The organism is Alistipes sp. An54, assembly GCF_002159375.1.
Classification (GTDB): Bacteria; Bacteroidota; Bacteroidia; order Bacteroidales; family Rikenellaceae; genus Alistipes; species Alistipes megaguti.
Genome location: NZ_NFIA01000007.1, coordinates 115,343 through 173,013 on the forward strand (window position 1 = coordinate 115,343; position 57,671 = coordinate 173,013).

The 57,671-nt window shown below is 61.5% G+C and carries 45 protein-coding genes and 1 tRNA gene (1 of these 46 cut by a window edge); 24 read left to right on the top strand and 22 right to left on the bottom strand.

The features are described 5' to 3' along the window. From B5G09_RS08360 to trmB, 4 genes are all read left to right on the top strand, one after another. A protein-coding gene (locus tag B5G09_RS08360; protein ID WP_087310939.1) for an MATE family efflux transporter crosses the window boundary here: on the top strand, positions 1 to 480 show its final stretch. Its footprint begins 882 nt before the window's first position; the window shows 480 of its 1,362 coding nt (coding positions 883-1,362); its start codon lies beyond the left edge, outside the window; it ends in the stop codon at positions 478 to 480. Positions 481 to 528: 48 nt separating this feature from the next. Next, positions 529 to 2,265, top strand: coding sequence for a regulatory iron-sulfur-containing complex subunit RicT (ricT, locus tag B5G09_RS08365; protein ID WP_087404834.1), 1,737 nt, complete (start codon positions 529 to 531; stop codon positions 2,263 to 2,265). A gap of 36 nt (positions 2,266 to 2,301) precedes the next feature. Further along, complete coding sequence (locus tag B5G09_RS08370; protein ID WP_241147613.1) at positions 2,302 to 2,751, top strand: hypothetical protein; 450 nt, start codon at positions 2,302 to 2,304, stop codon at positions 2,749 to 2,751. 124 nt (positions 2,752 to 2,875) lie between these two features. After that, positions 2,876 to 3,628 (top strand): tRNA (guanosine(46)-N7)-methyltransferase TrmB, encoded by a 753-nt coding sequence (gene trmB, locus B5G09_RS08375; RefSeq protein ID WP_087404836.1) that lies wholly within the window; start codon positions 2,876 to 2,878, stop codon positions 3,626 to 3,628. A 45-nt stretch (positions 3,629 to 3,673) separates the two neighbouring features. On the opposite strand, the gene B5G09_RS08380 is transcribed toward trmB, so the two are convergent. After that, on the bottom strand, positions 3,674 to 4,768 hold the full coding sequence (locus B5G09_RS08380) for an alkaline phosphatase (protein ID WP_087404837.1): 1,095 nt from the start codon (positions 4,766 to 4,768) through the stop codon (positions 3,674 to 3,676). Between the two features lie 83 nt (positions 4,769 to 4,851). Here B5G09_RS08380 and ung point away from each other — a divergent pair, with 83 nt between their 5' ends. Next, entirely contained in the window at positions 4,852 to 5,514 is a 663-nt protein-coding gene (gene ung, locus B5G09_RS08385; protein WP_087404838.1) for a uracil-DNA glycosylase, read from the top strand. 469 nt (positions 5,515 to 5,983) lie between these two features. Here the strand turns inward: ung and B5G09_RS08390 are convergent, their stop codons facing one another. The 7 genes from B5G09_RS08390 to B5G09_RS08420 form a co-directional block, all read right to left on the bottom strand. Further along, positions 5,984 to 6,844, bottom strand: a complete 861-nt coding sequence (locus tag B5G09_RS08390) for an RNA polymerase sigma factor RpoD/SigA (protein WP_087310933.1) — start codon at positions 6,842 to 6,844, stop codon at positions 5,984 to 5,986. A gap of 67 nt (positions 6,845 to 6,911) precedes the next feature. Then, positions 6,912 to 8,384: a trypsin-like peptidase domain-containing protein gene (locus B5G09_RS08395; RefSeq protein ID WP_087404839.1), complete on the bottom strand. Its 1,473-nt coding sequence runs from the start codon at positions 8,382 to 8,384 to the stop codon at positions 6,912 to 6,914. 172 nt (positions 8,385 to 8,556) lie between these two features. Next, positions 8,557 to 9,861 carry a methionine adenosyltransferase gene (metK, locus tag B5G09_RS08400; RefSeq protein WP_087404840.1) on the bottom strand — a complete coding sequence of 435 codons (1,305 nt, stop codon included), beginning with the start codon at positions 9,859 to 9,861 and terminating at the stop codon, positions 8,557 to 8,559. 511 nt (positions 9,862 to 10,372) lie between these two features. Continuing rightward, the gene (locus B5G09_RS08405) at positions 10,373 to 12,406 is read right to left on the bottom strand and encodes a transketolase (protein WP_087404841.1); all 2,034 of its coding nucleotides are present in this window, start codon (positions 12,404 to 12,406) and stop codon (positions 10,373 to 10,375) included. A gap of 50 nt (positions 12,407 to 12,456) precedes the next feature. After that, positions 12,457 to 13,746 (bottom strand): ATP-dependent Clp protease ATP-binding subunit ClpX, encoded by a 1,290-nt coding sequence (clpX, locus tag B5G09_RS08410; protein ID WP_087404842.1) that lies wholly within the window; start codon positions 13,744 to 13,746, stop codon positions 12,457 to 12,459. A gap of 5 nt (positions 13,747 to 13,751) precedes the next feature. Next, a complete protein-coding gene (gene clpP / locus B5G09_RS08415; protein ID WP_087310928.1) occupies positions 13,752 to 14,420 on the bottom strand; it encodes an ATP-dependent Clp endopeptidase proteolytic subunit ClpP in 669 nt (222 codons plus the stop codon). 324 nt (positions 14,421 to 14,744) lie between these two features. Continuing rightward, positions 14,745 to 16,070 (bottom strand): trigger factor, encoded by a 1,326-nt coding sequence (locus B5G09_RS08420; RefSeq protein WP_087404843.1) that lies wholly within the window; start codon positions 16,068 to 16,070, stop codon positions 14,745 to 14,747. Between the two features lie 163 nt (positions 16,071 to 16,233). Here B5G09_RS08420 and B5G09_RS08425 point away from each other — a divergent pair, with 163 nt between their 5' ends. The 5 genes from B5G09_RS08425 to rnr all read left to right on the top strand — a co-directional run bounded on the left by B5G09_RS08425 (position 16,234) and on the right by rnr (position 25,235). Next, positions 16,234 to 17,070 (top strand): glutaminyl-peptide cyclotransferase, encoded by an 837-nt coding sequence (locus B5G09_RS08425; RefSeq protein WP_087404844.1) that lies wholly within the window; start codon positions 16,234 to 16,236, stop codon positions 17,068 to 17,070. Then, the gene (gene metH / locus B5G09_RS08430; protein ID WP_087404845.1) at positions 17,067 to 20,699 is read left to right on the top strand and encodes a methionine synthase; all 3,633 of its coding nucleotides are present in this window, start codon (positions 17,067 to 17,069) and stop codon (positions 20,697 to 20,699) included. The genes B5G09_RS08425 and metH overlap by 4 nt, the downstream gene beginning before the upstream one ends. 7 nt (positions 20,700 to 20,706) lie before the next feature. Next, complete coding sequence (locus tag B5G09_RS08435; RefSeq protein WP_087404846.1) at positions 20,707 to 21,663, top strand: methylenetetrahydrofolate reductase; 957 nt, start codon at positions 20,707 to 20,709, stop codon at positions 21,661 to 21,663. A 165-nt stretch (positions 21,664 to 21,828) separates the two neighbouring features. Continuing rightward, entirely contained in the window at positions 21,829 to 22,941 is a 1,113-nt protein-coding gene (locus B5G09_RS08440; RefSeq protein ID WP_087311019.1) for a M20 family metallopeptidase, read from the top strand. An 11-nt stretch (positions 22,942 to 22,952) separates the two neighbouring features. Then, entirely contained in the window at positions 22,953 to 25,235 is a 2,283-nt protein-coding gene (gene rnr, locus B5G09_RS08445) for a ribonuclease R (protein WP_087404847.1), read from the top strand. A 321-nt stretch (positions 25,236 to 25,556) separates the two neighbouring features. Here rnr and B5G09_RS08450 read toward each other — a convergent pair whose 3' ends face one another. The 11 genes from B5G09_RS08450 to B5G09_RS08500 form a co-directional block, all read right to left on the bottom strand. Further along, a complete protein-coding gene (locus tag B5G09_RS08450; protein ID WP_087310922.1) occupies positions 25,557 to 26,000 on the bottom strand; it encodes an ATPase in 444 nt (147 codons plus the stop codon). Between the two features lie 57 nt (positions 26,001 to 26,057). Beyond that, positions 26,058 to 27,896, bottom strand: coding sequence for a V-type ATPase 116kDa subunit family protein (locus B5G09_RS08455; RefSeq protein ID WP_241147614.1), 1,839 nt, complete (start codon positions 27,894 to 27,896; stop codon positions 26,058 to 26,060). Continuing rightward, on the bottom strand, positions 27,893 to 28,501 hold the full coding sequence (locus B5G09_RS08460) for a V-type ATP synthase subunit D (RefSeq protein WP_087310920.1): 609 nt from the start codon (positions 28,499 to 28,501) through the stop codon (positions 27,893 to 27,895). Before B5G09_RS08460 ends, B5G09_RS08455 begins: the two co-directional genes overlap by 4 nt. Before the next feature lie 6 nt (positions 28,502 to 28,507). Next, a complete protein-coding gene (locus B5G09_RS08465) occupies positions 28,508 to 29,830 on the bottom strand; it encodes a V-type ATP synthase subunit B (protein WP_087310919.1) in 1,323 nt (440 codons plus the stop codon). Positions 29,831 to 29,833: 3 nt separating this feature from the next. Continuing rightward, a complete protein-coding gene (locus tag B5G09_RS08470) occupies positions 29,834 to 31,588 on the bottom strand; it encodes a V-type ATP synthase subunit A (RefSeq protein ID WP_087310918.1) in 1,755 nt (584 codons plus the stop codon). Positions 31,589 to 31,597: 9 nt separating this feature from the next. Further along, positions 31,598 to 32,434: a DUF2764 family protein gene (locus tag B5G09_RS08475; RefSeq protein ID WP_087310917.1), complete on the bottom strand. Its 837-nt coding sequence runs from the start codon at positions 32,432 to 32,434 to the stop codon at positions 31,598 to 31,600. 3 nt (positions 32,435 to 32,437) lie between these two features. Next, positions 32,438 to 33,052, bottom strand: a complete 615-nt coding sequence (locus B5G09_RS08480; RefSeq protein WP_087311018.1) for a hypothetical protein — start codon at positions 33,050 to 33,052, stop codon at positions 32,438 to 32,440. Positions 33,053 to 33,314: 262 nt separating this feature from the next. Beyond that, a complete protein-coding gene (locus B5G09_RS08485) occupies positions 33,315 to 35,639 on the bottom strand; it encodes a hypothetical protein (RefSeq protein ID WP_143256508.1) in 2,325 nt (774 codons plus the stop codon). Positions 35,640 to 35,699: 60 nt separating this feature from the next. Further along, positions 35,700 to 36,605: a hypothetical protein gene (locus B5G09_RS08490; RefSeq protein ID WP_087404849.1), complete on the bottom strand. Its 906-nt coding sequence runs from the start codon at positions 36,603 to 36,605 to the stop codon at positions 35,700 to 35,702. Between the two features lie 59 nt (positions 36,606 to 36,664). Next, complete coding sequence (locus B5G09_RS08495; protein ID WP_143256509.1) at positions 36,665 to 38,911, bottom strand: hypothetical protein; 2,247 nt, start codon at positions 38,909 to 38,911, stop codon at positions 36,665 to 36,667. A gap of 13 nt (positions 38,912 to 38,924) precedes the next feature. Then, the gene (locus B5G09_RS08500) at positions 38,925 to 40,769 is read right to left on the bottom strand and encodes a hypothetical protein (RefSeq protein WP_143256510.1); all 1,845 of its coding nucleotides are present in this window, start codon (positions 40,767 to 40,769) and stop codon (positions 38,925 to 38,927) included. 147 nt (positions 40,770 to 40,916) lie between these two features. On the opposite strand from B5G09_RS08500, the gene B5G09_RS08505 reads away from it, so the two are divergent. Then, on the top strand, positions 40,917 to 41,567 hold the full coding sequence (locus tag B5G09_RS08505) for a Crp/Fnr family transcriptional regulator (RefSeq protein ID WP_087404852.1): 651 nt from the start codon (positions 40,917 to 40,919) through the stop codon (positions 41,565 to 41,567). Positions 41,568 to 41,708: 141 nt separating this feature from the next. Here B5G09_RS08505 and B5G09_RS08510 read toward each other — a convergent pair whose 3' ends face one another. Next, positions 41,709 to 43,142 (bottom strand): DUF4301 family protein, encoded by a 1,434-nt coding sequence (locus B5G09_RS08510; RefSeq protein ID WP_087404853.1) that lies wholly within the window; start codon positions 43,140 to 43,142, stop codon positions 41,709 to 41,711. 57 nt (positions 43,143 to 43,199) lie between these two features. On the opposite strand from B5G09_RS08510, the gene murB reads away from it, so the two are divergent. From murB to B5G09_RS08565, 11 genes are all read left to right on the top strand, one after another. Beyond that, complete coding sequence (murB, locus tag B5G09_RS08515; protein ID WP_206384433.1) at positions 43,200 to 44,207, top strand: UDP-N-acetylmuramate dehydrogenase; 1,008 nt, start codon at positions 43,200 to 43,202, stop codon at positions 44,205 to 44,207. A gap of 6 nt (positions 44,208 to 44,213) precedes the next feature. Next, on the top strand, positions 44,214 to 45,557 hold the full coding sequence (gene tilS / locus B5G09_RS08520; protein WP_087310909.1) for a tRNA lysidine(34) synthetase TilS: 1,344 nt from the start codon (positions 44,214 to 44,216) through the stop codon (positions 45,555 to 45,557). 1 nt (position 45,558) lies between these two features. Next, complete coding sequence (gene holA, locus B5G09_RS08525; RefSeq protein WP_087404855.1) at positions 45,559 to 46,629, top strand: DNA polymerase III subunit delta; 1,071 nt, start codon at positions 45,559 to 45,561, stop codon at positions 46,627 to 46,629. Beyond that, entirely contained in the window at positions 46,626 to 47,327 is a 702-nt protein-coding gene (locus B5G09_RS08530) for an aminotransferase class IV (protein ID WP_087404856.1), read from the top strand. Before holA ends, B5G09_RS08530 begins: the two co-directional genes overlap by 4 nt. A 160-nt stretch (positions 47,328 to 47,487) precedes the next feature. Then, positions 47,488 to 48,102 (top strand): DUF6549 family protein, encoded by a 615-nt coding sequence (locus tag B5G09_RS08535; protein ID WP_087404857.1) that lies wholly within the window; start codon positions 47,488 to 47,490, stop codon positions 48,100 to 48,102. A gap of 159 nt (positions 48,103 to 48,261) precedes the next feature. Next, positions 48,262 to 48,732, top strand: coding sequence for a pantetheine-phosphate adenylyltransferase (gene coaD, locus B5G09_RS08540; protein ID WP_087312242.1), 471 nt, complete (start codon positions 48,262 to 48,264; stop codon positions 48,730 to 48,732). A gap of 13 nt (positions 48,733 to 48,745) precedes the next feature. Then, positions 48,746 to 49,780 carry a UDP-3-O-(3-hydroxymyristoyl)glucosamine N-acyltransferase gene (gene lpxD, locus B5G09_RS08545; RefSeq protein WP_087404858.1) on the top strand — a complete coding sequence of 345 codons (1,035 nt, stop codon included), beginning with the start codon at positions 48,746 to 48,748 and terminating at the stop codon, positions 49,778 to 49,780. 6 nt (positions 49,781 to 49,786) lie between these two features. Continuing rightward, the gene (locus tag B5G09_RS08550) at positions 49,787 to 50,842 is read left to right on the top strand and encodes a TlpA disulfide reductase family protein (protein ID WP_087404859.1); all 1,056 of its coding nucleotides are present in this window, start codon (positions 49,787 to 49,789) and stop codon (positions 50,840 to 50,842) included. A 140-nt stretch (positions 50,843 to 50,982) separates the two neighbouring features. Then, positions 50,983 to 51,600 (top strand): crossover junction endodeoxyribonuclease RuvC, encoded by a 618-nt coding sequence (gene ruvC / locus B5G09_RS08555; protein ID WP_241147615.1) that lies wholly within the window; start codon positions 50,983 to 50,985, stop codon positions 51,598 to 51,600. 343 nt (positions 51,601 to 51,943) lie between these two features. Then, positions 51,944 to 52,017 (top strand) — tRNA-Arg (locus B5G09_RS08560). Between the two features lie 116 nt (positions 52,018 to 52,133). Beyond that, positions 52,134 to 53,366 carry a site-specific integrase gene (locus B5G09_RS08565; protein ID WP_087404860.1) on the top strand — a complete coding sequence of 411 codons (1,233 nt, stop codon included), beginning with the start codon at positions 52,134 to 52,136 and terminating at the stop codon, positions 53,364 to 53,366. A gap of 117 nt (positions 53,367 to 53,483) precedes the next feature. Here B5G09_RS08565 and B5G09_RS08570 read toward each other — a convergent pair whose 3' ends face one another. Continuing rightward, positions 53,484 to 54,026, bottom strand: a complete 543-nt coding sequence (locus B5G09_RS08570; protein ID WP_087404861.1) for a hypothetical protein — start codon at positions 54,024 to 54,026, stop codon at positions 53,484 to 53,486. Positions 54,027 to 54,184: 158 nt separating this feature from the next. Continuing rightward, positions 54,185 to 54,985 carry a hypothetical protein gene (locus B5G09_RS08575; protein WP_087404862.1) on the bottom strand — a complete coding sequence of 267 codons (801 nt, stop codon included), beginning with the start codon at positions 54,983 to 54,985 and terminating at the stop codon, positions 54,185 to 54,187. A gap of 604 nt (positions 54,986 to 55,589) precedes the next feature. Here B5G09_RS08575 and B5G09_RS08580 point away from each other — a divergent pair. After that, positions 55,590 to 55,916 carry a hypothetical protein gene (locus B5G09_RS08580; protein ID WP_241147616.1) on the top strand — a complete coding sequence of 109 codons (327 nt, stop codon included), beginning with the start codon at positions 55,590 to 55,592 and terminating at the stop codon, positions 55,914 to 55,916. A 498-nt stretch (positions 55,917 to 56,414) separates the two neighbouring features. Next, the gene (locus tag B5G09_RS08585; RefSeq protein ID WP_241147617.1) at positions 56,415 to 57,260 is read left to right on the top strand and encodes a hypothetical protein; all 846 of its coding nucleotides are present in this window, start codon (positions 56,415 to 56,417) and stop codon (positions 57,258 to 57,260) included. Positions 57,261 to 57,671 lie beyond the last annotated feature (411 nt).

Sequence of the window (57,671 nt, forward strand, 5' to 3'; positions counted from 1 at the left end):
TCAATCGGCGCCGCCACCACGATCCGCGTCTCCCACTGCTACGGCGCCCGCAACTTCGGCGAACTCTCGCTGGCCGCCCGGGCCTCGTATCACCTCGTGCTGGCCTGGAACGCCCTGGCCGCCGTGCTCTTCATCTCGCTGCGGCATGTCATCCCGACGCTCTTCACCTCGAATCCCGAGGTCATCGCCATCACCTCCCAACTGCTCGTGCTGGCGGCGCTGTACCAGCTCTCGGACGGTCTGCAGAATGTCTCGGTGGGCATTCTGCGCGGTATCCAGGACGTGCGCATCATCATGCCCATCGCCTTCGTGTCGTACTGGCTGCTCAACCTCCCGGTGGGCTATCTGCTGGGATTCACCCTCGGAATGGGCCCCTCGGGGCTCTTCCTGGGCTTCTCGTTCGGGCTCTCGGCGGCCGCCCTGCTGATGATCCTGCGCATCCGCCACAGCGTGCGGCGACTCCGAACGGCAAAAGTTTAGACGGCGGATTCAATTTTTTTTCGTATCTTTACGCAAATTATACCCGAAATGGAGATCGAAAAACCACATGATACCGGCGCCTTCAAACCCGAAGTGGGTCGCGGATGCGCCTTCTGCAACTGCGGCGCCGAACCCGAAGTCCGGCTTTGCGACGGTTGCTTCAAACTGCACGAGACCCCCTGGCTCGACGAATATCCCGTTAACGAACCGACCGATATCGTCGAGGTGCGATTCAAGAACACCCGGCGGTCGTTCTATCAGAATGTCAACCACCTGGACCTCAAGCGCGGCGATATCGTCGCCGTCGAGGCCTCGCCCGGCCACGACATCGGAATCGTCTCGCTGACGGGCGACCTGGTGGCCCGGCAGATGCGACGCATCGGCTTCAACCCCTACAACGGCGAGTACAAGAAGATCTACCGCAAGGCCAAACCCTACGACATCGAACGCTGGCAGGAGGCCATCGCCCTCGAACACGAAACGATGATCGCCTCGCGTCAGATCGCCGCCGACATGGGGCTGAACATGAAGATCGGCGACGTCGAGTACCAGGGCGACAAGATCAAGGCCATCTTCTACTACATCGCCGACGAGCGGGTCGACTTCCGCGAACTGATCAAGGTCTTCGCCGAGCGATTCCACATCCGCATCGAGATGAAGCAGATCGGCGCCCGTCAGGAGGCCGGCCGCATCGGCGGTCTGGGAGCCTGCGGCCGTGAGTTGTGCTGCGCGTCGTGGATGTCGACCTTCTCGAGCGTGACGACCGGTGCGGCCCGCGTGCAGGACATCTCGCTCAATCCGCAGAAGCTGGCCGGGCAGTGCTCGAAACTCAAGTGCTGCATGATGAACGAATACGACGCCTACGTCGATGCGCGGAAGGAGTTCCCGCGGCTGCGCGAACCGCTCCAGACCGAAGAGGGCGAATGGTTCCTCGTCAAGAGCGACGTGCTGGCCGGAACGATGACCTTCTCCTCGTCGAAGGAGACGATGTCGAACCTCACGACGCTGCCCGTTTCGCGCGTGAAGGAGATTCTGGCGCTGAACCGGCAGGGCAAGAAGGCCGAACGGCTGCAGCATGCCGACGATATCCGCCCGACCGAGGAGGAGCCGACCTACCGTTCGGAGGAGGACAGCATCACGCGTTTCGACCAGGCCAAACGCCGCAAACGCGGAGGCAAAAACAAGAACCGCAACAATCCGAACGGTCAGAACGGCCGGACGGCCCGGGCCCAGCAACCGGCCGGGACGTCGGAACAGGGTGACGAAGCCGCCCGGGAGCAATCGGCGGAAAACGCCCAGCACCGCAACCCGCGGAACCGCAACAACAAGGGTCAGAACGCCGGAGAGAACACCCCGAACGGCCAGAAGGAGCAGGAGACCAATCCGGCAAACGGAGCCGCCTCCGCGAATGACGGCCATTCGGCACCGCGGTCCGAGAACGGCCGCCGCAACAATCGCGGCAACCGGGGCAATCGGGAAAATCGCGGCAACCGACAGGAGAACCAGGGAGGTCCGGGAAACCGGGGAGACCACCAAGATAACCGAGAGAGTCAGGATAACCGGGAGCCGCGTGAGAACGGCGCACGGCCGGCCAACGGAGGAGACGCCGCCAACGCCAACGCCAACAACAACGGCAACCGCGAAGGACGCCGTGAAGAGGGACGCAACCATCGCCGCAACCATCGCCGGGGCGGCCAGAACGGCCAGGATGGCGGCAACGGCGAAGCCAACGGCAGCAAGACCAATGGCGGAGGTACGGCCCCGGTCAACAGTTCCAACGAATAGAGAAAAACACCCGGCAGCTGCCGGGACGGGAGAAAGGTGAACGGACGATTGCAACAGATTACGGCGATGCTGACACTCGGGCTCCTGCTGGCGGGAGCCACAGGTTGCTCGTCACCCTGTCAGACGGCAGCCGCGGATGTCTCGCCGCGGCGCTGGGAGGCTCCGGCCGAAATCCGGCTGGAAAATGTCGATACGGTGATGCTGCGCGATGCGGCGCTCTTTCTACGCTGCAACGACCGCTTCACGGAGGATACCCTCACGGTGCGCATCGCTGCGCTCTCGCCCGATTCGCTCCGCTTCGAGGAGTCCTTTCTGCTGGCTCTCACCCGTACGAACGGACCCGCAGCCCTGATGCGCGAATACCTCGTCCCCTACCGTCACCGGATCCGGCTCGGACGTACGGGCGAGTATCGCTTCCGCATCACGCCGATCCGTCCCGTCCGCGGGGTGGAGGCCATCGGGATCCAGCTCTCGGAGAGCCGCTGACCCGGTCCGAGGGGGGGGGCAAGCCCGATGGGGCCAACAGGCTGACCGGAAGCCCTGCGTCCCCCAAAAACCAGAAACACCAAGACCCCAGGAAAACCATTCACACGATCAGCAACACGACCACATGGGAAAAGACAAACTCCGCCGCTTCAGCGAGAACCTCACCTTTGCCTGCTTCGTACAACCCGAATTCGAAGAGGTCTTCCGCCACGACCACCCGCTGAAGGGGCATTGGAACCGCGATTTCTTCCACAACGACCACCCGATTGTCCTCGAACTCGGGTGCGGAAAGGGTGAATATACCGTCGCACTGGCCGAACGCGACCCCGCACGCAACTACATCGGCATCGACATCAAGGGTGCCCGCATGTGGCGCGGGGCGAAGACCGCCACCGAGCGCGGCATGTCCAACGTCGGATTCCTCCGCACGCGGATCGAATTCATCAACGGACTCTTCGCCGAAAACGAGGTCTCCGAACTCTGGATCACCTTCCCCGATCCGCAGCTCAAGACGCGCCGCGCCAAGAAACGCCTCACCTCGCCGCTCTTTCTGGAGTATTACGCCCGGATGCTGCGTCCCGACGGTGCCATCAACCTCAAGACCGACTCGCAACACCTCTACGCCTATACGAACGAAGTGATCCGGCGCTTCGGCCTTCCGTGCGAAGTCTCCGAGCCGGACATCTACGGTTCGGGATATGCCGACGAGGTGCTCTCGGTGAAGACCGCCTACGAGGAGCGTTTCCTCGGTATGGGGCTGCCGATCACCTACACGCGATTCCGCCTCGACGGACGCCGCGACTTCCCCTGGTTCGACTGGGAGGAGGACGAAAAACTCGAAAAGGATGCCGAAGAGGCCCGAAAGGCCGGACGTTGAGTCCGGCCCTTTTTCAATCCCGACAGAAGGTCCCTCCGGCCCCGGCTACTGCAGGCCGAGCAGCTCCATGATCCGCCGCGAGAGTTCGGTGTTGTCCATCACGCCGTGAATACGGTCGGCCCCCGTGCCGTAGAGATAGACGGGCACCATCGTGGCCGAATGGTTGCGCGTCGAGAGGTGGTAGTCGATCCCGCTGTCGGCCCGGGTGAAGTCCGCCTCGAGGGCCGGAATCGAAAGACCCCCCGTCTCGTGATCGGCCGTCACGACGACCAATACGCCCGGCACGCGGTCGGCATAGGCCATCGCCTCGGCCACCGCCCGGTCGAAATCACGCATCTCGGCCTGCATCCACGCAATATCACCGGCATGCCCGGCCAGGTCGATCTGCGAGCCCTCGACCATCAGCAGAAAACCCGTTCCGCGCCGTGCCGCCTCGCGATCGAGCAGTTCGAGGGCCTTGCGCGTCGCCCGGGGCAGGAAATCACCGCGCCCAAGGGCCGGAGCCAGGTGCTCGTCGGCCGCCACGCACAAGAGGCGGCCCTGCGTCACGGTATCGGCTTCCGCGAGCGAACCGGCGACAAAATACCCGCGCCGGCGAAGGGCGTCCAGACCGCTGCCGCCCTCGGGACACTCCTCCGCAAGCCACTTGCGGCCGCCCCCGAACAGCACGTCGACGCCACTCGCCAACAGATCACGGGTAATGGATCGGGTATCGTTGCGATCCGGCACATGGGCATAGAAGGCCGCCGGAGTCGCGTGTTGCAGATAGCAGGTCACGGCAATGCCCGTGGGCATCCCTGCCTCACGGGCCCGAGTCATCATCGACCGCAGGGGATGACCCTGCAGATCGACACCCAACATGCCGTTGCCGGTCTTCGAGGCCGACGAGAGGGCTGTGGCGGCCGCCGCCGAATCGGTCACCCGGCTGTTGGCCGAACGGGTGCGGATCAGTGCCACCCCCTGCGCCCGATCGAACGACGTCAGCGTATCGCCCTGTTCCAGCTGCAGCATCGAGACCTGAGCCAGCCCCATGCCGTCGCCGATCATCAGAATCAGACTGCGCACCTCACCAGGTTCCGAGCCCCGGACCGTCGTCATCGCGACGAGCATCGCGAAAAGAATCCATCCCCTCATTTTCATCCTTCATGCTTGAATTCGGAGCGAAGATAAGCCCTTTTCGCGAACTTTTTACTACCTTTACACGAGTTTAACCACCTTGTAACATGGATGTAAAGATTGCCCCGGACTGGAAAGAACTCCTCGCTCCGGAGTTCGAAAAGCCCTACTTCGCCCAACTCACCGACTTCGTGCGTCAGGAATACGCCACGCACCGCATCTTCCCGCGGGGCAGCAACATCTTCCGCGCCTTCGACAAATGCCCGTTCGAGCGACTGAAGGTCGTCATCATCGGCCAGGACCCCTATCACGGCCCGGGACAGGCCAACGGGCTCTGCTTCTCGGTCTCGGACGGCATTCCCTTTCCGCCCTCGCTGCAGAACATCTTCAAGGAGGTCTCCGACGACACCGGACGTCCGATCCCCGCAAGCGGCAATCTCGACCGCTGGGCCGAACAGGGCGTCCTGCTGCTGAACTCCGTACTGACGGTCCGGGCCCACGAAGCCGCCTCGCACGCCGGACGCGGCTGGGAGACCTTCACCGACGCCGTCGTGAGGGCCATCGCCGAGCGCAAACAGGGGATCGTCTACATGCTCTGGGGCAGCTACGCCCAGCGCAAGGGGGCCATTGCCGACCCCTCGCGCAACCTCATTCTGAAGGCGCCGCATCCTTCGCCGCTCTCGGTCTACCGGGGATTCTTCGGCTGCCACCACTTCTCGCAGGCCAACAACTACCTCCGTAGCCAGGGCAAGGAGCCCATAGACTGGTAGGCGCCACAAACACGCCGCCCCGTGCTCCGGCCCTGCAAGGTTATCCGGAGATGGGGGAGGGCGAAGCAAGGGGGGGGGCACCCCGGAACACCGCCGCTCCGAAGCATCACCGACCCCAGAGTACTGCCGATACCCTCCGGAACACCGCCGTTCCCCGGAGCAACACCGGCCCGACACATAACGACACAAAAAAACCGGAGGTTTTATAGCCTCCGGTTTTTCATGTTTTCTGTTTCCGGTTCTAAGGCACCGACCCTTTCAGTCCTGCGCCCTCTCCGGCCTGGTTCCAACCCCTCACTGGTCCGGTTCCAACCTTTAACCGGTCTGGTTTCGGTCCCTTTCCGGTCTGGCTTCAGCCCTCTCCGGTCTGATTCCGACCCTTCACTGGTCCGGTTCCAGCCACGGCTCCGGTCTGGTTCCGCCCCCTTCCGTTCCGGTTCCAGCCCCTCCTCGGCCCTCTCCGGCCCCTCTATCCCAGATAGGATTTCAGCAGCTTCGAGCGCGACGAGTGACGCAGACGGCGAATCGCCTTCTCCTTGATCTGACGCACACGCTCACGCGTCAGGTCGAACTTCTCGCCGATCTCCTCGAGGGTCATCTCCGAGCAGCCGATGCCGAAGAAGTACTTGATGATATCGCGTTCGCGTTCGGTCAGGGTTTCGAGCGCCCGCTCGACCTCGGTCGACAGCGACTCGTTGATCAGTCCGCGGTCGGCGTTGGGCGAATCGGGGTTGACCAGCACGTCGAGCAGCGAGTTGTCCTCGCCGTCGGCAAACGGTGCATCCACCGAGACGTGGCGTCCGGCCACCCGCAGCGTATCGGTCACCTTCTCCTTCGGGAGTTCGAGCTCCGTGGCCAGCTCCTCGGGCGACGGCGTACGCTCGTGCTCCTGCTCGAAGCGGGCGAAGGCCTTGTTGATCTTGTTGAGCGAGCCGACCTGGTTCAGCGGCAGACGCACGATACGCGACTGCTCGGCCAAAGCCTGGAGAATCGACTGACGAATCCACCACACCGCATAGGAGATGAACTTGAAGCCACGGGTTTCATCGAACTTCTCGGCGGCCTTGATCAGACCGAGGTTACCCTCGTTGATCAGGTCCGGAAGGCTCAGCCCCTGGTTCTGGTATTGTTTGGCGACCGAGACCACGAAGCGAAGATTCGCCTTGGTCAGTTTTTCGAGGGCCTCCTGATCGCCTTTCTTGATTCGTTGGGCGAGTTCCACCTCCTCTTCCACCGTGATGAGCTCCTCCTTGCCGATCTCCTGGAGATATTTGTCCAGCGAGGCGCTCTCGCGGTTGGTGATGGACTTTGTAATCTTGAGTTGACGCATATCTTTATCCTAACTTCCTAAAATGTTTCCGTTCCATTCGACACGAAACCCGCCTCCGAATCGCCGGCTACTCGACAAGCATGTAGCTTGCCGAACGGCCGTTAGGATAGATACCGTCGATCGAACGGATCTTGTCGGTCATGCGCTGCATGTCGCTCAGCGAATAGACCGCCTGATCGTTGATGTGGGTAATCACGAATCCCTGCTTGACGCGGGCGCGGGCCAGAATCCCGTTCGCCTTGATCCCGACGACCTGTACACCGCCCCGAATATCGAGTTCGCGGCACAGTTTCGTCCCGGCATCGGCGAACTTTCCGCCAAGGGCCTCGACCACGTCGACGTCCTCTTTGGTCATCAATTCCGTTTTACCAGCCTTATTACGTAAAGTGACCACAAATTGTTTCACCTTGCCGTCCCTTTTTACCGATAATTTGACCGTATCGTTGGGTCGGCGTTTGGCGATCTGCTCCTGGAGCGTCGAGGGCTCGGTGATCTTCACCCCGTCGATATCGAGAATGATGTCGCCCTTGCGGATGCCGGCCTCCGAAGCCGAACCGCCCTCCGAGACACTGGCCACATAGGCGCCGCCAAGCTCCTTGATGCCCAGATCCTTGCCTTCCGAGTCAAGGAAGTCCTGATCCACCATGCGGAACTGAATGCCCAGCATGGCGCGCTGTACGACGCCGTACTCCTTCAGGTCGACGACCACCTTGCGGACGATCGACTCCGGAATGGCGAACGAATAACCCACGTAGCTGCCCGTCTGCGACTTGATCAGCGTGTTGATGCCGACCAGCTCACCGTGCGTGTTGACCAGCGCACCGCCCGAGTTGCCGGGGTTGACCGCCGCGTCGGTCTGGATGAACGACTCGATGCGGAAATCGTTGGGGATGGCCCCCAGCTGACGCGCCTTGGCGCTCACGATACCGGCCGTGATGGTCGACTGCAGGTCGAACGGCGAACCGATGGCCAGCACCCACTCGCCCAGACGCAGCGCATCGGACGACCCGAAGGGCAGCGTCGGCAGATCGTTGGCCTCGATCTTCACCAGCGCCAGGTCCGTGGCCGAATCCGTACCGATGAGCTTGCCGTCGAACATGCGGCCGTCGTTGAGTTTCACGCGGAGTTTCGTGGCACCGTCGACGACGTGGTTGTTCGTCACGATATAGCCGTCCTCCGAGATGATGACGCCCGAACCGCCGGCCCGCTGTTCGCGGTACTGCGGACGGCCGTCGCCGTAATCCTGCGGGATGCCGAAGAACTCCAGGAAGGGGTCATACCCCCGGCGCGGCATCTCCACCTGCTGGATGGCCTCGATGTTTACGACCGCCTTGACCGCATTCTCGGCGGCATAGGTCAGGTCGGGATATTGTTCATTCTGGTAAGAGGTAAAGTGGTTGCCCAGCGCCGGCGTACGCTCGACCTGGTGCTCGACGTATGCCACCGAACCGTTCTGCTTTCCGCTCACGGCCCAGGCTGTCAGACCGCCGGCTGCGGCCGACACGGCAACAAGTCCCAAAATCAAAAATGCCTTTTTCATAGTTGTTCAAGAGTTTAGTGTCTAACTTTCGGAGGCAATTTTTACCGCATAGGCTTTGTTCTGAATTTCTTTTGTGGGATAAACGGTCGGAATTGTCGGGTTAGTATGCCATTTCACACAAAAAAATCGGGACATTCCCGCGGAATGTCCCGATTGTCGCAAATTTCGTGCACTAGAGCCCGAACTCCTTGCGGATGGCCTCCACGGCGTCGAGCTTCTCCCAGCCGAAGAACTCGATTTCGCGCTCCACTTCGCGGCCCTTCTCCCAGACTTTCACCACCTTCTTGTAGGGGCGGTTGCCGAAGTGTCCGTACGAAGCCGTCGCCTCGAAGATCGGGTTCTTCAGACCGAAACGCTTCACGATGGCAGCCGGACGCAGGTCGAAGAGGCGGCCGATGCGACGAGCAATCTCGCCGTCGGTCATCCCCTCGAGGGCCTTCGGGCGCGGCGAGTGGTAGGTGTCGACGTAGATCGACAGCGGCTCGGCGATGCCAATGGCGTAGCTCAGCTCGACGAGCACCTCATCGGCCACACCTGCCGCCACGAGATTCTTGGCGATGTGGCGGGCGGCATAGGCGGCCGAACGGTCGACCTTCGAGGAGTCCTTGCCCGAGAAGGCGCCTCCGCCGTGGGCACCGCGGCCTCCGTAGGTATCGACGATGATCTTGCGGCCCGTCAGACCCGTATCCCCGTGAGGGCCGCCGATGACGAACTTGCCCGTCGGGTTGACGTGCAGGATATAGTCGTCGCCGATCAGGTCGGCCAGTTTGTCTTCGGCCCGCTCCAGACGCGCCTTCACACGCGGAATGAGGATCGTGCGCACATCCTCGCGGATGCGCTCCTGCATCTGCCGCTCGGCCTCCTTCTCGCTCAGGCCGTTGCCCGGGCGGATGAATTCGTCGTGCTGCGTCGAGACCACGATCGTGTGGACGCGCAGCGGCTTGTTCGTCCGCTCGTCGTACTCGATCGTCACCTGCGACTTCGAATCGGGGCGCAGATAGGTCATCACCTTGCCTTCGCGGCGGATAACGGCCAGCTCCTTCAGGATGACGTGCGAAAGGATCAGCGTCGCCGGCATCATCTCGCGCGTCTCGTTGCAGGCGTAGCCGAACATGATGCCCTGATCGCCGGCCCCCTGCTCGTACTCCTCGTCGCGCTCGACACCCTGGTTGATGTCGGACGACTGTTCGTGGATGGCCGACAGCACGCCGCACGAGTTGCAGTCGAACTGATATTCGCTCTTCGTATAGCCGATGCGTTCGATCACGCGCCGGGCCACGCCCTGCACGTCGACATAGGCCTCCGAGCGCACTTCACCCGCAACGACCACAAGGCCCGTGGTGCAGAGCGTTTCGCAGGCGACCTTCGAATTGGGATCGTGACGAAGAAATTCGTCGAGAATGGCGTCGGAAATCTGATCCGAGACCTTATCGGGGTGTCCTTCCGAAACGGACTCCGATGTAAACAAAAAACCCATTTTGAACCGTTTTTTTAAGGTTAAACGTCTAAAATGGGAAAAATTGGCTGTTGGAAAATAAAAAACGTGCTGTTTTAGCGATTTTTTATTGTGGTTTGCAATCAGTCAAATCTTTCCACATTCCCCGCTTGACAGACGGGATCGCAAAGATAAGGGCTTTTCGTGGATTGGCAATGGATTTTCGGGAATTTTTTTCAAAAAACCGCAGAATCGGGCATCTCACCTATATATAAAGAGGGGCCATCTTCAGGATGGCTCCTCTCCTCTTGTGTATCTTGTTTCGGGTGGGGAGGGGTTGCTGCTGCCTTCCGGCTTCCGCACCCCGGCTGCGATTCTCCGGTTTCAGCACTCCGGTTGTGTTCCTCCGGTTTCAGCACTCCGGTTGTGTTCCTCCGGTTTCAGCACTCCGGTTGTGTTCCTCCGGTTTCAGCGCCCCTGGCTGTAGCTCCCAATTGCGGCGCTCCTCCAGCTGGCACCTTTTCTTTTTTTTTTTCCCCCCCCCGGCCCCGGGCTAACGGCCCAGCATCTTCTTCACCTCGGCGGCTACGGTCTTGCCGTTGTAGCCGAACTTCTCGTCGAGCACCTTGTAGGGGGCCGAATATCCGAAGTGGTCCAGACCGTGGATCATGCCCTTCTCGCCGACGAGTCCCAGCAGGTTCACCGGCAGGCCCGAGGTCATGCCGTAGCGCGGCAGTCCGGCAGGCAGCACCGTCTCCTGGTACGACCGGGGCTGGTCGCGGAAGAGCCCCTCGCTCGGAGCGCTAACCACCCGAACGGCGATGCCCTCCTCAGCCAGCAGTTCGGCACCCTCGACCAGCGTCGAGACCTCCGAACCCGAGGCGATCAGCACGGCGGCCGGTTTGGCGGCATCCATCACCACGTAGGCACCCTTGGAGATCTGGGCGGCCTCTTCGCGGCGGCTGGCACCCAGCGTCGGCAGGTTCTTGATGTTCTGACGCGAGAGGACCAGCGCTACCGGGCGGTGCTCCTCGACGGCCAGTTTCCAGGCCATGACCGTCTCCTCGGCATCCGCCGGGCGCAACACGACCATCGAACGTTTCCCCTCGTGGTTCCGCAGATGTTCCATCAGACGGATCTGGGCCTCCTGCTCGACGGGCTGGTGGGTCGGACCGTCCTCACCCACACGGAACGAGTCGTGCGACCAGACGTAGATCACGTGCAGACGCATCAGCGCCGCCATGCGCACGGCCGGCTTCATGTAGTCCGAGAAGACGAAGAAGGTGCCGCATACGGGGATCACGCCGCCGTGCAGCGCCATGCCGTTCATCACGCAGGCCATCGTCAGCTCCGAGACGCCCGCCTGGAAGAACTTGCCCGTGAAGTCGCCCTTCGTGAAGGCCTTGGTCTTCTTCAGATAGCCGTCCGTCTTGTCCGAGTTCGAGAGGTCGGCCGACGAGACGATCATGTTGTCGATCTTCTCGGCATAGACGCCCAGCACCGACGACGAGGCGGCACGCGTCGCCACGTCGGGCTTCACCTCGATCAGCTTGTAGTCGATCTCGGGCAGACGTCCCGAGAGAAATTCGTCGAGTTTGCGGGCCAGCTCCCGGTGTTCGCTGCGCCACGACTTCTCGACGGCGGCCTGCTCGGCAGCCCAGGCCCGCAGCGCCTCGCGACGCTCGGCGAAGACCTCGCGGCTCTCCTCGAAGACGGCGAACGGGTTCTCCGGATCGCCTCCCAGATTCTTCACCGTGGCGGCGAAATCGGCTCCGGCCGCGCTGAGCGGCTGGCCATGGGTCGAGACGCGGTTTTCGTAGCTCTCGCCCTCGGGCCCCCTGGCACCCTTGCCCATCGTCGTATGGCCGATGATGAGCGTCGGACGTTCGGTCTCGCTCTGGGCTGCCACCAGCGCCTCGCGGATCTGGTTGATGTTGTGGCCGTCGATCGAGAGGACGTTCCAGCCCCAGGCCTCGTACTTCATGGCCACATTCTCCGTGTCGACCTCGTCGACCTTCGTCGACAACTGGATGTTGTTCGCATCGTAGAACATCACCAGGTTCGAGAGCCCGAGGTGGCCGGCAATACGGCCGACGCCCTGCGAGATCTCCTCCTCGACGGCGCCGTCCGAGATATAGGCATAGGTCCGGTGGGCCATCCACTCGCCGAAGCGCGCCGCCAGGAAGCGTTCAGCAATGGCGGCTCCGAGGGCCATGGCATGACCCTGTCCGAGCGGACCCGACGTATTCTCCACTCCGCGCAGGACGTCGACCTCGGGGTGCCCCGGCGTCACGCTGCCCCACTGCCGAAGCGACTGCAGATCCTCGGTCGAGTAGTGGCCCGCCAGCGAAAGCGTCGCATACAACATCGGCGACATGTGGCCCGGATCAAGGAAGAAACGGTCCCGGAACGGATAGGCCATGTTGTCGGGATCATAGCGCAGAAATTCGGCATAGAGCACCGTGATGAAGTCGGCACCGCCCATGGCTCCGCCCGGATGTCCCGATTTCGCCTTTTCCACCATCGCCGCCGACAGAATACGGACGTTGTCGGCTACGCGCGTCAGTTTTGAATTCGTTGTAGACATTGTTGTTGCAGTTATTTAAGCGTTGGTTGTCGTAGTTATCGCACGCAGGATCACCCCACCTGCTTCAGCACCGGGAGATTGGCCTTCTCGACCTTCTCGCGGGCGTAGTCGAGCGTCACGGTGAACTCCCTGGCGCCGGTCGACGGCAGTTCGAACATCGTGTCCATCATGACCGCCTCGCAGATCGACCGCAGACCGCGGGCTCCGAGCTTGAACTCCACGGCCTTGTCGACGATGTAGTCGAGCGCCTCGTCGGTGAAGGTCAGTTTCACGCCGTCCATCTCAAACAACCGCACGTACTGCTTGATGATGGCATTGCGCGGTTCGGTGAGGATCGAACGCAGGGCGTCGCGTCCCAGCGGCTGCATGTAGGTCAGCACCGGCAGACGCCCCACCAGTTCGGGGATCAGTCCGAACGACTTCAGATCCTGCGGCGTGATGTACTGCATGAGGTTCGAGCGGTCGATCGGGTCGGCATTGATGCGGCCGTAGCCCATTGCCCGCGTGTTGAGCCGCTGGGCGATCTTCTTCTCGATGCCGTCGAACGCACCGCCGCAGATGAAGAGGATGTTGCGCGTGTCGACCTGGATGAACTTCTGTTCGGGGTGCTTGCGCCCGCCCTGGGGCGGAACGTTGACCACCGTACCCTCGAGGATCTTCAGCAGGGCCTGCTGCACACCCTCGCCCGAGACGTCGCGCGTGATCGAGGGGTTGTCCCCCTTGCGGGCGATCTTGTCGATCTCGTCGATGAAGACGATGCCGCGCTGGGCCTGCTCGACGTCGTAGTCGGCCACCTGCAGCAGCCGCGAGAGGATGCTCTCGACATCCTCACCCACGTAACCGGCCTCGGTGAGCACCGTGGCGTCGACGATCGTGAAGGGGACCTTCAGCAGTTTGGCGATCGTGCGGGCCATCAGGGTCTTTCCCGTACCCGTCGGGCCCGCCAGCACGATGTTCGACTTGTCGAGTTCGACGTCGTTCTCCTTCGGGGCGTAGAGCAGCCGCTTGTAGTGGTTGTATACCGCCACCGAGAGGTAGCGCTTGGCGGCGTCCTGCCCGATGACGTACTGATCGAGGAACTCCTTGATCTGGGCGGGTTTGAGCAGCTCCTCCTTCTTCAGGGGAGCAGCCTTCGAACGACCCTTGCGCCCCTCTGCGGCGACCATGTCGTTGTCGAGCAGGATGCGGTAGCCGTTCTCGATGCACTTATTGCAGATGTTGGCGCCGTCCATGCCCTGGAACATGATCTCCACCTCGGAGCGTTTGGCGCCGCAGAACGAACAGCTGTCGCCGCCGTTCTTCGTATTGTCGGTTTTGTTGTTGTTGCGATTCTGTGCCATGGAGGTTACTTCTCACGTTTGGAGAGTACGGTATCGATCAGTCCGTACTCCTTGGCCTCGGGGGCCGAAAGCCAGTAGTCACGATCGGCGTCCTTCTCGATCTTGCGGATCGAGACGCCGGAATGGGCCGCGAGGATCTCGTAGAGCTCGCGTTTGGTCTTCATGATTTCGCGAGCCGTGATTTCGATGTCGGAGGCCTGGCCCTGAGCGCCTCCGAGGGGCTGGTGGATCATCACCCGGGCATGGGGCAGCGCGGCGCGCTTGCCGGCGGCACCGGCCGTCAGCAGCACGGCACCCATCGAGGCGGCCAGTCCCGTGCAGATGGTCCCCACGTCGCAGGACACGAGCTGCATCGTATCGTAGATACCCAGTCCGGCCGAGACCGAACCGCCGGGCGAATTGATGTAGATCTGGACATCCTTGTCGGGGTCGACCGACTCCAGGAACAGCAGCTGGGCCTGGATGATATTGGCGGCATCGTCGTAAATCGGTGCTCCGAGGAAGATAATGCGGTCCATCATCAGACGCGAAAAGACGTCCATGGTGGCGACATTCAACTGGCGTTCCTCGATGATCGTCGGCGAGACATAGGCCGCACTGACCGATTGGAAATCATGCAGTTTCAGCGAGCTGATCCCGCAATGCTTCCGGGCATATTTTTCAAATTCAGACATATTCTTCGATTCGTTATCCTTTCAACACTCATTTGCGGAGAGGGGGATCTGCCTACGGGATCCGCGTTTGGGCGGGCCCGCGTCCGGCGTCAATCACCGAATCCGGCAACCGACCGACCGCAGCGTTTCCCAGCATTCCCGCCGCCGTTCACAGCACCCGGCTAGCTCCTTCACACCAACCGGCACTCACAACGTCCGGTCCTTTCCAGCACCCGGCCGCCGTTCACAACGCCCGGCCCGACTCTCTCGGCCCCCCCCGCATAAAAAAGGACTTTGCAAACATCGCGCCTGCAAAGTCCAAAGATAATCAAAAATCCGCGAATCCTAAAGCTCCTTTGCCAATTTGGCGAAATCCTCTGCGGAAACGGCCTTTTCCGTCACCTTGATCTTCGACTTGATGTCGTCGACGACCTTCGTCTCGTAGAGCTTCTCGTAGATCTTCTGACCCTGATCCTTGTCGGCGAGGATCTTCTCGGCATATCCGGCCAGCATGTCATCCGGTGCCGACGGCATGCCGTACTGCGCGAACTGGGCGGCAGCCAGCGCCTTGGCCTCGGCCGTAGCCTCCTCCTTCGTCACGGTGAGGTTGTCGGCCTTGATGAAGTGCTTCTGCAGATAGTTCCAGGTGAACATCTTCAGGAACTGATCGAAGTCCTTCTCGATCTCCTCCATCGTGAACTTGCCCTCGTTGATCGTATAGAGCCAGCGCTTGAGGAACGGAACCGGCATCTTCAGATCGGCCTTCTTCAGGAGGTAGTCGCGCAGCTGCAACGTGAAGAGGTAGTCGCTCTCACGACGCAGTTCGCTCTCGATCTGAGCGTCGAGGTACTTGTCGAACTCGGCCTCCGAGGTGACGTTGCCCTGCGGGAAGGCCATCTTGAAGAACTCCTCGTTGAGTTCGGGCTCGGCGAAGCGGCGGATCTTGGTGATCTCCATCTCGAACTCGGGGTTGATGCCGTCGAGCTCATGCTCCTTGACCTGCAGGCAGGCGGCACGCTGGGCCGGAGTCTTGTAGAGTTCGTTGATGTTGACCTTCATCTTGTCGCCGACCTTCTTGCCGAGGAAGGGTTTGCGCTCCTCGTCGGTCATCGAGATCAGACCCACGTAGGCATCGGCCACGTTCATGTCGCCGTTGTCGAGCGTCACGGTCAGGGCCTCGTCCGAGGTCACCTCGTCGGCGTCGACCAGACGGCCGTAGCGGCGCAGGTAGTTCGAACGGTAGTCGTCGTGCATCTTCTTGTCGATCTTGATCGAGTGGTAGGTCAGCTTGTCCTTGTCCGAGAGCTCGAGGTTGATGGCCGGAGCCTCACCGATCTCGAAGACGAACTCGAATTCGGTGTTGTTCTCGAAATCGAAGGCACCCTGCTCCTCGGCGGGGATGACGTCGCCCAGGTAGTCGATGCCCTCCTTCTGGAGGTACTCGAAGACGGAGTTCGAGGCCTTGCGGTAGGACTGCTCGGCCACGACACCCTTGCCGTACATCTTGCGGATGATGCCCATCGGGACCATGCCGGGACGGAATCCCGGAATATTGGCCTTGCGACGATACTCGCGCAGCGCCTTTTCGACCTCCTGGCCGTAATCGTCCTGACCGACGGTCACGCGGATCAGCGAGTTATTCTCGCCGTGTTGTTCTCTTACGATCTTCATAATGAGTTTGTTATATCTGATTTCTTGCGTTTTTCCACTCGGAATCGGGAGGCAAAGATACGAAATTATTCCGATCCGCCCAACAGATAGCTCCATATTATTAGGTGAAATTATGATTTGTGGTTTGCTTTTCGTACCTTTGTAGGCTTTATCTCCGCGAACGATGAAACTTGTGACGACTCTTCTGCTGGCGAGCGCCCTGCTCACGGCCTGCGGGAACTCCCCGGCCCGAACACGCTCGACGGCCCGAAAACATACGACGGCCCGAAAACATACGACGGCCTCCGTGCCCGCCGAACCGAAACACTACACCTACCGCGTCAAGGCCTCCCACCCCCACTCCACGAAGGCCTATACGCAGGGTCTGCTGTGGCACGACGGTGCGCTGTGGGAGGGGACGGGCCAGTACGGCGAATCGGTCGTGCAGACGCTCGATCCGGTCTCGGGCCGCAGCCGGGTGCTGGCCACGCTGCCGCGCTCGGAGTTCGGCGAGGGGATCGCCATCCTGGGCGACGAACTCTTCCAGCTCACCTGGCAGTCGAACACCGCCCACGTCTACCGCATCACCGAGGGCGGTCTCGAGAAGCTCCGCGACCACCGCTACGCCGGCGAGGGATGGGGAATCACCACCGACGGACGACAGCTCTACATGACCGACGGATCGGCCAACCTCTACACGGTCGACCCGGCGACGTTCCGCCGCAGCGGCCATGTGACCGTCACCCTGAAGGGCGAACCGGTCCCCTTCCTCAACGAACTGGAGTGGATCGACGGCCGCATCTGGGCCAACGTCTACATGACCGACCAACTCGTCATCATCGACCCGGCAACGGGCCGCGTCGAAGGGGTGGTCGACCTCACGGGGCTGCTGCCCGACGGGGAGCGCACCCCCTCGACCGACGTGCTGAACGGCATAGCCTGGGACCCCGCCTCCAAACGCCTCTTCGTCACGGGCAAGAACTGGAGCAAACTCTTCGAAATAGAGATTATCGAACAATGATACCCGCAGAAACGAAAAACAAGACGCTGCAAGCGCTGCTCGAGCACCGCATCCTGCTGCTCGACGGCGGATTCGGCACCATGGTCCAGAGTTACGGACTCGACGAGGCGGCCTACCGCGGCGAGCGCTTCCGCACGTGGGAGGTGCAGCTCAAGGGTTGCAACGACCTGCTGGTGCTGACCCGCCCGGAGGTGGTACGCGAAATCCACGAAAAATACCTGGCGGCCGGTGCCGACATCATCGAAACCGATTCGTTCAACGCCAATGCCGTCTCGCTGGCCGACTACCGGCTCGAGGGGTTGGCCCGCGAGATCTCGCGCGCGGCCGCCGAGGTGGCGCGCGCGGCGGCCGACGCCTTCACGGCGCGCAACCCGCAGAAACCGCGCTTCGTCGCCGGATCGATGGGCCCCACGAACCGCACGGCCTCGATGTCGGCCGACGTGGCCAACCCCGCAGCCCGCGAGGTGACCTTCCGCCAGCTGGTCGACGCCTACACCGACCAGGCCCGCGGACTGGTGGAGGGCGGAGTCGACGTGCTGCTCGTCGAGACCGTGTTCGACACGCTCAACGCCAAGGCGGCCCTCTACGCCATCGACCGCCTGTGTGAGGAGCTCGGGCGGCAGATCCCGGTGATGGTCTCCGGGACGCTCTCCGATGCCAGCGGCCGCACCCTCTCGGGACAGACCGTCGAGGCCTTCGCCGCGTCGCTCTCCCACGCGCGGCTGCTGTCGATCGGCCTGAACTGCGGCTTCGGGGCCCGGCAGCTGATGCCCTACCTCGAACGGTTGGCCAAGGTGGCCCAGACCCGCATCTCGGCCCACCCGAACGCCGGACTGCCCAACGTCATGGGCGGTTACGACGAGACCCCGGCGATGTTTGCCGAGGATCTGGGCGAGTACATGCGCCGCGGACTGGTCAACATCGTCGGCGGCTGCTGCGGAACCACTCCGGCCCACATCTTCGAACTCTCGAAAATCGTCGACCAATATACCCCGCGTCCGCTGCCCGAGCCGCGCCACGAAACGGTGCTCGCCGGACTCGAACCGCTGCGGGTGGTCCCCGAGGCGAACTTCATCAACATCGGCGAGCGGACGAACGTCGCCGGCTCGGCCCGCTTTGCGCGGCTCATCCGCGAGGGCAACTACGAAGAGGCCCTCTCGGTGGCCCGGGCGCAGGTCGAGGCCGGAGCGCAGGTGGTCGACGTCTGCATGGACGACGGCATGATCGACGGCGTGGAGGCCATGCGCACGTTCCTCAACCTGATGGCCGCGGAGCCCGAAATCGCCCGCGTGCCGGTGATGATCGACTCGTCGAAGTGGGAGGTGCTCACCGCCGGCCTCGAGGTCGTGCAGGGCAAGTCGGTGGTCAACTCCATCTCGCTGAAGGAGGGCGAGGCGGAGTTCCTGCGGCGTGCGGCCGAAATCCACCGCTACGGAGCCGCCGCCGTGGTGATGCTCTTCGACGAGCGCGGGCAGGCCGACACCTGCGAACGCAAGATCGAGGTGGCGCAGCGCGCCTACCGCCTGCTGACCGACAACGGATTCCCGGCCGAGGATATCATCTTCGACCCCAACATACTGGCCGTGGCGACGGGTATTCCCGAACACGACGGCTACGCCAAGGCCTTCATCGACGCCACACGCTGGATCAAGGAGCACCTGCCCTGGGCGAAGGTCTCGGGCGGGGTGTCGAACCTCTCGTTCGCCTTCCGCGGCAACAACGCCGTGCGCGAGGCGATGCACTCGGCCTTCCTCTACCACGCGATCCGCGCCGGGATGGACATGGGGATCGTCAACCCGCAGATGCTGCGCGTCTACAGCCAGATCGAGCCCGAACTGCTCGAACGGGTCGAGGACGTGCTGCTGTGCCGCCGGCCCGATGCCTCGGAACGCCTCACGGAGTATGCCCATCAGGTGCAGCAGACGGCGCAGCAGGAGCCGCAGCAGGCCGATGTCTGGCGCAGCGGCACGCTCCGCGAACGCATCGACTACGCCATGCTCAAGGGCGTTGCCGACCACATCGAGGAGGATGCGCTGGAGGCCTACCGCGAACTGGGCAGCCCGATGGCGGTGATCGACCGGCTGCTGATGCCCGCCATGGAGCAGGTCGGCGAACTCTTCGGTGCGGGGAAGATGTTCCTGCCGCAGGTCGTGAAGACGGCCCGCGTGATGAAGCGCGCCGTGGCGGTGCTGACCCCCTACATCGAGCAGGGGACCGCCACCACGACCCACTCGGCCGGCAAGGTGCTGGTGGCCACGGTGAAGGGCGACGTCCACGACATCGGCAAGAACATCGTCTCGGTGGTGATGGCCTGCAACGGCTACGAGATCCGCGATCTGGGCGTCATGGTCGAGGCCGAACGCATCGTCGACGAGGCGGTGGCGTGGGGGGCGCAGGTCATCGGGCTGAGCGGACTGATCACCCCGTCGCTCGACGAGATGGCCCACATCTGCGAGGAGCTCGAACGGCGCGGATTGCGCATTCCGGTGATCATCGGCGGCGCCACGACGTCGGATCTCCATACGGCCGTGAAGATCGCCCCGGTCTACTCGGGGGCGGTCATCCACTCGGCCAACGCCAGCCAGAACACGCAGATCCTGGCCCGGCTGCTGGGCAACCGTTCCGAGGCCTATGTCGAAGAGGTGAAGCGGCAGCAGGCCGCGCTGCGCGAGGAGTATGCCCGCAAACTCCGCCAGCGCGATCTGATTCCGATCGTCGAGGTGCACAAGGCGCGCCGCGGGCTGCCGCCCCACGAACCCGTCAAGCCGCTCCACACGGGGCGTCTGGTCTTCCCCGACTTCGACATCTCGGATGCCGAGCCCTTCATCGACTGGAACTTCTTCTTCCCGGCCTGGGGGCTCAAGGGTCGCTATCCGGAGATCCTCGACCACCCCGAGAAGGGTCCCGAGGCTCGCAAGCTCTTCGACGATGCCCAGGCGTTGCTGAAGCGGATCCGCGAGGAGCATCTGCTGACGCTGCAGGGGGTTGTGGGGATCTTCCCGGCCCGTTCGGAGCGCGACGACATCCTCATCACGGACACCAAGGGGCGTGAAAAACGGCTCCCGATGCTACGCAACCAGACGCGCGGCGAGGAGAACCAGTCGCTGGCCGACCGGATCGCCCCGAAGGGTGACTGGATCGGCTGCTTTGCGCTGACGGCCGGCATCGGACTCAAGGAGCTCGAGGAGCGCTTCCGCAAGGAGGCCGACGACTACTCGGCCATCCTGTCGAAGCTGCTGGCCGACCGGCTGACCGAGGCCTTCGGCGAGGCGGTGCACACCTTCGTACGGCGCCAGATGTGGGGCTACGAGACCGAGGGCGGCATCGACTCGCAGCAGATCATCCGCGGCCACTACCGCGGCTGCCGCGTGGCCTTCGGCTACCCCTCGGCGCCCGACCACTCGCTCAAGCGCGAGGTCTTCGACCTGCTGGCCGTCGAAACGACGACCGGCATGCGCCTGACGGAGAACTGGATGATCAATCCGGGTGAGGCGATCTGCGGACTGATGTTCGCTGACGGCGGGTACTTCTCCGTCGGGACGATCGACACCAAGCAGCTGCTCGACTACGCGCGCCGCCGCGGCATGGAGGTCGAGCAAATCAAGAAACTCATTCCCAACAATCTCTGACACAGCCATGAACGTAGTCGATATCATCCGCGAAGCCATCGCCACGAAGCGCACGCGCTTCGCCTTCGAACTCCTGCCGCCGCTCAAGGGCGACGGCAGCCAGAAGATCTTCGCCGCCATCGAGCCGCTGATGCCCTACCGCCCGGCCTACATCAACATCACGTTCCACCGCGAGGCAATCAAGGAGACCGTACGCGAGGACGGCAGCATCGAGTGGCACGTCGTGCGGCGGCGCCCCGGCACGGTCGGCATCTCGGCGGCCATCCAGCAGCGCTACGGCGTGGAGGTGGTTCCGCACCTGATCTGCGGCGGGCTGTCGAAATACGACATCGAGGACACGCTCATCGACATGGACTTCCTCGGACTGCACAACGTGCTGGCGCTGCGCGGCGACAAGTCGCAGAACGAACGCCGCTTCATGCCCCATCCGCAGGGTCATGCCCATGCCATCGACCTGGTGCGGCAGATCGACGACATGAACCACGGCCGCTTCATCGACGGCGAGGTCGAAGAGTGCCACCACTCGAAATTCTCGATCGGCGTGGCCGGCTATCCCGAGGTCCACTTCGAGGCGCGCGACATCACCTCGGACATCGCCCACCTGAAGGCCAAGATCGACGCCGGCGCCGAGTATGTCATCACGCAGCTCTTTTTCGACAACCGCAAGTACTTCGACTTCGTGCGCCGCTGCCGCGAGGCGGGGATCACCGTACCGATCATCCCCGGACTGAAACCGCTGTCGACGCCCCGCCATCTGGAGGTGCTGCCCGAGACGTTCCACGTCTCGATCCCCGAGGAGCTGGCCCGCGAGGTGAAGGCCCACCCCGAAAGCGCCCGCGAGATCGGCACCGAATGGGCCATCGCCCAGAGCCGCAAACTGATGGCCGCCGGCGTCCCGGTGCTGCACTATTATACAATGAGCCGCACAACAAACATTCAGAAGATCGTTTCGGCGCTCTTCTGATCAAAGAGAGGGGGAGGGTGCGTCCGGGCCGGGAAACAGACCGGACCGCCCTCCCGCCCCGAAAGAAGGACAACGCGGAGTCACGCACCGGGCGGACGATTCGTCCGGGGAGCGGCCTCTGACAAGCTATTTTCTTTCAAAGGTTATATGGAAAGTAACAAGGAGATAACCCCCGTCGAATTCCGACGCCATCTGCACGCCCATCCCGAACTCTCGTTCCAGGAGCAGGAGACGGCCCGTTATATCGAAGAGCGGCTCGATGCGCTGGGGATCGCCCATCGCCGCGTGGCCGGGACCGGCGTCCTGGCCTCGATCCGCGGATCGAAAAGTGTGGCCGACGACCGCCGCGCCGTCGTGCTGCGGGCCGACATCGACGCCCTGCCGATCGACGAACAGAACGACTGTACGTGGCATTCGCAGCGCCGCGGCGTGATGCACGCCTGCGGCCACGACATGCATGCCGCCGTCCTCTACGGCGTGCTGCAGCGCATGGCCGCCCGGCCCGACTTCCGCGGTACGCTCTTCGGGCTCTTCCAGCCCGGCGAGGAGTGCAACCCGGGCGGCGCATCGCTCGTGCTGGCCGAAAAGCCCTTCGAGGGGTATGACATCCGCGCCGTGGTGGGCGAACACGTCGATGCGCAGCTCGAGGTCGGCAGCTTCGGATTCCGAGCCGGAAAGTACATGGCCTCGAGCGACGAACTGCGGCTGCGGATCCACGGAACGGGCGGCCATGGCGCCATGCGCCAGCTGCTGAAGGACCCCGTGGCCGCCGGAGCCGAACTGCTCACGCGGCTGGTAGCCCTCAACGGCGAGGAGTGCGTGCTGTCGATCGGCCGCTTCGAGGCCCTCGGCGCCACGAACATCGTCCCCGACGAGGTCTACATGGAGGGGACGCTGCGCACGTTCGACGAACGCCAGCGCAAGATCCTCCACCAGCGCATCGCCAACATCGCCGCCGAGATCGACGCGCGACGCGGCGTGAAGACCCGCGTGGAGATCAGCCACGGCTACCCGTGCGTGGTCAACGACGAGATCCTCGTCAAACTGGCCGTGGCCATCGCCCGCCACGAAGGACGCCACATCGAGATGCTTCCGCTGCGGACCACGGCCGAGGATTTCGGCTTCTACTGCCGGGAGTATCCATCGCTCTTCTACCGCCTCGGGGTCGGCGCCGCGGCCGGACGCTCCCACACGGCGACGTTCCTTCCCGACGAGGGGGCTATCGAACCGGGCATCGCCTTCATGCACGAACTGGCCCTGCGGATTCTCGAAAAATAAAGACACACGATATGAACAAGAGACAACAACGGACCCCGAAAGAGGGGGCCAAAAACAAGCGATCGGCCCGTGAAGAGATCATTCTTCACATGTTCCGCGATTTTCCCAACACGCAGTTCACGCTCAAATACCTGGCATCGGTCTCGGGCGGAGCCTCGAAGGAGGGGCGCCGCGAGACGTTCGAGATCCTCAGCCGGCTGTTCGACGAGGGGATCGTCGAGGAGTGCTCGCGCGAAAAGTACCGCCTCTCGCAGCAGCACCGCCCGCTCTACGAGGGTGTGGCCAGCATGACGCAGTCGGGAGCCGTCTACGTCGAGGTCGAGGGGCAGGAGGAGGATATCTTCGTCAACCCGCGCAACACGGCCAATGCGCTGGACGGTGACCGCGTCGAGGTGGCCGTCATCCACCGCGGCCGCAACGGCAAGTTCGAGGGCGAGGTGACGCGCATCCTCGAACGGTGTCACAAGCCCTACGTCGGCGTGGCCGAGGTCGGCGCCCACCAGATCTTCGTCAGGGCCGACTCGCGCCGCATGCCGATGGACATCTACCTCTCGAAACGCGCCTATCCCGACGTGCGCGACGGCGAGAAGGTCGTCGTGCGCATTGTCGACTGGCAGCCCGGCAGCAAGAGCCCCGTGGGCGAACTGGTCGAGCGGCTGGGCATCGCCGGCAACAACGATACGGAGATGCACGCCATCCTGGCCGAATACGAACTCCCCTACCGCTTCGAACCCGAAATCGAGGAGGCGGCCAAGGCCATCGACGGCAGCATCACGGCCCGTGAGATCGCCAGCCGGCGCGACTTCCGCCAGGTGGTGACCTTCACGGTCGACCCGGCCGACGCCAAGGACTTCGACGACGCCCTCTCGGTGCGCAAGGTGCGCGACGGCGTCTGGGAGATCGGCGTCCACATCGCCGACGTCACCCACTACGTCAAGCCCCACTCGGTGCTCGACGACGAGGCCGTCGAACGCGGCACGTCGGTCTATCTGGTCGACCGCACCGTTCCGATGCTCCCCGAGCGCCTCTCGAACGAGCTCTGCTCGCTGCGTCCCAACGAGACGAGCCTCTGCTTCTCGGCCGTCTTCACGATGAACGAGAACCTGGAGATCCTCGACGAGTGGTTCGGCCGCACGGTGATCCACTCCGACCGCCGCTTCACCTACGCCGAGGCGCAGGAGGTGATCGAGACCGGCCGGGGCGACTACGCCGAGGAGATCCTCACGCTCAACCGCCTGGCCCAGGCCATGCGGGCCCAGCGTTTCAAGAACGGCGCCATCGCCTTCGAACGCGAGGAGGTGAAGTTCAAGCTCGACGAGAGCGGCAAGCCGCTGGGCGTCTATTTCAAGGAGCAGAAGGAGTCGAACCAGATGATCGAGGAGTTCATGCTGCTGGCCAACCGGCGCGTGGCCGAATTCTGCGCCCACCGCCGCAACGACAAGGGGCGCGCCGTGCCCCGCACGATGGTCTTCCGCGTCCACGACTCGCCCAGCGAGGAGAAGCTCGACCGCTTCCGGCAGTTCATCCTCCGCTTCGGCCACATCTTCAAGGCCTCGAAGGGGCGCGCCGTGGCCCGGGAGATGAACAAACTTCTCAAGCAGGTCAAGGGTTCAACCGAGGAGAACGCCGTCACGACGATGGCCGTGCGCTCGATGGCCAAGGCCTACTACTCGACCGACAACATCGGCCACTACGGTCTGGCCTTCCCCTACTACACGCACTTCACCTCACCGATCCGCCGCTATCCCGACATGATGGTCCACCGTCTGCTGGCCCACTACCTCGAGGGCGGCAAGTCGGTACCGAAGGATCCCGTCGAGGAGCTCTGCGTGCGGGCATCGGAGCGCGAGGTGATCGCCGCCGAGGCCGAACGCGCCTCGATCAAGTACAAGATGGTCGAATTCATGAAGGAGCACATCGGCGAGGAGTTCGACGGCCACGTCTCGGGACTCACCGAATGGGGCATCTACGTCGAACTGGACGAGACCCACATCGAGGGTATGTCCTTCCTGCGCGATATTCCGGGCGACTTCTTCCTCTTCGACGAACAGCAGTACGAGGTGATCGGGCGCTCGACCGGCATCAAGCTGACGCTGGGCAGCCCCGTGCGGATCCGCGTCAAGCGGGCCGACCTGCAGAAGCGCCAGCTCGACTTCGAGTTGCTGCTGCCCGGACTGCCGAACCGCCGCTCCGGATCGTCCGACGACCGCAGTCGCGGCAAGGGCAAAGGCAAGGTCTCTGACAAAGGTCCAGGGCCGAAGGTGAGCCACTCCTCGCGCCGCCGCGGCCGGTAATTCCGGAGAGAGGGGGGGGGACTGGTATCGTGCGCGGACGCACGTATGTGGAGAGTCGTGAAGGACGCCCGTATGAGAGAGTCGCACATGGGCACACGTACGAGGGTGTCGCGCATGGGGCCCGTATGAGAGTGTCATCCGCATTGCCACAATCGGGATGCCCGCACCTCACCGCCCAGCCGGCCCGCCGATGCTCCTCCCCCGCCCGCCGATTCCGCCTCTGCCCGCGGGTTCTGCCCCGGCGTGCCGATTCTGCCCCCAACACGCAAAAGCCCCGTCCGAAATGGACGGGGCTTTTTTGCATCGCGGAAATGCGCCTCCTTAGAAGAGGTTCACGCCGTCGAGCGTGGCGATCAGGAAGGTGGCGGCAACCGACAGAATGGCGTACAACTCCGGGAAGGCGGCCAGAATCAGCGTCTTACCCATCACGTCGTGACCGTTTCCGATGGCAGCGATACCGTTGGCGCAGATCTTCGCCTGATAGATCGACGAAGCCAGATTGACGATACCGACCAGAATACCGGCACCCAGAATGGCTGCGCCCTGCGTCATCGTCGGGTTGGTCAGTCCGCCCTGCACGAGGAAGAAGCAGACGAAGCCGTAGAGGCCCTGCGAACCGGGGAGCGCCGAGAGGATCATGTAGCTACCGAAGGCGTCGCCGTTCTTCTTCATGGCACCGACCGAAGCCATGCCTGCGATGGCCGTTCCGATGGAGGATGCGATGCCCGCCAGGCCCACCATCAACGCTACGCCGACGTAAGCCATTACCAATGCTGTTGTTGTTTCCATAGTGTTTTGAAAAGTTTTTGATTATTGTTTTGTTTATTCGTTTGTCTTGTCCATTTTGCGGATGGGGTCGAACGACCGCGAGGCCATCTCGAAGCCGGCGTTCTTGAAGAACTCCACGAAGGTGAGTCGCATCGGGTGAACGAACGACGAGATGGTCGACATGAAGAGGTTGATGCCGTGGCCGATCAGCAGGATCGGAATCATCACCAGCAGCCGCACCACGATGTTGGCGCCCTCGGGGACGAAGCCCTCGGCCAGCGTGTTGAAGACCAGTGCCAGCACACCGCCCGACAGTCCGATGGCGAACAGACGGATGTACGACAGCACGTCGCTCAGCAGGCCGGTGATGTTGTTGTAGAGATCCCACAGCCCGGCTCCGACGTTAACGAGCGGATTGCGCCGCGGGTTGTTGAGCACCAGCAGCAGCACACCGCCGATTCCCAGCGCCACGTAGAAGGCCACCGACCCGGACGTGAAGCCCGGAATCGTGATCCCGGCCATGGGCAGCGCCACGGCCAGCGAGCACGAGACGAGGATGATGAACCATCCCAACTGCCCGAAGGCGTGCGTGATGCCGAAGCAGCGCGTCGTCGTCCAGATGTTGAGCGCCATGCCGAAAAGGATCTGCACCAGACCGATCACCAGCGAGATGATGAAGAACTTGCCCTGGAAGTCGAAGAACGGGATCGAGGGGAAGTACTCGCTGAGGCTCAGGCCGAAGAACGAGCCGCAGATGGCGCCGAAGACGACCGTCGTCAGGGCGCACAGCGTGGCGAACCACGCGGCGCGGCGCATCATGCCCGGCTCGCGGAACTTGTACAGCATGAAGAGTCCCGCGGCCAGCAATACCAGACCGTATCCGGCATCGTTCAGACAGATGCCGAAGAAGAGCATGTAGAACGGCGCGAAGAAGGGCGTCAGATCCAGCGTGCCGTACTTCGGCCGGGCGTAGAGGTCGCCGATCATCTCGAAGATCCGCGCAAAGCGGTTGTTCTTCAGCTTGACGGGCGTATCGTCCTCGGGCGTCGGGTCGCTCTTGAGCCAGACGACATTGGGGTACGCCTCGAGCAGCGCGTCGACCTTCGCCGAGGTTTCGGTCTCGGCCCACCCCTCCATGATCACCAGCGAGCCGTCGGCTTCGTGCCGGGCCGTCGCCTCGACGCGCACGCCCTGCAGCCGCTCCCTGAGTTCGGCGGCATACTGCGCCAGCAGCTCTTCGGAGGCCGCCACGCGGGCAAATTCCGCGTCGAGCGCCGACAGACGCTCCCGCTCGGCCGCCAGACGACGCTCCGCCTCGCGGATATCCATCTGAGGGGTCTTCATCTCCTGGGCGTCGATGGCCACCTCCTCACCCGGAGCCGTCACCACGACGAACCATACCGCAGCATCCGTGCGCGAGATCTCCGAGAGCGTATAGCTGGCCGCCCACTCCTCCTTCATCTTGTCGAACGTACTGCGCTGCGCCGAGAAATAACGCAGCACAACGCCGTCGGCCGCCAGCTGCGCCGTGCGCTCCGCATCGAACGCGCCCCACGGACGCAACTCGTCGGCCGCCTTCTCCAGCCGTGCGATCTCCGTGCGGATGGCGGTTGCTTCGCGCTGCGCCGCGGCATAGTGTTCGTAGGCCTCGCGCCCCGAGGCAAAGGGTTCGCCGCGCAGGGCATCGTGGCTTCTGTCGGCGCGGAACGCCTTGAGGAACTCCGCGGCCTTCGTGCAACCCTCGATGTCGAGCAGCAGCTGCCGGTCCTCCTCCGAGGGTTCCCACCCCGTGGTGGTGATGTCCACCAGCCCGAGCTCACGCAGCCGGGCGATGAAATCCCCGCTCTGTGCCGCATAGAGCACAAAGTCGTATTTCGACATTCTGGCTATCATAGCAGAGCGCCCTCCCCGGCAGCCTGTTGTTTGTTTTTGACGATCTTCTGGGCCGATTTCGAAAGGTTCTCCTCGTCCTCCATGAAGCGCTTGATCTTGCGGATGGCATCCTCATAGCCCGGGATCTGCACCTTTTCGTAGAGATTCACCTTCTGCGTGGTCTTGCGGCGGGCGAAATCCAGCAGCTCCATGCGCCGCACATAGACCTCATATTCGAGGCCCAGGCGTGCCAGCCGCTTGAGGATCCCCACCCCGTCGGCAAACCACGCCGGCGAGGAGAAGAGGTCGTAGGCCTTCTCCTCGAAGCGGACCCCCTCCAGCTCGGGGATGCGGACACCGGCGATCTTGCGCTCGGCCAGATCCACATCCGCAATGCGGAGCAGGTCACTGTCAAACTCTCCCCACAACGACACCATGTAGTCGTACTCGGCCTTCAGGGCTTCGAGCTGCCGACGGTAGTCGCCTGCGGAGTCCTTCGCCTTCTTCACCTCGGAACGCAGCGCCGACTCCTTGCTCTTGATCGTCGGAAGGGCCTTCTGCCGCATTTTCAGCTGCTTGCCGAGTTCGCCCAGCGAGGTCTTGTTGTATTGGAACTTGATGGCCATCTTCTTTTACGCCTCCTTCCAGTATTTCCTGATGAGTTCCTCCTTGATGGCGACCTCCTCCTTCGAGAAGTACTTCGCAAAGAGGCTCCACGCCGTGTCGAGCATCTCCGTGATGCCGATGTTGACGTCGATCGCCAGCAGTTTTTCCGAGTAGTCGCGGGCGAATTTCAGGGCCCGTTCGTCGTAGTCCGACAGGTCGAAACCGTTTTCGAGCTTCGTCTTGGCGTTGGCTGCGTCGGCATACAGACGCACGCAGGCGTTCATCACCTGCGGATGGTCCTCACGCGTCTTCTTGCCGATGACCAACTGCTTCAGACGCGACAGCGAACGGAACGGGTCGACGATCACCTTGCCCGTATCCGAATCGTTGCGCAGGAACAACTGACCCTCCGTAATGTAACCCGTGTTGTCGGGCACGGCGTGCGTGATGTCGCCGCCCGAAAGGGTCGTCACGGCGATGATGGTGATCGAACCGCCGTTGGGCAGCTGCACGGCCTTCTCGTAGATCTTCGCCAGGTCCGAATAGAGCGATCCGGGCATCGAGTCCTTCGAGGGGATCTGGTCCATACGGTTCGAGACGATGGCCAGGGCATCGGCGTAGAGCGTCATGTCCGTCAACAGCACCAGCACCTTCTCGCCCTTGTCGACGGCGAAGTATTCGGCCGCCGTCAGCGCCATGTCCGGGACAAGCAGACGCTCGACCGGCGGATTCTCCGTCGTGTTGACGAACGAGACGATGCGGTCCAGCGCACCGGCGTTCTCGAAGACTGACTTGAAGTAGAGGAAGTCGTCGTTCGTAAGACCCATGCCGCCCAAGATGATCTTGTCGGCCTTGGCACGCAGGGCCACGTTGGCCATCACGGCGTTGTAGGGCTGGTCCGGGTCAGCGAAGAAGGGGATCTTCTGGCCCGTGACGATCGTGTTGTTGAGGTCGATGCCGGCGATACCCGTTGCGATGAGCTCCGAGGGCTGGATACGCTTGAAGGGGTTGACCGTCGGGCCGCCGATCTCGCGGGCCTCGCCCTCGACGATCTCACCGCCCTCGAGCGGTTCGCCGTAGGCGTTGAAGAAGCGCCCGGCCAGGGCGTCCGAAACTCGCAGCTTCGGCGGTTCGCCGTGGAAGATGACCTCCGAATCGGTCGCGAGGCCCTCGGTGCCGGCGAAAACCTGAAGCGTCACGTTCTCGCCCATAATCTTCACCACCTGGGCCAGTTTGCCGCCCACGGTGGCCAGTTCGTCGTTGCCGACCCCCTGGGCCCGGAGCGTCACCGTGGCCTTGGTGATGTTGTCAATGCGGGTATATATCTTCTGAAATGCGCGTGTTGTCATGGCTTAGTTGTTTTTTTCACTCACATACTCTTCGATCTGTCGTTTGTAGTTCTCGAACTTCTCCGACTTCCACTCCGAGTAGTTCATCTGGCGGAAGAGGTTGATCAACCCCTTGAAGAACTGCGAGCACTGCTCGAAATCGGCAAACGAGAACTCCTTCCGGCAGATTCCCAGCACCATCTCGTACATCATCTTCTGACGCTCGATCGGGCAGTTGGCGTCGATGGCGTCGAAGGCGTCCTGCTGCAGGATGACGAAGTCGAGCAGCTCCGACTTCCAGAAGCGCTCGTGGTACTCGACCGGCACACCGTCGTCACCCAGAATGTTGATCTGGTCGTTGGCCTCCTTGCCGCGCTGCACGATCGTCTTGCCGGCATAGACCAGGTCGACCCAGTTCTTCTCGATATGGCCGTCGAGGTATTCGCGGATCTCCGGGTATTCGAGGTATTTCGAGTAGGAGTCCAGCGGGTCGATGGCCGGGTAGCGCTTCGAGTCGGCGCGCCCCTGCGAAAGGGCGTAGAAGCAGCGCGCGGCCTTCTTGGTCGATTCGGTGACGGGCTCCTTGAGGTTACCGCCGGCGGGCGACACCGTACCGAGGAAGGTGACCGAACCCGTCTCGCCGTTGGTCAGCTTCACCAGACCGGCGCGCGAGTAGAAGTTCGAGATGATGGCCGAGAGGTCCATCGGGAAGGCGTCCTGACCCGGAAGCTCCTCCAGACGGTTCGACATCTCGCGCAGTGCCTGGGCCCAGCGCGACGTCGAGTCGGCCATGACCAGCACCTTCAGACCCATCGAACGGTAGTACTCGCCGATGGTCATACCCGTGTAGACCGACGCCTCACGCGCCGCAACGGGCATGTTCGACGTATTGCAGATGATGATCGTACGCTCCATCAGCTTGTGGCCCGTGCGGGGGTCGACCAGTTCGGGGAACTCCTTGAAGATCTCCACCACCTCGTTGGCACGCTCGCCACAGGCCACCATGATGATCACGTCGGCATCGGCCTGTTTCGAGATGGCGTGCTGCAGCACGGTCTTGCCGGCGCCGAACGGCCCGGGGATGAATCCCGTACCGCCCTCGGCCATGGGGTTGAAGGTGTCGATGGCGCGCACGCCGGTCTCCATGACGCGCGACGGACGCGGCTTCTCCGTGTAGCAGCGGATGGCCTGCTTGACGGGCCACTTCTGCACCATCGTGATCTCGTGGTCGCGGCCCTCGTCGTCGGTCACCACGGCCACCGTGTCGCGCACCTTGTACTTGCCGGCCTTGGCCACGCTCTTGACCGTATAGCGGCCCGTCATCGTGAAGGGGACCATGATCTTGTGGCGCACCCATTTCTCCTGCACCTCGCCCAGCCACGAGGCGGCCGAGACCTTGTCACCGGCCTTGGCCAGCGGCGTGAACTCCCACTCGGCGTCGAAATCGACCGGATCGGTGATCGACCCGCGGGCGATGAACAGCCCCTCCATCTTCTCGAGGTCGTTCTGCAGACCGTCGTAGTTGCGCGACAGCAGACCCGGAGCCAGCGTCACCTCGAGCATGTGCCCCTCGAATTCGACGCGGTCGCCGATCTTCAGCCCGCGCGTGCTGTCAAAAACCTGTACATAGGCCGCATCGCCTATGACCTTGATGACCTCGGCCATCATCTTCGTATCACCCGTCCACACGTGGCAGATCTCGTTCTGGCCCACAGGTCCGTCGGCCTTGACGATCACGATGTTGGAGATGATACCGTTTACACGTCCCGTAGTTTTCATGGTATCGTTTTATTGTTTATTTTCAATGAGCTGCCGGCCGTCGAGCGAGGCCATCAGGCGGGTGAACATCTCGCGGCCGCGTCGGGCATCGAGCCGCGTCCAGCGCGCCACGATATTCACGCGGACCAGATAGGAGAGGATGGCGTCGATGTCGAAGTAGTCGAACGTAGCCAGTTCCGCGGCCTCCGACCAGCGGATCAGATCGAGTTTACGCTCCTTCTCGACGAGGTTGGCCTCGTCGTTCAGGGCGGCGATCACGGCGTCGATCCAGGGCAGTTCGCCGCGCAGGCCGAAGTCGGCCGCCGAACTGCGCCGCAGCTGATCGGCCACATCGCCCTGGCCGACCACCGCCTCGTCGATGCTGCGGCCGGCCGTACGTGCCGCCACGGCGGCCGTGACGTTGCGCAGCGTGCGGTCGAAGGCCGACCATGCGCGCAGGAAACGGCTGCGCGACCCCTCGCAGGCCGCGTAATAGGCCTCGAAGAGCTCCTTCTCGAAGCGCTGCGCCGTATCGACCGACTCGGCCTCCTCCCCTTCGGGATCGGCGTAGGCCCTCACCACGCGAGCCAGCGCCTCGGGGAGACGCTGCGGCGAGCGGAGCTCCTCCTCGAGCTCCTCGCGCGAAAGGTTGCCCAGCTCATTGAAGGCCGTCCGGCCGCTGCGCAGGGCCGCCAGATTCTCGCAGTCGTAGTAGCCGTACAGAAGCCGCACGCGGCGGGCATCGGCGGCCGAGACCCCTTCGAGAATCGAGTCGATGATCTCGCGGGCATCGAAGCCCTTCGTATCGGCATCGAGCGCGTACTCCCTCAGCGAGGCAACCAGCGTATAGTATTGGGTTGCGAACATGCCCTAAGCCTTGAAGAGGAGTTGATAGACCTTGTCGCGGAGGTATTCGCCCAGCAGGGCCTCCAGATCGGCATCCGTGAAGGAGATGTAGTAACCGCCCTCCTTGGCGCCGATCTTGAATCCGGTCTTCACCTCGCGGGACCACCCCACCTCGATGCCGGCATCGAGCAGCGCACGGGCGCTCTTGGCAAAGGCGGCGTCGAGTGTCTGACGGGCATCCTCCGGGAGCAGGGCTTCGAGCGTCACCTTGCCCGCCTCGGCACCGTTCCAGTTGCGGGCCACGGCGATGAGCATCTCCTCGAGGAACTTCGGATCGAGCGCCGCGGACTTGACCCCTTCGGCCGTAGCCTTGGTGACGATCATCGTGGCGATCTCGGACTTGATCTTCGAGACGGCCTGCCGTCCGGCCAGAGCGATCTCGGTCATGGTGTTCTTCTCCACATCCTCGGCGCGGGACTCGGCAGCGCGGACGATCCCGGCGGCGCGGGTCTCGGCCTCCGCGAGGATCTTCTGCGCCTGGGCCTTGGCATCGGCGATCAGCCGGTCGGCATCGGCACGACCTTTCTCCAACCCTTCGTCGTAGAGTTTGCGGGTCAACTCCTGCAGTTTGTTTTCCATCATGTTATCGTGTTTTGATTATTGTTTTTCAAATGCGCCTACAAATATATAAAAGATTACGAATAAACCGCATTTGCCGGCGACAATTTATCCGCAAATGACGAATTTCGGGTGTAAAACGATCATCGCGTCCGGGAAAGCGAATCACCCCTGCTCCTTTCGGGACAGGGGTGATTCGGAATCGGGACGTCCGGCCGGCAAAGCGGCGGTCGCGTCCGTCGGGTGACGGAGGATCCTTCACAGCCATCGGGCGGCGGAGGACTCATCGCATCGGGCGGTCGGCGTCGGGGCCGTAGACATACTCCACGGCCGACTTCTTGAAGCGCAGCGTGCGCGTATCCTTCGTACCGGCGCCGTTCCGGGTCATGTAGAGGTTGGTCATGCCGCCGTTGATGTACCAACCCGAGCCTTCAGGCGAGTGGACGCCGAAGAGGATGTTGTTGTAGTGGTTCGAGTGGCGGATGCCGTCGGCATTCCACTGTGCGGCGGCGCCGTACCAGGTGATCCCCTCGTCATCGGGGAAGTCGGGGCTCCACATCCGCACGCTGATCAGTTCGTTGAGCGTCAGCGAGCCGACCGTGACGTCGCTGCGCCGCTGCTGCGTGCGCTTGATGGCCGAATGGCCCTCCCAGGGGGTGCGGAGCGTATGCGAACCGCTCCACATCATCCAGATGTAGTCCGTGGCGTCGAAGACGCAGTTGAACTCCTCCATCGAGGGAAGCTCGTAGCCGTCGGGCGAGAGGGCGTCGGCCGGCAGTTTGTTGATATGTACGGTCACGTCGGTCGAGAAACCCCCAAGCACGGCCTTGCCGTCCTGCTCGACGACCTTCAGCCCCTGGCCGCTGTCGCCCTGATAGCCCCAGCCCCAGAGGTCGAAGTACTCCTCGGGCGGGCAGGAGCCCAGGTATTCGTAGAGGCTCTTGCCGGCCTCGACGGCCGGGTCGGCCGACGAGAGGATCTGATCCTCGAAGTGGCGCGAACGGCCCCGGGCGTTGTACTTGCACCACCACACGCCGTGGAACCACGTCACCGGGAGTCCCCAGTTGCGGCGCACGACGGTGTAGACCTCGCGCTGCGAACCGTCCTCAAGGTTGCTCACCACCAGGCGGGCCGCCTGACGGCGTCCGTCGGCCGTCGGGTCGTTCGGGCGCCAGCCGGCCACCACACGCACCGTCCGGGCGTCGCCGTCGGCTTCCGAGAGGCGGATCCACGGATCCTCCCCCGGATCGAACTCCACCTCGAGGCGTTTGCCCTGAGCCAGCACGAAGCGACCCAACTCGTTGTCAACATAGCGTTCGAAATCGACCGTGTGTTCGGCATTGTCGAACTCCAGCGCCCCCTGCGTACGCGAAGGGTTGGCCTCCAGCACCAGCAGGATCCGCTCCTCGGGGTAGAACTGTTCGAGCCCCTTGCGGCGGAAGCGCAGCGGCACCCCGGCCGCCTCGCGGTTCGGGGCGAAGAGCCCCTTGCGGATCCGGAAGAGGTTGATATCCTCGGGCGTAGCACCCGTCGACACCTCCTCGACCACCAGCGGGAAATCCGGCATCGGGATCACCTCCAGCTGGCTGTCGCACGCCACGGCCAGCATCACCTCGGTCTCGGTGTAGGGCAGCACAAGGGTCGACCCTCCATCCTCGACCCGCACCCCGTCGGGGAGTTCCGAACGCTCCGTGTCGACCGTCAGCGGAGTGTCGAGATCGGGATCGAGCGGCGTCTCGCCACCGTCGCCCCACGCCTCGACCGTCAGCCGGGCATCCGTATCGGTCGCATCCTTGCGCACGGTCACCGTATAGATGCGGTTGCGGAGCAGCGGCCGCGGCAGCGCCCCCTCCAGCGTGGAGGGCTTGCCGTCGATCTCCGCCTCCAGGCGCACGCGCAGCGAGGCGTTGTCCTGTTCGTAGAGGTAGGCCACCGCGGGGGTATCCTCCGCAAGGGGAGTCTCCATCCGGATCTCCAGATCGCGCAGGGCGGTGCCGGTCTTCACGGCGGCCCCGTCACGGCTCCAGAGAGGACCCGCACAGGCGGCATCGGCGAAGGTGATCGAACGGACTTCGGCCTCCCCGGCCACCCGCAGCCGCAGGTCGACGCGGGCTGTACCGTGGGTCAGCGCCAGCGGTACGGAGGCCGTGCCGGGCGTCACCTCCGAGAGATCGAGCCGTGCGGTCGAGAAGCGCTCGGCCGCCGGGGAGTCACCGCCGATCGTCGCGGCGAGCCACTCCTGCTCGGAGAGACCCTCTTCCGGCGCCGCGTCGAGAAGCTCCGGGCGGCCGTCGGCCACCACGTAGAGCCGTCCCGAAAGGCTTTCGAGCGGCAGGCTGCAGCCCGATCCCACGAGCGGGAGATCACTAAAGATCCGCGTCAGACGCCCCGCCTCGAAGAGGTAGGCGTCGACCCTTCCGACCGCCGCCTCGCCCGCCACCGCCGGGGCGTCGCCGCCCGGGGCGAACGACGTGGCCGAAATCCGGACCACCCCGCCCGAGTCGGCATCCCCCGGAATCGTCTCGGGAGACTCCGCACACGCCAGAAGGCTTGCGCACAGGGCCATCGGCCCCAGGGTCCGCATCAACAGATCATTTCGTCTTTTCATGAATTTGCAGCTTTTTTCGAGGTTGAACGGGTGAAACGTACGGTCGTCCGGACGGACGGGTTATCGGCGTGCCGGCATGAGCTCGGTGTCACCGCCCGGCTCCCACTCGTCGAACGAGAGATCGAGGCTCACGTCGATGACATCCTTGCGCACCGTGAGCGTGTAGATCTTGTTGCGCTCGAGGGCCATGCCGAGCTGTTTGGTGAGGGTCTTCACCTGACCGTCGATCTCGGCCACGATCTCCACCGTGAGGTTGTCGTTCTCCTGCTCGTAGGCGTAAAGCACGGCGGGGGTATCCTGCGTCAGCGGCTCCGAGATCGTTGCGGCGACATCCTGGCGCGACACGGCTTCGGGCGAAAGATCACCCTCGACCGGGAAGAGGTAGGCCGACTGCGCGGCATTCTTCAGCATGATGCTGCTTACCGAAGCCTTGCCGGCCGTGCGGATCTGCAGGTCGAAACGAGCCACACCGCGCCGGAGCGTCACCGGAAGTTCCGTCTGCGTGTTCTCCAGCCCGTCGAGCGAGATGCTGCCCGAGAAGAAGTTCGCCGGAGCCTTGCCGGCGGTCGTTACGGCCATCTTCTTCCAGTCGCTCTCGCTCAGGCTGCCCTGCTGCAGGGCATCGAGATCCAGCAGCCCCTCGGTGTTGGCCACCACGTAGAGCGTTCCGGCGTGGCGTTCCAGCTGCACGCCGCGGCCGGCATCGGGCGTCACGGGCAGCGTGTAGACCTTCGCCAGCGTGCCATCCACGAAGAGGCAGGCGCGCAGGTCGGTCAGCGTATTCTCACCCTCGAGCGCCTGGCCTCCGCCCTCGAAGGCTGCCAGCTGCGCCCTCACCACCGGCAACAGCGCCGGTGCACCCGGCGTTGCCGGAGTCTCCATCCGCTCGGAGCAGGAGCTCAGGCCCAGGGCCATGGCGGCGGCAAAAGCAATCGTCATCACAGTCGTCATCTTGTTCGTTTTCATGGTCTTTGTCTTGTTTAACGTTTTGTTTACTTAAGGTTATGTGGTTGCTTGTTCGATGATCAGTCGTAGATGTATTCGACGGGCGTCTTCACGCAGCGCACCAGACGCGTCTTGGTCGTATTCTGGGCCATGAACTTGATCCAGTTCTGTCCCGGGCGGTCGGCCGCGGCGTAACCCTCCATGACCCACGTCTTCGAGGCATTGCCCCAGGTGGCCAGCAGCAGCATCATCGGCGAGATGCTGCCCGCCGTGGTGTTCCACTGATGGCCCAGCCCGGCCAGCACCCACACGGCATCGCCCGAGCGGAATTCGTAGACGGCAATCGTCCCGTAGGCGTGGCCCAGGAATTCGGCCTTGCGCTCCTGGATGCGCACCGTGATCGACTCGCCGGCGGCATTCGTATACGTGCGCTCGCCCACTCCGCCGATGTTGTAGTTCTCGTTGCGCGTAAAGAAGGCATAGTCGTCGTAATCGGGGATCCGGTAGCCGTAGGGGGCCATCTCCGCCGGATCGAGCGTTCCGTAGTTCTGCGTCGTGGAGACCATTCCCTCGTGGTAGAAGGCCGTGCCGTTGTGGCGCAGCGGAAGCCCCTCGGGGCTGCACGCCTGGTACTGGTCGCCCAGCAGCGTGAGCAGCTCCTCACCGTCGCAGGCGATCAGATGGTCGGCCAGCGCACCGTCCGCCGCAGGATCGCCCGCAATCGGGACCTGATCCTCGAAACGTTTCGCATTGCCCCGCAGGTTGTACTTGCACCACCACTCGCCGCCGATCTTCACCACCGGAAGACCCCAGTTGCGGCGCCGCACGGTGTAGCGTTCCGCGTAACCGCCCGCCGCATCGGTGATGACCAGTTGTCCCTCCTGTTCGCGGCCGTCGGCCGTCGGGTCGTTGGGCTTCCAGCCGCCGAGCAGGCGCCACGCACCCTCCTCCGTTCCGGCCAGATCCATCCACCGCGACTCGCCGTCGGCAAACTCCAGCCGCAACTGCATCCCCTCGGGGAGCGTGATGCGGGCCAGTTCGCCCTCGATGTAGCGGCCGAAGTCGCAGAGTCCGGCATCGTCGAACGACAACTCACCCTCGACCCGCACGGGGTGGGCCGCGAAGCAGAGCACGACACGTCCCGAGGTGACCCCGTCGCGCCAGAGCGTCAGACCGACGTAACCGGTCTTCGTGCCCGGAACCCGCAACGGGCTGCTCACCTCCACGGCCGCCACCTGCTCCAGTCCGCGGGTCAGACGCTGCGGCGTGACCTCGACTCCGCGCACCGCGCCGTCGACCGTCACCTCGGAGCCCGCCCCGCCGCGCAGCACGACGCGCAGCCGGCTGGGCGTATGGGGAATGTAGAGCGTGTCGCACGCGGCATTGACCCGTACGTCATCGGGAAGTTCCGACAACGCGACGTCGATCAACCCCTCAGCAACAGGCGTCGACTCCACGCCCGGACCTGTCTCCCAGCTGCCGGAGATCACCTCGATGCCGGCCGCGGCACCGTGGCCGCGCACCTCGAGCGTATAGACCGTATTGCGACGAATTGCGGCCGGGAGCGTACTCCGCAGGCGGTGCCAGCCACCGCCGAAACGGGCCGTCACCTCGATCTCCATGGCGTCGTTCGTCTGCTCGCAAAGGTAGAGCAGCGTCTCACCCGCCCCCGTCAGCGGTCGGTCGCCGTAGTCGCGACGGAATTCGTCGCGGGCGGCCGAGGAGGGCGAGGCCGGGGCCGACGGCTCCCAAAGGTATCCGCGGTCCGCCACCCGGCGGATGACGACCGAATGAACCTCGACCCCGGCCTCGCGCGACCTCAGGTCGATGCGTGCCACGCTGCGGCGCAGCGTCACGGCACGCTCCCCGGCCGCCCCTTCCGCCGCGTCGAGCGTCAGTCGGCCGGTCATCGCCAGCCCCTCGCGGGTCATCTCCCCGAGCGAGGCTTCGAGCCGTTCGAAATCGGCAAGAGTCGTAACGCCGGGGAGCAGGCTTCCGAGCGCCTCAACACCGGCGCCGTTGGCCACCAGGCGGAGTTCGCCGCGCGGCGTGGCCGTCGAAAAGGTGTAGAGTCCGCCGGCGGCGGCAACCCCCGGAATCACCTCCTGCAGCCGTCCCGCCTCGAAGCGGCAGGCCGTCACGGCATGGATCACCGACTCGGCATCGGAAGCCTCCGCAAGCCCGCCGTCGGGGCTTGCGGCCGACAGCCGCAGGGCCAGCGTCGACGCCGCGGGAGCGGACATCGGGAGCACCTCGTCGCGCGAACAGCCCGTCGAGGCAAACAGCGGCAGCAACAGCGCGGCTGCCAGGCGTATCGTATGTCGCATCTTCATCATCGGTTCAATATAAAGTCGGATTCCGGCTGCTGTTCAGATAGGAGGGCGAGTCGATCGGCATCTGATCGAGGTGGTTGACGTAGAAATGGTTCATCAGCTCCTGCGCCCAGGGTCCGTAGGTGAACGAACTGCTGTGGTTGTAGCCCATGACGTGTCCCAGCTCGTGGAACATGATCTCGCACGAATAGGTGTCGAAGTAGTGCTGGAGCCATGCCTGCTGGTAGACGCCGTACGACGAACCGCCGCCCAGACCCACGATGCCGTTGCCCGGATAGACCAGCCCGACATTCAGACTGCGGCTCTGGCGCATCTGGCTCAACACCCGCTCGGGGGTCACCTTGTCGTTGACACCGCCGTTGCCGTAGAGACGGTCCTGATTCTCGCGCAGGATCACCTCGTGTTCGGGCATGTCGATCATGTAGGTGAAGTTCAGGAAGAAGGCCACCGCCTCGCGGCAATGCACGGGCCGGATACCCATCCAGTTGCCCGAGGGACCGCCGTCCGGACGGTCGGGATCACCGTTGAAAAGGCTGAAGGCAATGGTCCAGCCGTGGATGATCTGCCGCAGTTTCTTCCAGTAGGGGTCCTCGCACTCGACGGCGAACTCAACCCCTTCGAAATCGGCCGCCGTCAGCTGCGGAAGGTCGACCCAGCGGCCCGACTCCGACAGACACTGCGTCGGACGTTCGAGCTGCGGCAGCCGCTCGCAGAAGTCGGCAAAGGGCGGTATGCTGTCGAACCAGGCCAGATCCAGATACTCGCTGTCGACACGCGGAATCCGCGCCCGGACCAGCACCCCCGAAAGGGGGCGCGGCGAGTAGAACCGTGCATGGAGCTCGCCGGCGTCGGTCACCGAGAGCTGAAGCGGCGCCGCCGTATTGAAACGCCGCTGCGCGGGATCGGTGTAGACCGTCTTCGGCTCGCCGTCCTGCAGAATCTGTCCATGCGAGCCCTCGGCGTAAGCCTGCGGCGTGATGAACATCGTACCCGACGTATTGTCCGGATGGACCACCGGCGTATGGATCCGTTCGATGCGGTTGGGCTCCAGATCGGCGAGCTCGTAGGCAAACGTGCGGCGCACTTCGCCTCCGCGGTAGGTGCGCGTCACCAGTTCGATCTCGCCCCGCAGCGACGTCCCCCCGGCCAGAGGCAGGAAACAATAGGTGGAGGCCTCCCCGAGATCCGTCTCCAGCGAGAGTTCGCCGCTCTCGCCGGTAAACTCCCCGGTACCGGTCATTCCCGTATGGAAGCGGGCCCCGCCGAGCGTCGCACGCAACGACACGAGCGCCGTGCGGATATAGGGATTCTCGTAGGCGAAGGTGAAGTCGGCACGCCCGATGATCCGCTGCTGGAGGGTCTCCGTGCCCGTCACCTGCGAGGTGACGATGCCCTCGGACGAAATGTCGGTCCGCACCGTGAAGGGGCTCTGCGAATAGAAGTATTCGGCCGCAAGCGGCTCGCCCGGATCGGCCGGAAAACTCACCCACTCCTCGTCGATGTGCGAGATCGGGTGCACCTCCACGCCGTCACGCGACCAGTCGCCGCGGATGCCCAGCACCAGCAGCCGGTAGTCGCCCTCGCGAAGCCCCTCGATCCGCAGTTCGGAACCGTCGGGGTGGTAGAGCCCCCTCAGATCGCCGATCGCATCCCCCGAGGCGGCGTCAACCACGCGGAACTCCACGCGGTCGTAATCCGCACGGAGATCCTCCACGCGGGTCGCCGCTCCGTCGTAGGCCCCGCCGCGGAGACGGAACACCGCCGCATCGCCCGCCGCAGCCGGTACCGACGGACTCCAGTCGTCCTGCCGGCACCCCGTCAGCAAGAGGCTGCTCCATAAAACAACAGTCAAAAATCTGCTCATTTGGCCTTTTTATTGTTATCTTTGTACGTTCGTTCGTGTTGGCGAAGGGCAGCACCGTCGAATCCTGTCCCGAGGAGAACGCCCCTTCGAACCGGGTGCAAAAGTAGAACCCCCGAACGACGTTTTGCGTAACCCATGTTACGCCGGATCCACAACTGCAAGATTCGACCCTCGATGGAGTGTGAAATTTACGACATGCCCCTCTTCCGCGGGGGCGACCGGATGGTTCTGGAGGCGGTTCTGCAACGCTCCCCGGGCCGATACGCCTCCTACCGAAAGGGGGATTTCATCGCCCTGCAGGACGACGTCTGCCGAACGCTGTTCCTGCTGTGCGAGGGGAGCGTCTACGCGCAGATGACCAGCGCCGAAGGGCGCGAACTGACCCTCGACACCCTCTCGGCCCCCGATACGCTCGCCTCGGCATTCGTCTTCGGAACCGAAAACCGCTATCCCGTATCGATCATCGCCCAGGCCGACTGCCGCCTCTGGGTCCTCTCCCGCGAAAGCCTGCGCGAGATCCTCGAACAGGACCGCACCGTACTGCGCAACTTTCTGACGATCATCTCCGACCACAGCCTCTTCCTCAGCCGGCGCATCAACGAATTCGCCCTGCAGAGCCTCGCCTCGCGCGTGGTGAGCTATCTGAAGGACAACCACTCGATCCGCAACCTGCAGGAGGTCGCCTTCATCCTCGGCGTGGCGCGTCCGTCGCTTTCGCGCATGATCGGCCAGATGGTCGAGCAGGGAACCCTCTGCAAAACCCCGGACGGCTATACCTTGAAATAGGAGAAACGAGCCCCCGACAAACTCTGCAAAGAAACGCAACAGGAGATCGCCGCAGCAGAGGGGCATCCCACGCAAATTGACGCAAAAAAATCCCCGATCCATCTGTGGACCGGGGATTTTTCATGGACTCAAGGCGTACCGCTACTGGTGCTGGGGACGCAGCAGGTCCTGCACCACCTTTACGGGCGAGAAGGTCGTGATCGGAACATCCACGAAGACCGTGTTCCAGCGCGCCATGGCACCGTTCCACAGCCCGGGCAGCTCCTGGGCCCGCAGTTCGCGGCCGCCGCTCGACTTCGACGAGATGAAGCCCGTCGAGGGGTCGGTGTACTGCCGCAGGTCGAACTTGCCCCCCTTGGAGGTCTTCACACCGCAGACCAGATCCACCGGATTGAAGTGCGTGGCCGACTTCATCAGCGGCTGGTCGTCGGGACCGATCTGGCTCGACTCGGCAATCTGCAGCGACTCCGTGCCGTCGGGATTCCCCACCCAGAAGGGTCCGCCGCCCGGCTCGCCCTCGTTGCGGACCATGCCGCAGACGCGGATCGGACGGTCCAGCACCGCACGCAGCAGCGCCGTATTGTAGTCCGCGGGCAGCTTCACGCACAGCCGCCGCTCGATGAACTCCGCAATCGGGGCCAGTTCGCAGCCGTCGACATCCAGCGCCCGCAGGTACTCGAAGACCCGCTCCTGCAGGTCGAGCAGCACGCCGGCCAGCACCTTCTTGAAGCGGATCGTATCGCCGCGCCGCGCATCGGTCGTCACGTTGTCGATGTTCTTGATGAAGATCACGTCGGCGTCGATCTCGTTCAGGTTCTCAATCAGCGCCCCGTGGCCCGCCGGACGGAACAGCAGCCGCCCGTCCTCCTGCCGGAAGGGGGTGTTGTCGGGGTTCACGGCGATGGTGTCCGTCGAGGGCTTCTGCACCGAGAACGAGATGTCGTAGCGGATCCCGAAGCGTTTTTCATAGAGGGGCACCTTCCGGGCCAACAGCTCCTTGAAGCCCTCCATGTGTTCGGGCGAGACGGTGAAGTGGATGCGCGCCACGCCGTTCGACGAGGCGTAGGCAGCCCCCTCGACCAGGTGCTCCTCAACGGCCTTGCGAGCCCCCTCGGGGTAGGCATGGAAGGTCACCAGCCCTTTGGGTTTGTGGCCGTAGCCCAGGCCGTCGTTGACGATGGCGTTGACCGTCGCCCGGTCGTCGGCCCCGGCCGGAAGCACCGCCTTCAGTTCGGGCCAGAAGGCAAAGCGTTCGATGTTCTCGAGCAGCGTGTCGATGCCCGGACACCGCTTGCCCTCGTTCACGAAGGCGAAGAGCTCCTTGAACATGCGCGTGGCGGCTCCCGACGCCGGAACGAACTTCACGATATCGAGCCCTGCGGCGGCCTTCTCGTAGCGTGCCGCCGCGGCGTCGGCCGCTGCCGCGTCAAGCATCACGATGCCGTCGCCCGGCGAGGCGGCCCGCACCACGTTCAGCCACGGAAAACCGCGGCGAAAATTCTCCAACTGCGCTTCGACCCGGGCCGGGGTCAGCCCGTGGTCGGCAATTTGCTGTAAATCCTGTTCGGTAAACATATCGGTTAGGGGTTTCATGCAATAAAGTTACGCAAATTATTCGTAACTTTGCACATCATGATCCGAGAATTTCACCACATCAGCCTGCGCGACCGAAACAGCTTCGGCGTCGATCAGCAGGCGGCGCGCCTCGTCGAGTTCGAGAACCCGGACGATCTGCGCGCGTTGTTCGCCCACGGAGTGCCCCCTCGCTGGATGGTCCTCTCGGGCGGCAACAACATCCTCTTCACGCAGGATTACGACGGGCTGCTCGTGACGCCCGTCGCCCGGCAGATCTCGCTCCTCTCCGAGCAGGGCGATACGGTGCGGGTGCGCGCCGAGGCCGGCGTCGAGTGGGATGATCTGGTCGAATGGGCCGTCGAACGCGGACTCTGGGGCCTCGAGAACCTCTCGCTCATCCCCGGCCGGGCCGGTGCCGCCCCCGTGCAGAACATCGGCGCCTACGGGGCCGAGGCCGCCGATACGATCCGCCGCGTCGAGATGTTCTGCGTCGAAAACGGCTCGATGCTCACCCTCGACGCCGCACACTGCGCCTTCGGATACCGCGAAAGCGTCTTCAAGCATACGCTCCGCGGACGGGTCATCATCACCGCCATCGAGCTCGAACTCTCCCGCACGCCCCGCCCCCGGCTGGCCTACGGCGACGTCGAACGCGAGGTCGAGGCCCGCGGCGGAGCCTCGCTCCGCAACATCCGCGAGGCGATCTGCGCCATCCGCCGCGCGAAGCTCCCCGATCCGGCCGTACTGGGCAACGCCGGGAGCTTCTTCAAGAACCCCGTCGTCGAGGCTTCGGTGGCCGGGAAGCTCCTCGAACAGTATCCCGACATGCCCCACTACCCCGCCCCCGAAGGGCGCGTGAAGCTGGCCGCCGGCTGGCTCATCGACCGCGCCGGGCTGAAGGGTCACCGCGAAGGGGCGGTCGGCGTCCACGAACGCCAGGCCCTGGTGCTGGTCAACTACGGCGGCGCCACGGGCAGCGAGGTGATCGCCTTCGCCCGAAAGGTCCAGCAGACCGTCTGCGACAAGTTCGGCATCCGGATCGACACCGAGGTTAATCTATTATAAGGAGTCATGGCACTGATTGAAGCTTTTCAACACTACATCGACGAGAACAACCTCGCCACGCACGACGACCGCATCCTGCTGACCGTCTCGGGCGGCGTCGACTCGATGGTCATGCTCTCGCTCTTCGTCCGCTGCGGGTACACGGTCGGGGTCGCCCACTGCAACTTCCAGCTGCGCGGCGCCGAAAGCGACGAGGACGAGGTGCTCGTCCAGAAGGAGGCCGCCAAATACGGCGTTCCGTGCTACAACCGGAGATTCGAAACCGCCGCCGAGATGGAGCGCACCGGCGAGTCGATGGAGATGGCCGCCCGGCGGCTCCGCTACGCCTGGTTCGACGAACTGAGCCGACAGGAAGGCTATACGGTCGTGGCCATCGCCCACCATGCCGACGACTCGATCGAGACCTTCTTCATCAACCTGCTGCGCGGTACCGGCCTGCGCGGCCTGACCGGCATCTCGACACAGGTCGGAAAGGTCATCCGCCCGCTGCTCTTCGCCTCGCGACGCGAGATCCTCGAGTATGCCGCCGCCAACCACATTCCCTACCGCGAGGATTCGTCGAACCGCTCGACCAAGTACCTGCGCAACAAGATCCGCCTCGGGCTGATCCCCCGCATCCGCGAGATCAACCCCAAGTTCACGAGCCTGATGTGCCGCAACCTGGCCCGTCTGACCGACGCCCAGCTCTTCATCAACCACGGCATCGAACGCATCCGCGCCCTGGCCGTCACCTCCGACGCGGGCATCGACACGATCCATCTCGACCGCATCGACCCCGCCTTCCCACGCGAATTCGTCATCTACGAACTGCTCAACTCGGCCTACGGATTCAAGGGCGACGTCATCGACTCGCTGTGCCACGCCCTCGAGCAGGGCGCAACCGGCCGCCGCTTCTACGCCCGCGACCATGTGGCCACGATCGACCGCGGACGCATCCTCGTCTCGCCGATCGCCCCGGAAGATCCCTGTCTGGTGAGCGTCCCGAAGGGCACGCAGCGAAGCTACTGCGGAAATGCCGTCCTCTACTTCGAATACTGCGACATCGACACGATCAAGAACTTCGGCGTCCCCGAGCAGATCGCCCAGCTCGACGCCGACCGCCTGCAATTCCCCCTCACGCTGCGCCGCTGGAAGGAGGGCGACTGGTTCATCCCCTTCGGCATGAGCGGCCGCAAGAAGGTCAGCGACTTTCTGATCGATGCCAAGGTCTCGCTGCCCGAAAAGCAGCGGCAGTTCGTCCTGCTCTCGGGCGATGACATCGTCTGGCTCGTCGGCCGGCGCATCGACGACCGCTACCGGCTGACCTCCACCACCGAAAACGTGTTGCGAATCACCAAAGAGATCGTCTGAAATGGCCAAAACGACGCTGAAATTCAAGGACTCCGTGGCCGATTTCGAGCGGATCATGGGCGATATCGCCGCCCGACGCTTTGCGGGCATCTATCTGCTCATGGGCGAGGAGAGCTACTTCATCGACCGGATCGCCGACCGGCTGGCCGCGTCGATCCTCGACGAGGCCGCCCGCGCCTTCAACCAGATCACCGTCTACGGCCGCGATTCGGACGCCGGGCAGATCGTCAACCTCTGCCGACAAATGCCGATGATGGGGCAGTACGAGGTGGTCATCGTCAAGGAGGCCCAGCAGCTCAAGGGAATCGACCGACTCTCGCTCTACACCCAGAAACCCTCGCCCACGACCATCCTCGTCATCTGCCACAAGGAGAAGAGCGTCGACAAGCGATCGGCCTTCTACAAGGGGTGTGCCGCCAACGGCGTGGTGCTCGAATCGGTCCGCCCGCGCGACTACGAGATCGCCTCGTGGCTCCAGCAGTTCATCCGACGCCGCGGCCTGGAGATCGACCCGAAGGCCCTCTCGATGCTCACCGACCACCTCGGAACCGACATCTCGAAGATCGCCAACGAACTGCAGAAACTCACCGTCTCGCTCCCCGAAGGAACGAAGCGCATCACGGACCGCGACATCGAGGCCAATATCGGCATCTCGAAGGATTTCAACAACTTCGAGTTGTGCAAGGCCGTCGTTACGCGCGACATGAACCGCGCCCTGATGATCGCCGACCACTTCGCCCGCAACCCGAAGGAGAATCCGCTGCTGCTGACCGTCATGGCTCTCTTCAACCAGTTCCGCGACCTCTTCGTGGTGAACTACCTGCGCTGGCTTACGCGCCACCGCAACAAGCCCTTTCCCTCGGATCAGGAGCTGATGCGCATCCTGCGCAAGAGCAACACCTTCATTCTGGGCGAAATCAAGCAGAACGCCTCCCGGTGGGACAATCGCAAGGTCTTCCAGATTCTGGGGCTGCTGCGCGAATACGACGCCAAAAGCAAGGGACTCGGATCGGGCGGTGCGTCGGACGGCGAGCTGCTGCGCGAACTGCTGCTGAAAATCTTCCTCCAGTGACCGACCTCTATCTCTATCAGACCATTCACCTGGCCCGCGGCCGGGCCCGCCACGTCGCCGAACATGCGGCGACGCTCGATGCCCTTTCGCGCGAATGGTTCGGGCGTCCGTACCCCTCCGCCGCCGAGGCGCTTCAACGGCGGATCGAACGCCGCGCCCGGGAGGAGCACTACCCGACCGAGGTCTCGGGATTTATCCGCCTCGAGCTGCTGGCCGACGGTTCGGAGCGGCTGCTGCCGGCCGGCATCTCCTACTACGACGGCTACGGCTACCGCAGCGTGCAACCCGCAGCCGTCGCGCTGCGTTACGACCTGCCGCTGACCGAGGCCCCCACCTCGGTCCATGAGGCGGCCACGCTGCTGGCCCGCCGGGCGGCCGAACGCCAGGGGGCGGAGGCAGCCATCCGCTGCGATGCCGAGGGGCACTTCCGCGAGGCCGAGGGGGCCCCGCTCTTCGCCATCGCAGGTCGCACGGTACTCGAAGCGCCGGGACCGGAGAGTGTCGAGCGCTCAATCACCCGGGAGGCCGTCCGCCGGGCCGGGATGGAGCTGCGCAAGGAGGAGTTCGGGCTCGGGGATCTGTCCCGCATCGAGGAGCTCTTCTTTACGGACCATCGCGGCATCACCTCCCTCTCGCGCTGCAACGGAGTGCCGCTGATGACCTTTCTGGCCGAACGAATCGCCGCGGCGCTGGAATAGCGGAGGGGCCAGCAGAGGAGGGGGCAGCGGAGAGGGAATCGGAACCCGGCACGCCGGCATAGGCACGATCCCGCCCCGGGGAGGGCCGTTTCCAAAAAATCTGGAAACCGAAACGCAGGCCGACGACCTATCTTGCGCGTTGAACCAAACCCGTCAATCCATGAAAAAATACCTCATGCTCTATGCCGTGGCGGTCACGGCTGCGTTGATGGTCGTATGGCGCCATTACCACGGCGAGAATCAACGTCTGGCCCGGAATCAGGAGGCGCTGGCCTCCGAAATCGCCCTCTACCGCACGCAGGCCGGCGAAGAGGCCGCCTCGGCACAGGTGCTCCGGCTGCGCTGCGCCGAATTCGAACGGCTGCGGGCCGAAGATGCCGAAGAGATCCGACGGCTGGGCATCCGCCTCCGTCGGCTCGAAGCCTCGGCCCGGACCGCCACTGCGTCGACGCTCGAAATCCGCACCCCGCTGCGGGACTCGCTCATCGTGCGGCGCGACACCTCCGAGATCCTCTCCCGAAGCTTCGGGACGCGGCTCGACACGCTGCACTCCTTCCGCTGGAGCGACCCCTGGGTCCGCATCGAGGGGATCATCCGTCGCGATTCGGTCCACTGCCGCATCCACAGCGTCGACACCCTGCGGCAGATCGTCCACCGCATCCCCCACCGTTTCCTCTTCATCCGCTGGGGCACCAAGGCCCTACGGCAAGAGATCGTCTCGCAGAACCCCCATACGCGAATCGTCTACACGGAATACATCCGGATCGAACGCTGACCGCCGCAACCGGTCACCGGCCCCACCGGCCCGGCCGGCCGCACCGCCCGTCCTGAAACCCTCCCCGCGATGTACGCCGGCACGCCGTCCGGATCCGAAACCGCGAATAAAACACCGAAAACGTACGCGGTTTGCGTTTTTTTTCTACCTTTGCCGAATATGGAGCGCACTGCAATATTCCCGGGGTCGTTCGACCCCTTCACCCGCGGTCACGCCGCGCTGGTCGACGAGGCGCTGAATCTCTTCGACCGCGTGGTGATCGGCATCGGCAACAACACCGCCAAATGCGGCCTGCTGACCGTCGAGAACCGCAAACGCCTGATCGACGACGTCTACCGTCACGAACCTCGCGTCGAGGCCCGGATCTACACCGGACTGACCGGTCAGTTCGCCGAAGAGGTCGGCGCCTGCGCCATCATCCGCGGCGTAAGGAACACCACCGACTTCGAGTACGAACGCACGATGGAGGCCACCAACCACCGCATCTACCCGGCTCTGACCACCGTCATGCTCTTCACGCCGGCCCCCGTGGCCGACATCTCCTCGTCGACCGTCCGCGAGGTCCTCTCCTTCGGACGCACCGTCGAGGAGTTCCTCCCTCAGGGAATCGATATCAACCAATACCTCTAACAATATCCCGATTATGATGGAATTTACGGCCGAAATGATCGCCGGCTTTCTGGGCGGCGATGTCGTGGGCGACAAAAACGCCGCGGTGCACACCGTCTCCTCGATCGAGGCTGGTAAAGCCGGATCGCTGACCTATCTGACCAATCCCAAATACGAACCCTGGCTCTACACCACACAGGCCTCGATCGTGCTGGTCGACCGCTCGTTCGAACCCTCGCAGCCCGTGGCCACCACCCTGGTCAAGGTCGACAACGCCGCCGCCTGCGTCGTGAAACTGCTCGAAATGTACAACGCCGCAAAACCCCGCCGTAAGGGGATCAGCCCCCGCGCCTCGATCTCCGAAAAGGCCACGGTCGGCGAAGAGTGCTACGTCGGTGACTTCGCGGTCATCGAAGAGGGCGCCCGGATCGGCAAGGGGTGTCAGATCTATCCCCAGGTCTACGTCGGTGCCGGCGTCACCGTCGGCGAGGGCACGACGCTCTATCCCGGCGTGAAGATCTACGAAGGCTGCTCGGTGGGCGCCGACTGCATCCTCCATGCCGGGGCCGTCATCGGTGCCGACGGCTTCGGATTCATGCCCAATGCCGAGGGCGGCTTCGACAAGATCCCCCAGCTGGGCAACGTCGTCATCGAGGACCACGTCGAGATCGGAGCCAACACCTGCATCGACCGCGCAAAGACCGACTCGACGATCATCCGCCGCGGCGTGAAACTCGACAACCTGATCCAGATCGGCCACAACGTCGAGATCGGCGAGAATACCGTCTCGTCGGCCCAGACCGGCATCGCCGGCACCTCGAAGGTCGGTCACAACTGCTTCCTGGCCGGACAGGTCGGCATCGCCGACCACGTGACGATCGGAAACCGGGTGAAGGTCGGCTCGAAGAGCGGTATCGACAAGAATGTCCCCGACGGCGAGATCCGTCTGGGATATCCTGCCCTGCCCGGCATGCAATATCATCGCTCGTCGGCCGTTTTCAAGGACCTGCCGGAACTCGCCCGGCGCGTCAACGAACTCGAAAAACAACTCAAAGAACTCCAAAAATAGGAAACCATGAAAAAAATCCTCATTTTCGCAGCCTGCGCCACCCTGCTGGCCAGCTGCGGCAGCAAGAACCAATATGTCATCGAGGGTAAGGTCGACGGAGCAAATCCCGTGGTCTATCTCTTCGACCAGGAGGAAAACCTGCTCGACTCGGCAGCCGTCAAGGAGGGCGCCTTCCGCCTCAAGGGCGAGGCTCAGGAGCCTCAGATCGCCATTCTGCGCGATGCCCGCGATGAAAACGCCACGTTTGCCGCCATGCTGCTGCTCGAACCCGGAACAATCCAGATCAGCGACGACCCCGACAGCCCGATGCGCAAACGTGTCACCGGAACCCCGGCCAATGATGCCAGCACGGAATATGCCGATGCCGGCTACCGCCTGATCATGGAGTACCGCGACAGCTCGACCACCGAAGAGCGCCGCGCCGCCATCGAAAAGGAGTATGAGGAGCTGGCCCACCTGGCCGTCGAGCAGAACCGCAACAACCTCTTCGGCGCCCTGCTGCTGGCCGATCAGATGAGCTACGAACTCTCGGGCAAGGAGCTGCTCGACGAAATCGCCCTCTTCTCCCCCGAGATGCAGCAGACCAAAGTCCTCGTCAATCTGAAGGCGCACGCCCAAGCCAAACAAAAAACCGACGTGGGTCAGCCCTTCATCGACGTAACGGCTCAGGATGCCGACGGCAAGGAGCTGTCGCTCAAATCGGTGGTCGAGAACCCCGCAAACAAGTACATCCTGCTCGACTTCTGGGCTTCGTGGTGCGGTCCCTGCATGGGCGAGGTCCCCTATCTGAAGCAGACCTATGACGAATTCCACAAGAAGGGTTTCGAGATCTTCGGATACTCCTACGACAACAATCGCGACAGCTGGCTCAACGCCGTCAAGGAGAACCAGATGAACTGGATCCATGTCAGTTCGCTGGATGGATTCGAAAACCAGTCGGCCAAGGATTACGCCATCCAGGGGATTCCGGCAAACTTCCTGATCGACCATGAGGGCAAGATCGTCGCCAAGAATCTGCGCGGCGAGGAGCTCTACAACAAGATCGCCGAACTGCTCAAATAAGCAGTCCGTCACGACGGCGCCCCTGCGGATCCGGTTGGCCGGCTGCAGGGGCGTCTTCGTTCCAGCCCCGACGGCGGCCCATCGGTCCCGCCCCGGAGTGACTGAAAAACACCGAAAACACCGAAATGCTCCATAAAGACATGAAACCGCAGGAAAAATACCGCATCATGGGCATTGACCCCGGCACGAACTACATGGGTTACGGCGTGCTGGAGGTCAAGGGACGTACGATCCGCTCGGTCGTACTGGGAGCCATCGACCTGCACCGCCTCACAGACCCCTATGCCAAGCTGCGTTATATCTTCGACCGGGTCGGCAAACTCGTGGACGAATACGGCCCGCGCGAGGTGGCCCTCGAATCGCCGTTCTTCGGTGAGAACGTACAGTCGATGCTCAAGCTGGGACGTGCCCAGGGGGTGGCCATGGCCGCAGCGCTGAGCCGTGACCTGCAGGTCTTCGAATACGCTCCGATGCGGATCAAACAGGCCATCACGGGGCGCGGTTCAGCCACCAAGGAGCAGGTGGCCTCGATCGTCTGCCGGCTGCTGACCATCGACGAGCCACCGCGACGACTCGATGCCACGGACGGCATGGCCGTGGCGCTGTGCCACTATTACGCCACCTCCAGCCCGCTGAATGCCGTCCTGGGCGACGAACGGGTCAAGGGACTCGGAGGCGGTAAAAAGGCGGCCTCGAAGGGCGGAACGCAGAGTTGGGAGCAGTTTCTGAAGAAACACCCCGACCGGGAGATCAAATAGCGGAGGAGCGGAAGGCAGTAGGCGGAAGACGGGAAGCTGAAAGCGGGAGACTGTACACACGGAGGCGGAACGAACATACGGGGGGGGGCATACGGAGGCGGAACATACGGAGGCGGAACATACGGGGGCCGACGGTTTCAACACTCCGGCTGAAACGGGAAAGAGCTCCGGGAGATTCCCGAAGGCGATTCGGAGGGCAGACCGGAGTCAAAATGTAATCGGCTGACAATCTGGAAGGAGCAAGATAGAGGTAGAAAACAAGGGAGAATTTATAAAATTTTTTCAACGAAATATTTGCACAGTTCGGAAATTTGCCCTACATTTGCACTCGCAATCAAGGAAAGGCGCCGTAGCTTAATTGAATAGAGCATCTGACTACGGATCAGAAGGTTACAGGTTTGAGTCCTGTCGGCGTCACTCTCAAAATCAACCACTTACAGCAATGTGAGTGGTTTTTTTGTGTGCTGTTTCGAACGGTTTTTCGGAGGATTTTTACTCAGTTGTGTAAACCAATGTGTAAACCGAAAAAACCGATGAACACCACCATCGAAGCGGTTCTCTACACCTCCAAAACTTTATCTAACGGCCAGCATCCCATCCTGTTACGATTGACAAAGAATCGGAAGCGGAAGTACATCAGCCTGCATATCTCCCTTCCGCAAGAGCAATGGGATGCAAAAAAGTGTAAACCACGCCACAACTGCCCCGACCGAGAGCGAATTGAAGCTCTTATCCAGCAAAAAACACAGGAACTCCAGCATCAGGTCATGGACTTCAAAACAAACGACAAGGAATACACGTTGAGTACGCTGGTCGAAAAGGCATCCCGCAAGGTCGTGCGCCAAACGGTCGGTGACTATCTGAACGCCTACATCGACCGTCTGCTGGCCGTGAACCGTGTCGGAAACGCCAAGACCTTTCAGGAACTCCGCACCTCACTGACCCGATTCTGTCATTCGCTGGACTTCTACTTTCTCGACATCGACACCGAATGGCTGAAACGCTACGAGCAATGGTTGCGGGTGGAACGTCACTATTCGGACAACTCCATCGGCATCCGCTTCCGTTCGTTGCGCGTTCTCTACAACAGTGCCATCACCGACGGTCTCATCAAAAAGACGGACTACCCTTTCGACACCTTTAAGGTAAGCCGATTCAAGGAGGCCACAGCCAAACGGTCGCTCACCAAGGAGGACATTCGGCGGATCATGGATTGCAAAGTGCGAACACTGACCAAGTACCCCAAACCGTTCCTGCAACTGGCAAAAGACCTGTTTCTTTTCAGCTACCTGTCGTGCGGCATCAATCTGACCGATATGCTGCACATCCGTTATGCCGACATCGTGGACAGGCGACTGGTTTTCAACCGTCAGAAAACGGGCAAACTCCTCTCATTCCAGCTACAGCCCGAGGCCCTTGCCATTCTCGACAAGTACCGTCAACCGAACGCTCATCCGCAGGATTACATCTTTCCCGTACTGAAACGAACCGTCCACATCACTGCCCAGCAACAGTACGGACGGGTGCAACGAACGAACAAGCGGATCAACCGTTATCTGAAACTCATCGGTGAACACCTGCACCTGCCCATCCCGCTGACAACCTATGTTGCCCGCCACAGCTTTGCTACTGTGTTGAAAAGATCGGGAGTTTCGACCTCCATCATTTCGGAATCACTGGGGCACAGTTCGGAAAAGATCACGCAAATCTACCTCGATTCATTCGAGAACTCGCAGATCGACGAGGCCATGCACCATCTGCTTTGATCCACAAAAAAACGAGGGGTGCACGGTTGTTTTAACCAAAGCACTCCTCGTTTCAATTCCGAGAGAAGAAAGGTTGCGGATTTTTCGAACTTCTGCTGACGCAACCTTCACGGACACCTATTCGGGCTTTGTCTCGTCCTCGGTCAACTGGTCATCGTCTTTTGATTCATTCTCTATCAATGGCTCTGCAAACATCTGGATTTTCGTTCCGAGAACGCTCTCGACGCCGTACTCCATTACTCGGCGAACAACGGTCTTTCCTTCGAAAACAACATGTTCTGCCACATTGTCTTTATCGAGACCGTTCTTCTTACAGTACTCTCCAAAGTCAACGAGATTGATCAGTCTGCGAGCCTCGTTCTTAATGTCGTAATCGACTCGCTTGAGGTCGCCGTAAATTCGGTTCGCGGCTTCATGTAAGCACATCCGTTTGGTTTCGGTGTTTTGCAGGGCAGACGGCAGATTGTTGAACATTCGCCTTGCGGCGGTCAATGCCACCCAGACAGGTGCGCTCGGACTACGCCTGCTCTTTTTGTCGTTTTTGTCGTTTTTGTCCTGTTGCCCCTTTGCAGATGCTGTTGAATCGGTTGCGGCGACAGGGGCCGTGACTTGGTTGTTGGCAGCGACTTCGGCTGCGGCTGCGGGAGTAATATGTCCCATAATTTGATTGACTCCGTCCTTTGCGGAGGGGCATTAGTTCTTCTGCTCGCCTTGCCCATGTGGGTTGCAGGTCATCCTTGCGGCTTGACACTGCAAACATACTGCGACTTCGCCCCATATTTAGGGAGGGAAAAAACGCACTTTCATCCTCCCTCTTCTCAATCATAGATCGCCGAGAGGGTTTGGGGAATTTTACCCTTATAATCTTTCATGATTCCTTTTAACGACTCATCACTATCCAAAAAGGCTATATTGTCCGTGTAACGGAACAAATAAATGATACGGGAGAACAACAACATCTTGTTATAAGAGACAATTGATCCTTTCCGTCGTTTGGGCTTCCCGATCAATTCGAAACGGTCAAGGGCTGCAAACAACTCCTGCAATCGCTCTGTCGCAAAATACATCTTATATGTCATGACAGGAAAGTTATCCGTAAAATCACCGAAACGATAAGAATAAACATCGTCCAGTCCTTTCTGTTGTAGCTCTTTCAATTTAGCGCGTAAAGCGTCAAGCATATCGTTCTTAATCATTGGATGGACATCCAAATTTCTACGACCTTTTCGGATCTGAATTGTCACATCGCTTGTCTGATCTCCCAGTTTATCGAGTAACTCTCGTAACAAAGCCCCATGTGAATGTGATTTTACATCGAGGCATTTGGCAAACTGGCTTTCCGTCCAATCGTAAATGAAGAGCATCGCCAACCAAAATTTCTCCAGATCCAATTCATAGCCCTCCAAAGTAGGCACTATATCTTCATTATCCAGAAACTGCTCTTTGTTAAAAGGTGGTTTAATCTGACCACAACACATCCGATTGAAGAAGCGATAGGGATAATAGTGTCCATTCAGATAGTCGTCACAAAGTTTGAACACATATTCCAGACTCTCCATTTCACTCGAATCGGGTTCGTAATAGACCGAACCATCCTCATATTCTCTTTTTAAGATCATGGCAACAGGTTTTAGTACCCAAATTTAGCATAAATAACATCACTTTTGCACAGAAAACCCACTAATAAGACTCTCAACGTGTGTTTCGAGCGAATAACAGAACAACAACGCCATATAAAACCCACTAATAAGACTCTGCATATCGACATCGAAACGTGTTTCAGAACAACGGACTATGTAAATACCCGCTAATAAGACCTTTTGAGCGTTTTTCGGTCGATCGAATTCATTTCAGCATCCATACAACGGGCTCATATCGCCATTTAAGGCTGGAATAAAAATGTTACGACAAATTATATTCGACATTTTTTATTGAAAATAAATGTGTTATCTTTGTAATACTCAAAAGGAGAATATCTATTCGGAGGGGCTCGATGATTCTACGTCCATAAAAAAGGAGGTGCATTCTGCATCTCTTTTTCTTATCCAAAATTGCTATATTTTTTGATCCTGAAATAGGCATTCTCTATAATAGATAAGTAGATAGAATCCAAAAAAATAACAGATTCGACAACAAGAGATTTTTATAAATTTTCAAAAAATTACTTCTATGGAGAACTGAATTATAAAAGCCCCCAAAGGTGCTGAATACCTTTCGGATTTTTTGACTGAAATTCCTGTCAACTGCCTTTTTAACAAGAAAAAAACAGGGTGCGGAGCCACTGAATTAGCTATCCGCAACTCGATTCCTACCCTTATCGCCATGCCTTATGTGGCATTGGTCAAGAACAAAACCATCTACCGAAAAGACCATATCTCGGTGTTGGGTGTTTACGAAGGTGTTACCGAACAAGAGATCATCGACTACGCCCGTAATCATACCCCTTTGAAGATTGCCGTTACGTACGACTCTTTACCAAGAACCATACAAGCTCTGGAGATGGCAGGCCTGAACCCTTATAAAGATCTTTTCCTTTTGATCGACGAATGACACGTGTTGTTCAATGCCTATTCGTTCCGACATCACGCCGTTGCAACCTTACTGGATTATGCGGTGAAATTCGAACGGGTGACCTACATGACCGCAACACCGATCGAGCGGGAATATATATTGGATGAGATACGACAGCTGCCCACCTGCGAAATCAATTGACCTGACCTTACCCAGGTAAATGTACGGGCACGGCAAACCAACAAACCAGATCTGTACATCATTCAGGAATGCCAAAAGGTTCTGCAAGGCAATCTCCCCTATAATCTGCATATCTTTGTAAACAGCGTCCAATTTATTGCGAGGGTAATCAACGCCCTCAAGGCTACGCCCGAAACTGTCAAGGTCGTTTGTTCTACAAGCGGGGAAAGCCGACAAGAGAATCAAAACAAGTTAGGCGAAGACTTCCCAATAAGCCAGCCTTCAGACCCTGTAAAGAAGATCAACTTTTACACCTCGACCTGTTTTGAAGGGTGTGACATTTATGACGAAAATGGAGTGACATTTATCGTCAGTGACGGACGAAAGGCACACACTCAATTGGACATTTCGACGCTTTTCACGCAGATATGCGGCCGCGTGCGAAACTCCCGCTACAAAACTCAAATCATCCTTGTCTACTCTTCGACCAAATACAGTTCGGCTGTCACTCTCGATGATTTTGTCAAAGCTACCCAACGGACATTAGCCGAGGCCAAAAGTTATGCTGCCGAGATAAATTCATTGAGTGAAGCCGCTCGGATCAAAACGCTCTCAAAGATTCCCTATATCAACGAGCAATATGTGCGAATCGAAGACAACAAACTGGTTGTGGATAAAAATCTGGCCAACATTGACATCGTGAATTTCAAGATATGCCATCAGATTTATGCCACCTATATCACTCTTACCAAGGAGCTGCGGCAACACGACTACAAAATAAAGGTACAGACTTACGACTATATCCATGAAAAATTGGAGAAACAACCTTCGGCCCGCATTCCCTTCAAGGATCTGTTCAACGAATACTGCCGTCTAAAGTCACAAACCGAATCGTTTTTCGTTGTGGATAGTCCCGCACAGCAACGGGCGGTCATTGAACGTCGGAATCCATTGGTCAAACAAGCCTACAAGCAATTGGGAATCGAGAAAGTCAAGGCATTGAAATACCATGTCGGCAATATTCGCCGTGAACTGGTCAAAAGTCTCAAAATAGGGAACGATTATAAGATTGTAAAGATGATAGACATGAGATTTCAGAAACAGGAACCCATTCCCAGAAGCCAAGCGAAGGAGAATTTGCAAGCTATTTACGATTCGTTGGGATTAAAGCGGACAGCCAAAGCAACAGACCTTGCCAAATGATACGAAACCAAGGATGCTACAATTCGCAGGGAGGGAAAACAGATCGCCTGCATAACCATCATTCGGGACAAGTGAATCACGAAAGAATAACATGGAACACAGAAAAACTCCGATCCACGTGTTGTGTCGATCGGAGTTTGTTTTTATACATACCATTCAAACAGGCAATCCCATTTTCGATCCCCGCCCCGTTTTATTTGGGAAAGGATCTTTTTGCACCTATCCTCTTATTAAGAATCCACATCTATTTCTGTTCCTGCATTCCCGTTCTGAAAAGCCCATATGAAAGGCAGGCATGATGCTCATTCGATAATCAAAAAGATGCTTTACAGAGTTGAATGCTCTCGGATTCAATTCCCTTTTCGATGGAGTTATGTTTCTATGGTTATTTGGGAATTTCTAATCACAAGT

Coding starts and splice junctions, on each gene's coding strand:
- ricT (WP_087404834.1), top strand. CDS start 529: ATGGAGATCGAAAAACCACATGATACCGGCGCCTTCAAACCCGAAGTG.
- trmB (WP_087404836.1), top strand. CDS start 2,876: ATGGGAAAAGACAAACTCCGCCGCTTCAGCGAGAACCTCACCTTTGCC.
- B5G09_RS08380 (WP_087404837.1), bottom strand. CDS start 4,768: ATGAAAATGAGGGGATGGATTCTTTTCGCGATGCTCGTCGCGATGACG.
- ung (WP_087404838.1), top strand. CDS start 4,852: ATGGATGTAAAGATTGCCCCGGACTGGAAAGAACTCCTCGCTCCGGAG.
- B5G09_RS08390 (WP_087310933.1), bottom strand. CDS start 6,844: ATGCGTCAACTCAAGATTACAAAGTCCATCACCAACCGCGAGAGCGCC.
- B5G09_RS08395 (WP_087404839.1), bottom strand. CDS start 8,384: ATGAAAAAGGCATTTTTGATTTTGGGACTTGTTGCCGTGTCGGCCGCA.
- metK (WP_087404840.1), bottom strand. CDS start 9,861: ATGGGTTTTTTGTTTACATCGGAGTCCGTTTCGGAAGGACACCCCGAT.
- B5G09_RS08405 (WP_087404841.1), bottom strand. CDS start 12,406: ATGTCTACAACGAATTCAAAACTGACGCGCGTAGCCGACAACGTCCGT.
- clpX (WP_087404842.1), bottom strand. CDS start 13,746: ATGGCACAGAATCGCAACAACAACAAAACCGACAATACGAAGAACGGC.
- clpP (WP_087310928.1), bottom strand. CDS start 14,420: ATGTCTGAATTTGAAAAATATGCCCGGAAGCATTGCGGGATCAGCTCG.
- B5G09_RS08420 (WP_087404843.1), bottom strand. CDS start 16,070: ATGAAGATCGTAAGAGAACAACACGGCGAGAATAACTCGCTGATCCGC.
- B5G09_RS08425 (WP_087404844.1), top strand. CDS start 16,234: ATGAAACTTGTGACGACTCTTCTGCTGGCGAGCGCCCTGCTCACGGCC.
- metH (WP_087404845.1), top strand. CDS start 17,067: ATGATACCCGCAGAAACGAAAAACAAGACGCTGCAAGCGCTGCTCGAG.
- B5G09_RS08435 (WP_087404846.1), top strand. CDS start 20,707: ATGAACGTAGTCGATATCATCCGCGAAGCCATCGCCACGAAGCGCACG.
- rnr (WP_087404847.1), top strand. CDS start 22,953: ATGAACAAGAGACAACAACGGACCCCGAAAGAGGGGGCCAAAAACAAG.
- B5G09_RS08450 (WP_087310922.1), bottom strand. CDS start 26,000: ATGGCTTACGTCGGCGTAGCGTTGATGGTGGGCCTGGCGGGCATCGCA.
- B5G09_RS08455 (WP_241147614.1), bottom strand. CDS start 27,896: ATGATAGCCAGAATGTCGAAATACGACTTTGTGCTCTATGCGGCACAG.
- B5G09_RS08460 (WP_087310920.1), bottom strand. CDS start 28,501: ATGGCCATCAAGTTCCAATACAACAAGACCTCGCTGGGCGAACTCGGC.
- B5G09_RS08465 (WP_087310919.1), bottom strand. CDS start 29,830: ATGACAACACGCGCATTTCAGAAGATATATACCCGCATTGACAACATC.
- B5G09_RS08470 (WP_087310918.1), bottom strand. CDS start 31,588: ATGAAAACTACGGGACGTGTAAACGGTATCATCTCCAACATCGTGATC.
- B5G09_RS08475 (WP_087310917.1), bottom strand. CDS start 32,434: ATGTTCGCAACCCAATACTATACGCTGGTTGCCTCGCTGAGGGAGTAC.
- B5G09_RS08480 (WP_087311018.1), bottom strand. CDS start 33,052: ATGGAAAACAAACTGCAGGAGTTGACCCGCAAACTCTACGACGAAGGG.
- B5G09_RS08485 (WP_143256508.1), bottom strand. CDS start 35,639: ATGAAAAGACGAAATGATCTGTTGATGCGGACCCTGGGGCCGATGGCC.
- B5G09_RS08490 (WP_087404849.1), bottom strand. CDS start 36,605: ATGAAAACGAACAAGATGACGACTGTGATGACGATTGCTTTTGCCGCC.
- B5G09_RS08495 (WP_143256509.1), bottom strand. CDS start 38,911: ATGCGACATACGATACGCCTGGCAGCCGCGCTGTTGCTGCCGCTGTTT.
- B5G09_RS08505 (WP_087404852.1), top strand. CDS start 40,917: ATGTTACGCCGGATCCACAACTGCAAGATTCGACCCTCGATGGAGTGT.
- B5G09_RS08510 (WP_087404853.1), bottom strand. CDS start 43,142: ATGTTTACCGAACAGGATTTACAGCAAATTGCCGACCACGGGCTGACC.
- murB (WP_206384433.1), top strand. CDS start 43,200: ATGATCCGAGAATTTCACCACATCAGCCTGCGCGACCGAAACAGCTTC.
- tilS (WP_087310909.1), top strand. CDS start 44,214: ATGGCACTGATTGAAGCTTTTCAACACTACATCGACGAGAACAACCTC.
- holA (WP_087404855.1), top strand. CDS start 45,559: ATGGCCAAAACGACGCTGAAATTCAAGGACTCCGTGGCCGATTTCGAG.
- B5G09_RS08535 (WP_087404857.1), top strand. CDS start 47,488: ATGAAAAAATACCTCATGCTCTATGCCGTGGCGGTCACGGCTGCGTTG.
- coaD (WP_087312242.1), top strand. CDS start 48,262: ATGGAGCGCACTGCAATATTCCCGGGGTCGTTCGACCCCTTCACCCGC.
- lpxD (WP_087404858.1), top strand. CDS start 48,746: ATGATGGAATTTACGGCCGAAATGATCGCCGGCTTTCTGGGCGGCGAT.
- B5G09_RS08550 (WP_087404859.1), top strand. CDS start 49,787: ATGAAAAAAATCCTCATTTTCGCAGCCTGCGCCACCCTGCTGGCCAGC.
- ruvC (WP_241147615.1), top strand. CDS start 50,983: ATGAAACCGCAGGAAAAATACCGCATCATGGGCATTGACCCCGGCACG.
- B5G09_RS08565 (WP_087404860.1), top strand. CDS start 52,134: ATGAACACCACCATCGAAGCGGTTCTCTACACCTCCAAAACTTTATCT.
- B5G09_RS08570 (WP_087404861.1), bottom strand. CDS start 54,026: ATGGGACATATTACTCCCGCAGCCGCAGCCGAAGTCGCTGCCAACAAC.
- B5G09_RS08575 (WP_087404862.1), bottom strand. CDS start 54,985: ATGATCTTAAAAAGAGAATATGAGGATGGTTCGGTCTATTACGAACCC.